We start from the raw sequence: 57,671 nt of genomic DNA, 5'->3' as shown, positions 1-57,671 counted from the left end.
CGGTCGGCACCGACCTGCGGATCACCGGATCGCCGACGGTCACCGTCCACGTGAAGTCGACGAGCGAGGACGCCGTGCTGTTCGGCAAGGTGTACGACGTCGGCCCGGACGGCAGGCAGCAGGTGCTGCCCTCCCAGCTGGTCGCGCCGGTCCGCGTCGAGGGCGCCGGGGCCGGAAGGGACGTGACGCTCACCCTCCCGGCCGTCGACCACGAGGTGCGCGAGGGCCACCGCCTGCGCCTCGTCCTCGCCTCCACCGACCTCGGCTACGCCTCACCGGCCGCCCCGGCGACGTACACCGTCTCCCTGAAGAGCGACCTCACGGTGCCCACCGCGCCCGGTGTGACCACCGCGGCGGCCCCGCTGCCCGCGTGGGTGTGGTGGCTGCCGGCCGCCGGTGCCGTGATCGCCCTCGCCCTGGTCCTCACCGGCCGCCGCCGCACGACGGCCGCGGCCGTCGACCCCGACCTGGCCGACGTACCGCTCCAGATCACCGGCCTGAGCAAGCGCTACGCCCGCTCCGCCGACCGGTACGCCGTGCAGGACCTGTCCTTCCGCGTCGAACGGGGCCAGGTCCTCGGCCTCCTCGGCCCGAACGGCGCGGGCAAGACGACGACCCTGCGCATGCTGATGGGCCTGATCAAGCCGGACGGCGGCGAGATCCGCGTCTTCGGCCACGCGGTCCGGCCCGGCGCCCCCGTGCTGTCCCGGGTCGGCGCCTTCGTCGAGGGCGCCGGCTTCCTGCCGCACCTGTCCGGCCGGGAGAACCTCGAGCTGTACTGGAGGGCCACCGGCCGCCCGCCCGAGGACGCCCACCTGGACGAGGCCCTCCGGATCGCCGGGCTCGGCGACGCCCTCGCCCGCGCGGTGCGCACCTACTCCCAGGGCATGCGCCAGCGCCTCGCCATCGCCCAGGCCATGCTCGGCCTGCCGGACCTGCTCATCCTCGACGAACCGACCAACGGGCTGGACCCGCCCCAGATCCGCGAGATGCGCGAGGTGATGATCCGGTACGCCGCCGCCGGGCGCACGGTGATCGTCTCCAGCCACCTGCTGTCCGAGGTCGAACAGTCCTGCACCCACCTCGTCGTCATGGACCGCGGGCGGCTCGTCCAGGCGGGCCCGGTGCACGAGATCGTCGGCTCCGGCGACACCCTGCTCGTCGGGACCGTGACCCCCGTGGACGAGCCGGTCGCCGAGAAGATCGCCGCGCTGCCGGGCGTCGCCTCGGCCGTCCGCACCGACGGGGGGCTGCTGGTCCGGCTCGACGCGGACGGCACCGCCCCGCGCCTGGTCGCCGAACTGGTCCGGCTCGAGGTCCCCGTGGCGTCGGTCGGCCCGCACCGCCGCCTCGAGGACGCCTTCCTCACCCTGATCGGAGGTTCCGCATGAGCACGCTCACCGAGCGGAACGAGCCCGCCGAGCCGGCCGGACCCGCCGCGCCCGCCGAGCCGGCCGTGTCCGTCGAGGCCGCCGCCGGCTACCGCGCGGGCCGCACCCTGCCCCTCCGGGTGGAGCTGGTCCGCCAGCTCAAGCGCCGCCGCACCGTCGTCATGGGCGCGATCCTCGCCGTCCTGCCGTTCGTGCTGGTGGTCGCCTTCGCGATCGGCGGGGAGCCGGACCGTCCGGGCGGCCGGGTGAACCTGATGGACACGGCCACCGCGTCCGGCGCCAACTTCGCCGCAGTGAACCTGTTCGTGTCGGCGGGCTTCCTCCTGGTCATCCCGGTCGCCCTGTTCTGCGGGGACACGGTCGCCTCGGAGGCCGGCTGGTCCTCCCTGCGCTATCTGCTCGCCGCGCCCGTGCCCCGCATGCGGCTGCTGTGGTCCAAGCTGATCGTCGGACTGGGCCTGAGCCTCGCCGCGATGGTGCTGCTGCCGCTGGTGGCGCTCGCCGTCGGCACGGCGGCCTACGGGTGGGGCCCGCTGCAGATCCCCACCGGCGGCGCGCTGGACCCCGGCACGGCGGCCCAGCGGCTCGTGGTGGTCGTGGCGTACCTCTTCGTGTCGCAACTGGTCACCGCCGGGCTCGCGTTCTGGCTGTCCACCCGGACCGACGCCCCGCTGGGCGCGGTCGGCGGCGCCGTCGGCCTGACCATCGTCGGCAATGTGCTCGACGCCGTCACCGCCCTCGGCGACTGGCGCCACTTCCTGCCCGCGCACTGGCAGTTCGCCTGGGCGGACGCCGTCCAGCCGACGCCGGAGTGGTCCGGCATGATCCAGGGCGCCGCCGTCTCCGTCACGTACGCCCTCGTGCTGTTCGCGCTGGCCTTCCGCGGGTTCGCCCGCAAGGACGTGGTCTCCTGACGCCGGACCGCACGCGGGCCGCGCACGGTCCGCGTGCGGTCCAACCGGGTGAACCTGCGCAACCGATTCCCGTGGGTCGGGTTGATGAAGGAGTAGGCCATGCGACAGCCGAGGGTCAGAACGCGTGGCCTCGGTTGCCGATCTCCATGCCGGGGCCGGCCAGTCCCATTCTTCAAGCAGGAAGACAACCACATTGCGACAGACCCTGAGCAGGGGAGTGTTCGCGGCGGCCGCCGCCACGGGCATTCTGACCCTGTACGGAACCCCCGCCCTCGCCGACTCGCACGCGGTGGGCGGTGCCGAGGATTCTCCCGGTGTGCTGTCCGGGAACAACGTGCAGGCACCGGTGCACGTGCCGGTGAACGTGTGCGGCAACACCATCGGTGTGGTCGGGGCGCTCAACGGCGCGTTCGACAACTCCTGCGGCAACACCTCGCACGCGCACAAGTCCGAGGACCGGTCGTCGGACTCCTCCCACGCGGACTCCTCCTACGGCGACTCCGCGTACGGTGACCCCTCCCACGGCGGCGCGCACGCGGTGGGCGGTGCCGAGGGATCCCCCGGCGTGGCGTCCGGGAACAACGTGCAGGCACCGGTCGACGTGCCGGTGAACGTGTGCGGCAACGACATCACCGTGATCGGGGCGCTCAACACGACGGCCGGCAACTCCTGCGGCAACACCTCGCACGCGCACAAGTCCGGGGACCGGTCGTCGGACTCCTCCTACGGAGACTCCTCCTACGGCGACTCCGCGTACGGCGGCGCGCACGCGGTGGGCGGTGCCGAGGGATCCCCCGGCGTGGCGTCCGGGAACAACATCCAGGTTCCGGTGCACGTGCCGCTGAACGTGTGCGGCAACGTCGCCTCCCTGGTCGGGCTGTTCGACTCCACGTACGGCAACTCCTGCGGCGACACCGCCGGCTACGGTTACGGCTACGGCGAGGACGACACGACCCCGCCCGCCGTCACCCCCACCCCCACCCCCACCCCGAAGCCGACCCCGGCGACGCCCGAGCCCGGCGAGAAGACGCCGCCCGCGCCGCCGACCGTCGACGAGGAGCAGCCCGGCACCGTGCCCCACCTGGCCGAGACCGGCAGCGAGGGCATGATCGCCGCCTCGGCCGCCAGCGCCGCGCTGATCGCGGGCGGGGCGATGCTGTACCGCCGCCGGCGCGTCGGCGCCGGCCGCTAGCCGCTCCCGGGTGCCGGCGCACGGGTCCACCCCTCCCGGCGCCGGCTCCCGCCGGAGCGCGACACGTCCCCCGGACCGACCCGGGCCACCCCGCGAGGTGGCCGAGCGGGTCCGGGGGACGAACCGTGTGCGCGGGCGGGCGCCGCACGCCGTCACCGTCCGCCCCCGGGCCCCCGCGTCAGTGGCCCACCGGTGACGGCGACGTGCTCCGGCCGGCGCCGCCCGGAACGGGAACCGTCCCGCGCGGCGGAGTCGCCCTGAGCCGGCGGCGCACCCCCTGCACGAGCGTCGCCGCCGTGAACGTCGCGCCGTGCACGAAGCGCATGGCCGGGCCGAAGCCGGACGCGGTCACCAGGCCCGCGAGGAACAGCCCGGGGTGGGACGACTCGAAGGTGTGCCCCAGCGCGGGGGAACCGTCGGGCAGCGTCGCCAGCGTGCCGCGCAGCTCGGCGGAGAGCAGCCCGAGCCGGTCGCAGCGCGCCCGGAACCCGGTGGCGGCGATGACGTGTTCGGTCTCCAGGCTGCGCCGGGCGCCCTGGAGGCTGACCGTCTCCAGCAGCACCCCGCCCGGCACCGCGCTCGCCCTGGTGACCTCGTGGCCGGGCAGCAGGTCCACCGCCCGTTCCACCCGGTCCCGCACCCACCAGGCGCCCGCCGGACCCAGCGCCGTGGCCGCGATGCGCGACCGGGTCGCCTCCGGCAGCCGCCGGAAGAGGCCGGGGCGCTCGGAGTAGAACCAGTTCCGCCAGCCGGGGCCCAGACCGCTGTGCGGGGAGCGGACCGACTGCCACCAGGGGCGCTCCCAGGGCGGCGGCACGTCGTTCCACCGCAGCCGCTCCGCCCGCGCCAGCACCCGTACCCGCGTGCCCTGTTCGGCGAGCAGCGCCGCGGTCTCCAGCGCCGCCTGACCGCCGCCGATCACCGTGACGTCCTTGCCCTGGAACCGGCCCAGGTCGCTGTGGTGGCTGCTGTGCGTGACCAGGGCGGGGTGCAGTCCGCGCAGGGTCTGCGGCACCTCGATGAACGGCATCACGCCGACCGCCAGCGCCACGGTCCGCGCGCGCAGCGCCTCCCCGTCCTCGGTGACCACCGTGAAGCCGTCGGGGCCGGGCGTCACCCGGGTCACCGTGCGCTCGTCCACCGCCGGCACGGCGTGCCGGGCGAACCACAGGCCGTACGCCGCGAACGCCTCCACCGGGATCGGCTCGGCGTGGCGCGCCGTCAGACCCTGCTCGGCGCAGTAGGCGTCCAGCCGCCAGCGCCCGGCCGGGTCGGAGAGGTTGGACGCCCACGGTTCGGACTTCAGGAACATGCCGCCGGGCATGTGGTCCCGCCAGGACGCCATGGGCCGGCCGAACACGCGCAGGTGCAGACCGGCGGCCGCGGCGTGGGACGCGATCGACAGGCCGTACGGACCCGCGCCCACCACCAGAAGGTCGTACATCATCAACTGCTCGCTTTCTCGTTGTCGGTCAGGGAGGAGGAGACCGCCCGGGAGGCCGCCCGGGGGATCGCGCGCGGTGCCGGCACCGGGGCCGTCGCGGCCAGCCGCTCGCGCAGCCGGCCGGACACGTGACGGCACCACAGGGCCCACATCGCCCATCCGGGGCCGCGGTCGTCCCGGGCGTACCAGGCCAGTTCGCGGCCGCCCGGCGCCGTGCGCAGCGCGGCGAACGGCGCGTAGTTCTCCACCACGAACGCCCGCCCGGCCACCGGGTCCCCGTCCGGCATCTCACGGCCCGTCAGGTCCAGGTGCAGGGCGCGTACGACGTCCAGTCCCGCGCTGTCCGCGAAGAGCCGGAACTGGGCGCCGGGACGCGGGTTGAAGTCGAGCAGGTGGTAGCGGCCCGTCGCGCCGCAGCGGCGGAAGTCGAGGTCGAGGACGCCGCGGTAGCCGAGCGCGTCGACGAGCCGCTCGGCCAGGGCCCGCACCTCGGGGTTGGGCGTCCAGCGGCCCACTGCGGTCAGGCCCGCCCCGCGCGGCCAGGACAGCTGCTTGCGGCCCGGGCCGCCCGCGCGGACGGTGCCCGAGCGGTCGGCGTAGCCGTGGAAGAACCAGTCCCGGTCCGGCCCCGGCGGTAGGTACGCCTGCAGCAGCAGCCGGCTGCCGGCCTCCCCGGTGCGCAGGTACAGCTCCCGGGCCTGCTGCGCGGAACGCACCACCTGGGTGCTGCGCAGCCCGCTGCCGGCGGGCAGCAGCCAGGGCCGGCTCCATTTCGCCACCAGCGGCAGCCCGAGCCGCCGCGCGTCGTCGGCGGCCCGCGCCGGGCTGTCCGGGACCAGCGTCACCGGGTGCGGGACGTCCGCGGACGCGCACAGGGCGGCCAGTTCCGCCTTGTCGGCGACGCGTTCGGCCAGCGCACCCGGCAGCTCGGGCAGCAGGTAGGACGGGGCGAGGTCGTCCCGTGCGCGGCTGACGGCGATGGCGCTCGCGTCGTCCAGCGGGACCAGCACGGCGGGACGCGCGATCCGTTCGGCCACGCGGTGCAGCGCGGCGAGGATCTCCCGCTCCGGCGCTCCCGGGGAGGGCGGGGGGTGCATGCGGTGCGCGTAACGCGACCGGTGGACGGGACTTCCCGTCGCATCGGCGACGACGTGCACCTCCACGCCCGCCCTGCCGAGCGAGCGCACCGCCCCCAGAGTTCCGTGGTGAAAGGGGTTCCGGTCGATCCGCAGCAGTACGGCGGGAACACGGGTGTCGAGCAGCGGCACGATTTCTCACTTTCTCTTGGCTTTTCCTTGGTTCGGCTCATGCGTGTGAATCACTCACCCGGGCGAGCCCGGCACTCGAAAGCCGCACGGCGCTGGCGCCGTCGATTTTCCTGTGCCTTTACTTCACATGACTGTTCGTCAACGACGAGAGCAGCGTCAGAAGGCGGACGAGAGCGAGAAAAGGAGCAGCCATGGCGCCACAGCACAAGCGGATCCGGGTCCGCGGGATGGCCGTGGGCGCGGCGGCGGTCGTGGTGTCGGCCGCCCTGGCGGCCGGTCCCGTGGCGGGGCCGGAGGCGGTGCGAACCGACGACTCCCGCCCTCCGGCGCCGGCCCCGACGGTGCCCGGGACCACGCCCCCGGTCCCCGTGGCACCGGTCGTCCCCCTGCCGTCGGTCACGGCCCGGGACGTCCCGGTGCCCCGTCCGGGGGCGCCGGCCTTCGGCGCCTTCCTCGCCTCGGACGCCCGCGGCGTGGCCCGCATGGAGCAGTTCAGCCGCTGGCTGGGCGGTGCCGAGCTGCTCGTCGGGCACACCTATCTGCCCGGCAACCACTGGAGCGACATCGAGGGTGACATCCGCTTCCTCGAGGACTGGGCGCACTGGCGCAACGCGAAGGACGACCGGATGCTCGTCCTCAACGTCCCCATGCAGGAGCGCAACGAGGCGGGCGTCCCCGACGACGAGGTGCGGCGGTTGCTGCGGCGGGGCGCCGCCGGGGAGTTCGACCACCACTTCCGCGCGCTCGCCGAGCGGCTGGTCGCGCTGAAGGTGCCGGACACGGTCCTCGTCCTCGGCTGGGAGATGAACGGCACCACCTACACCCACCGGTGCGGGCCCGACCCGGAGGCCTGGAAGAAGTACTGGAACCGGATCGTCGCCGCCATGCGCGCGGTGCCGGGCCAGAAGTTCCGGTTCGATTTCACGCCGAGCCGCGGCCGGGACGCCGTTCCCTGGACGGAGTGCTACCCGGGCGACGGCACGGTCGACGTCATCGGCATGGATTCCTACGACCAGCCGTCCGGAATGTCGTTCGACGAACAGGTGAGGGAGCCCTACGGACTGCAGGCGCACGTGGATTTCGCGAAAGCCCACGGAAAACCCGTCTCCTATCCCGAATGGGGGCTCTTCCGCAACGGCGACAATCCCGAGTACGTGCGGCGCATGCTCGCGTGGATGGACGAGCACCGGCCGCTGTACAACACGGTGACCGACTACTGTCCGCACGGCGTGTGGCAGTGCGACGAGAACCCCGAGTCGTCCCGCGTCTACCGGTCCGTCCTCTCCGGCCGTTCCGACGGCGAGCCGACCCCGGCCCCCACGCCCACTCCCACCCCCACACCGCCCGTGCCCAGCACCCCGCTGCCCCCGGAGAACTGCTCGCCGCTGGACCTGGGCAGCTGGGTGGAGCACTGGCTCGGCGGGAAGCTCTGCCTCCGCTTCGACTGGTGGTCGCGCACCCGCTAGCGCCGGCGCCGTCCCGGCCGGGTCCACCGCCCTCACCGCTGTCCCTGTGCGTCGGCGGCGGTGGCCGGGCCCGGCACCGAGGCGGCGGGCACGGGATCCTCGTCCCGGCCGGGCCGCCCCGGCCGGGCGAGCAGGGCCAGACCGCCCAGCAGCCCGCCGGCGCTCGCACCGACCAGGGTGGTCACCGCCGACGACGCGGACGCCGGCTCGGTCGGCTCCACCGCGCGCGAGAACCGCACCAGCCGGACCTGGGTGCTGTCCCGGGTGCCCTCCGCGTGCTGGGTCAGCGCGCGGGCGACCGCGTCGGCCATGTCGACGGCGAGCCCGGGCCGCGAGGAGGTCGCCGTGACGGCGACCATCGGCGCGTCCGGCGAGGTCGCCGCGCGGACGCCGTCCCGCAGCGTCCGCACCGGCACACCGGCCCACACCTGCGCGTCGCCGAGCACCGCGAGCTGCGTGGCCACCCGGCCGTACGCCTGCGCGAAGCCGCGGGCGGCCTCCGGGGGCGCCTCGTCCGTCGGTACGGCGACGACGTAACTGGTGGCCGTGTACGCCGGGGGCGTCAGCAGCCCGTACGCGCCGCCGCACAGACCGCCGACGAGCGTGCCCGCCACGAGCGCGGACCAGGCCGGCAGCCCCCTGACGCGGGCCAGGACGGAGGCCGGGGACGGGCGGCGCCGACGGGTCGGGGTGTCGGTCATGACGGGCTTGCTCCCAGAGGTGCGGGGGACGGCGACGAGCCGGCGACGGCTGCCGCGTACACGTCCATGAGGCGGGCGGTGCTGCGGGTGATGCTGTAGTGGTGCGCGGCCCGGGGCGCCGTGCGCGGACCGGGACCCGCCGCGCGGACCTCGGCGATCGCGCGGGCGTACGCCTCGGGACCGCCGTCCACCCGCCGGGCGCCGGCGGCGGCCGCCGGGGGCAGGTCCTCGATCGCCGGGCAGGAGGTGTAGAGCACGGGCAGGCCCGCCGCCAGCGCCTCCACGACCGCCAGTCCGAAGGCCTCCTCCGCGGACGGGGCGGCGAGCAGGTCCATCGCCGAGGTGAGTGCGGGCAGGTCGGGGCCCGGGGAGCCGTCGGGGACGTAGGGGCGCTCGCCGGTGAACAGGACCCGGCCGGCCACACCGGCCTCGTGGGCCGTGCGGCGCAGGACGTGCTCCTCGGGGCCGCCACCCACCAGCAGCAGCCAGTGGTCCTCCGGCAGCCGGGCCAGCGCGCGGACGAGGACGTCGAACCGCTTGCCCCGGGCGAGCCGGCCGACGCCGCCGACGACGAACGCCCCCTCGGGCAGGCCGAGGCGCCGGCGGGTGCGCTCCCGCCGTTGCGGATCGAAGCGGAAGCGGTCCAGGTCGATGCCGTTGGGGACGACCTCGATGCGGGGCGCGGGCACGCCCCAGCGCTTCAGGCGCTCGGCCACCGCCGCGGAGACGGCGACCGTCGCCGAGCCGAGCCGCTCGCTGGCGAGGTACAGCCCGCGCACCCCCGCCGTCAGGCTGCGGCCCTCCATCTGCGAGTCGCCCAGGGAGTGTTCGGTGGCGACGACCGCGCGGACGCCGGCGGCGCGCGCGGCGAGCCGGCCGTAGACGCAGGCCCGGTACAGGTGCGTGTGCACCAGGTCGTAGCCGCCGGCGCGGATCAGCCGGACCAGGCGCGGGAGCGCGGCCAGGTCGCGGTTGCCGCCCATGCCGAGGTGCACGACGCGGACGCCGTCGGCGGTGAGGCCGTCGGCGACCGGGCCGGGGTTGGTGAGCGTCACCACGTCGCACTCGACGGGCAGGTGACGCAGCAGCAGCCGCAACTGCTGCTCGGCCCCGCCGACGCCGAGGCCGGTGATGATGTGCAGCGCCCTCATCTCACACGCCCTCCGCCGGGCGCCGGCGCAGCCGGTGCAGCCGGTACTTCAGGTGCAGGCGCCACGCCGTGTCGTTCTGCCCGACGTGCACGCGCGGCAGGGCGTGCGGGCCGGTCAGCGGGCCGGGGTCGATGGCGCAGGCGTAGGCGTAGCCCGCCTCCCGCACGGCCTCGACGGCGCGGGCGTCGATCGTGCCGTACGGGTAGCAGAAGCCGTCGACCCGGGCGCCGGTCAGCTCCACGAGCCGCGCGCGGCTCTCGGCGACCTCGGTCTTCAGCGCGACGTCGTCCGCCGCCGTGAGGTCGACGTGCGTCAGCCCGTGCGAGCCGATCTCCACGCCCTCCGCGGCCGCGTGCCGGATGCCGTCCGCGGTCAGCAGCGGCTTGCGCGGGCCGAGCGGGTCCCAGGCGTTGTCGCCGCCGAGCCGTCCGGGCAGCACGAAGAGGGTGGCGCCGCAGTTCCAGCGGCGCAGCAGCGGCAGGGCGTCGGTGACGAAGTCGGCGTACCCGTCGTCGAAGGTGAGCCCGACCAGGCCCCGCGCCACGCCCCGGGCGCGGGCGGCGAGCAGCTCGGCCACGGACACGCCCCGCAGCCCGCGCCGGCGCAGCCAGGCCAGCTGTTCCGCGAGCCGCTCGGGGGTGACGGTGATGCGGTACGGATCGTCCGAGCAGTCGCCCACCGAGTGGTACATCGCCACCCACGGGACGGGACCCGGACGACGCGGGGCGGGGAGGGCGCCGGTGCCGGCGGGTTCGACGGATTCAACGGAAGCGGCCATGTGCGAGCCTTCGTGTGACGGTGCGTACGGAGCGCAGTGCGGATGCGGAGCCCTGGACGCCGAGGGCCAGGGAGAGGGCGGCGAAGACGGCGGTCACGGTCAGGCAGCCCGCCGCGAGGCCCGCCGCCGACGACTCCGGCCGGCCCGCGGCGAGCGCCCCGGCGGCGGTGGCGGCGGCCGCGGCGAGCACGGGCCCGCCCAGCCCGGCCAGCACCCGCCGGACGCGGACCGAGACACCGGGGGAGCCGGCGCGCCGGGCGGTGCGCAGCCCGGCCAGCAGCAGGGCGGCGGTGACGGTGATGCCGAAGGCGTTGGCGGCGGCGATCCCCGCCACCCCCCAGCGGTCCACGGTCGCCGTGCCGATCAGGGACGTCGCGACGACGCCCACGGCCATCACGCCGACGGGGTACCAGCTCGGCCGGCCCGTCGAGAAGTACGACCGGATCAGGGCGCCCACCAGGGTCTGCCCCAGCAGCCCGAGGGCGTACACGCGCATGACGTCCGCCGTCGCGGCGGTGTCGCCCGCGGTGAACGCGCCGCGCTGGAAGAGCAGTTCGACCATCTGCGGGGCGCAGGCGAGCACCGCGGCCGCGCCCAGCAGCACCACGCAGGAGGCCAGCACCAGATCCCGCTCCACGCGGGCGCGGGCCCGCTCGGTGTCGCCGTCCGCGAGCGCCCGCGCCACCACGGGGAAGGTGACGGTGCACAGCATCAGCGACAGCGTCATCGGGATCTGCGCGACCTTCTGCGCGTAGTTCAGGTGCGAGATGGCCCCGGCGGGCAGCGAGGAGGCCAGGAAGCGCTCGACGAGGACCTGCGACTGGCGGCACAGCGCGAACAGGAGCACGGCCGCGAGCAGGGCGAGACGCACCGGCCGCTCCCCGCCGTCGGACCCGCCGTCGGACCCCGTGTCGGCCGAGGCCCCCGCCCCGGCCCCGTCGGGTGCCGGACCGCGCGACGCCAGCCGCCGCAACAGCGACGGAAGCTGCACCGCCACCATCAGGCAGCCGCCCACCGCGACCCCGACCGCCGCGGAGCGCACCCCCCACGCACCGCCGAGCAGGAACATCGCGGCGACGATGCCGGTGTTGTAGGCGACGTAGATCGCCGCGGGCGCGAAGAAGCGGCGGTGGGCCCGCAGGGCGGCGCTGCAGTACCCGGCGAGCCCGAAGGCCAGCACGCTGATCGCGGTGAGCCGGGTGCAGTCGACGGCGAGGCCCGGGTCGGGCAGACCCGGCGCCAGGCCCCGGACCAGGTAGGGGGCCGTGGCGGCGACCAGCGCGGCCACCGCGGCGAAGGCCAGGCACAGCCGGGGCAGGGTGGCGGCGACCAGGGCGCGGACCGGGTCGCCCGCGGCGCCCCGGGCACGGCGGGCCAGCGCCACGCTGAACGCCGGGATCAGCGCGATCGCCAGTCCGTCCTCGATCAGCAGCGTCGCGGCGATCTCCGGCACGGTCCACGCGACCAGGAAGGCGTCCGTGTCGCTCCCGGCGCCGAACAGCCGGGCCAGCGACTGGTCGCGCACCAGGCCCAGCAGGGAGCCGGCGACGGACAGCGACGCCGTGACGAGCGCGGCCCGGGCGAGGAACCCCCGGGACGGGGAGGCGTGGTCGCCGCCGTCCCCGGCCGGGCCGGCGGTACGCGCCGCGGGGACGGTCGCCGCCTCGTCGGCCGCGGACCCGGGGGTCCGGGAGGGCACCACCGTCATCGCGCCACCGCCTCCCCGGCGCGCCCGGACACCCCACCGCGGTGCGCGGCCTCCGTCCGTCCGCCGTCGGCCAGCGCCCACCACGCCGTGAGGCCCAGGCCCATGGCGGTCAGCACGGTGGAGGGGCCGCCGATGTCGCCGTACACGAAGTCGGTCAGCGTCCAGACCAGCAGCCCGCAGGCGACGAGCCCGCAGTCGGACCCCCGTCCGTGACGGCGCGCCCGCAGCAGCCGCCGCAGCCCGCACACCAGCAGCGCCAGCCAGCTGCCGGCGAGCGCGAGCAGCCCGATCAGGCCCTGCTCGCTCAGCACCAGCAGGTACATGCTGTGCGGGGACAGCAGCGCCTGCTTGTGGAACTCCTCCCCCGCGCCCTCGACGTCGCTGCCCGACGACAGCGCGAGGCCGGCGTGCTCGTCGCGGTACGCGGGGAAGTTCTTCAACCCCACGCCGGTCAGCGGGTGCTCGCGCCACATGCCGGTGGCGGACGCCCACAGGGTGTACCGGTCCACGACGGACTGGTCGGGGGCGTCGGTGACCTGCGTGATGCTGTCGAGCCGCTCCTGCAGCTGCGCCGTGCCGACGCCGAAGCCGCCCACCAGGACCACGCCCGCGGCGGCCGCGGCCGCGGCCGTCCACAGCGCCCGCCGCAGCCCGGCCAGCGCCAGCTGCACGGCGCACGTCAGGGCGGTCGCGATCCAGGCGCCCCGGCTGAAGGAGAGCGCGAGCGGCAGCAGCAGCACCAGGGCGCACCCGGCGGCGACCGCCCGCTGCCGCACCGGAGCCCGGCCCAGCGCGATCCCGGCCGCGCACACCAGGCCCAGCGAGACCGCCGCCGCCATGCCCATCACGTCCCCGGCCCCGAAGGTGCCGACCGCGCGGATGGTCTCGCCCTGGTAGGAGGCGCCGGTGGCGGTGACGTACTGGTGCACGCCGACCGCCCCCTGCCACAGGGCGAGCCCCACGAACGACCAGGCCAGCACGCGCAGGTCGGACCGGTGGCGCAGCAGCACCAGCACGGCCGCCGGGACCAGCACGAAGACCTGCAGGTAGCGGCTCAGGCCGGAGAACCCGGCCGCCGTCGAGGACGCCCCCATGGCGGCGAGCGCCAGGCCCACGACCGGCAGGCCCAGCACCACCGCCGCGACGGGCGACAGCGGGCGCCGCCGTTCCCGCAGCAGGCGGATCACGCAGTACCCCACCACCAGGGCGGAGACCGCGTCGGCGGGCCCCGCGCCGTCCCCCGCCGACGGCAGCGCCGCCAGGGCGACCACCGCCACCAGCGGCAGGACCGGCGCCGCCGCCGCGACCCGGCGCGGGAGCGGTGCGGCCCGGCGCGGCAGCGGTGCGAGGGCGTGGCTCACGGGCGGTCAGCTCCCCGTCGGACGGACCAGCGTGGCCGCGGTGCGCAGCAGGATGCAGACGTCCCGCCACAGCGACCAGTCGTCGATGTAGGCGTTGTCGAACCGGCAGCGGTCCTCGATCGAGGTGTCGCCGCGCAGCCCGTGGACCTGGGCGAGCCCGGTGATGCCGGTGCGCATCCGGTGGCGGGCCGCGTAACCGGGGTAGGTCTGGCTGAACTGCGCGACGAAATAAGGACGTTCGGGGCGCGGTCCGACCAGGCTCATGTCGCCGCGGAGCACGTTCCACAGCTGCAGCAGCTCGTCGAGCGAGGTGCGCCGCAGCATGCGGCAGAACCGGCGCATCTCGTGCTCGCCCGCCACGCTCCACCGGGTCGCCGACTCGTGCTCGTCGACCGGACGGTGGGTGCGGAACTTCAGCAGCGTGAACGGCCGCCCGTTCCGGCCGATGCGCTCCTGCCGGAACACCACGCCCGGCCCGTCGGTGATCCGCAGCGTCACCGCGCACACCAGCAGCAGCGGGCTGACCAGCAGCAGCAGCGTCCCCGACACCAGGACGTCGAGCAGCCGCTTGCCGGCGCCGCCGCCGCGCGCCGGGGCGAGGTCCAGCCGGCGGCAGGAGAACCCGGCGAGCCGTTCCCCCGGCGCGTACGACGGGGAGTCGGCGTCGACCTCCCAGACCACGCAGCCCGACTCGGCCAGCGCCCGCAGCAGCGGCCCCTGTTCGGCGCGCACCGAGGGGTGCACGGCGAGCACCGCCCGCACCCCGTTCTGGACGACCGCCCGATCGACCTCCTCACCCGTGCGCAGCACCGGAACGCCCTCGGTGCCGTCCGGCTGCGCGTCCGCGACGATCCCCACCGGCCGTACCCCGCACCCCGGATGGCGCAGCACGGCGGCGGCCACGCGCTGCGCGGTCGCCACCGGCCCGACGACGAGCGCGGCGTGCGGCCGGCGCAGCAGCGCGGCGCGCCGCCGCCCGTGCACGGCCGCGCGCAGCGCACAGCACGCGGTCGCCTGCAGGGCGAGGCCGGTCAGCACGGTCCGGGCGGACAGCGCGTGCTCCGGCCGGTACGCCGCCCAGAACGCCGCGACCGCCAGCCAGGCCACCGCGACGCGGCCGCACACGGCGGGCAGTTCCTCCAGCACCCCCGGCACCGGCGAGCCGCCGGCGCGCGGGCGCGACAGCAGCGACACGGCGATCAGCAGGGCGATGAGCAGGGGGTGGCGCTGGGCGCCGGTGAGCGCCAGCGCGCCCAGCAGGGCGGCGGCACCGTCCGCGACGCGCAGCGGGACCGGTGAGGCCGACCGTGCGGGGGGCCGCGGGACGGGCGACCGGAAGCCGGTCCCGGCGCCGGTGGTGTCGGTGCCGGTGGTGTCGGTGCCGCGCGGCGGCATGACGGACACGGGTGAGGATCCGTGCTCCCGTGGCGTTGCGCCGGGGGAGGGCACGGTACGTTCGGCGGTCACGAGTGGATGGACTCCCTGTGCTCGGATGGCTCGACGCGCTGTGTCGTCCGGTGGGCCCCGGCGCGCCAGGCCGCCCGGGACGGTCGCGTCCGTGCGGGGGCGGGCCGGGCGCCGAGCAGGTCGCGGTAGACGGCCGCGACCGCCCTGGCGGTGTGCCGCACGTCGTGGAGGGACAGCACGTGCCGGCGGCCCCGGTCGCCGAGCGACGCGCGCAGCGGCGGGTCGAGCAGCAGCGCGCCGACGGCACCGGCCAGCGCCCCGGGGTCCTCCGGCGGGACCAGGCAGCGGGTGGTGAAGGAGGGCGGCAGGCTCTCGCGGGCCCCGTCGACGTCCGTGACGACCACGGGCCGCCCGCAGGCCATCGCCTCCAGCGGGGCCAGCGCCATGCCCTCCCAGCGGGACGGCAGGACGACGAGGTCGGCGGCCTGGTACCAGGGGGCGGTGTCGCGGACGGCTCCCGCGAACAGCACGGACGCGGGGGCGTGCGCGCGCAGCCGGTCCCGGTCCGGTCCGTCGCCGACCAGGACGAGGCGGGCGTCGGGCACCCGGCGCACGACGGCGTTCCAGGCGTGCAGCAGCACGTCCTGCCCCTTCTGCCGGCACAACCGGCCCACGCACACGGCGAGCGGCGCCCGCGGCGGGAGGCCGGCGAGCGGCGCGAGCCCGGCCCGTACGGTGTCGGCGGGGGCCGGGCGGAAGCACTCGGGATCGATGCCGTTGGGGACGACGGCCCACCGGCCGGTGATCCCGGCGTGCACGCCCGTCGCGCGCTCCGCCTCGCTCACGCACACCACCCGTCCGGCCCACCGCGCCCCCCACCGCTCCCACCGCAGCGCCAGGGCCGCGGCGCCCCCGCCGACCGCCTCGAACGACCAGGCGTGCGGCTGGAAGACGGTCGGGATCCGCCCGCGCACCGCGAGCCGTCCGGCGAGCCCGGCCTTCGCGCTGTGCGCGTGCACCAGATCGGGGCGCACCTCGTCGATCAGCCGGGTGAGGTGCCGTACCTCCCGTACCAGCGACGCGCCCGGCGACCGCGTCGCCCGCCAGTGCCGCACGTGCGCGCCGAGCGCCCGCAGCCGGTCGCCGAGCGGGCTCTCGGGGCAGGCCGCGGTGACGTCCAGGCCGTCCGCCAGCTGGGCCCGGACCAGGTCGGTCACGACCCGCGCGACCCCGCCGTCCACCGGCTGGGTGAGGTGCAGGATCCGCGGCCGGCGGCCGGCCGGTGACGGGTACGGGGGCACGGTCTCCTCGCTCCCGAAGCTCCCGAAGCCCGCGGTGGCGTTCGGGGCGGGCTGCGGCGCGTTCACCGCCGGGCGTCGACGGCGGCGAAGAGCACGCCGGCCCACGCCGCGTCCCGCTGGGACGCCAGCCGGAAGGTCGCCTCGTCACCGGAGTGCGGCAGGGCACCCGCGAGGTCGAACACGTCGGAGTCGTAGCCGAGGGTGTTGGCGTACGCCGGTACCCGCGCCGGAGCCGTCCCGGGGTCGCTGACGGTGGAGTTCAGGACGTCGTCGCCGGGGTTGGCGCGGTCGGCGAGCGCGGTGGACACGGACGCGGGCCCGCCGGTGGTCAGGACGAGCGAGTCGCCGGGGGTGCCGCGGTCGCCGTTGTACGCCACCAGGCCCACCCGGCCCCCCGCGCCCGCGGGGAAGGGCAGGTCGCGCAGCGGGACGCGGGTCTCCCCGCGGGCCATCAGCGGTGCGAAGCCGTCCCAGAGCGCGAGGTGCCGCAGCGGTTCCGCCGGGTTCTCGTACGCCACCACCAGCGTCCAGCCGCCCCACGACCCGGCGGCCGACCGGCCCATGGCCACGTTGACCTGCGCCACCGTGTACAGGCCCGGCCCGCTGTCCCGCACCAGTGCGGTCACGTCCGCCGAGGCCTGGAAGGCGTCCGCGCCGTCCGCGACGCGGTGCCCGACGACCGTGTCCGCGAGGAGCTCCTTGTACTCCCCGCCGGGTTCGGCGATCAGCACCCGCCCGTTGTCCTGCCACGGCTTCTGCTCACCGGCGAGCAGGTTGCCGCCCCAGTACAGACGGGCGTACGTCACCCGGGAGCCGGCGGGCAGACGGACCTCCGCGCGGGAGGAGTTGTAGGTGTTCGGGTCGCTGTCGACGTCGACGTAGAACATGTCGAAGTCGCCGTTCACCCCGTGGCCGCCCGTCTGCGCGCCCCGGCACGACGACGCCTGCGCACGGCAGGTGACGGAGGTGTTGGCGGCGCGCACGATGCCGCCGTGCTGGAGTGCGCGGTACCGCTGGTCGAACGCGAGGTCGGTGGCCTCGGGTGCGGGCGCGGCCGACGCGGCCGGCGCGGCGGCCGGGGAGCCGCAGGGCGCCCACACCGCGGCGAGGGTGAGGACGCCCACCGTCGCATGGCGAAGCAGCTGACCCAGGGATTGGCGCATGACCGTCGGAGCCTTTCGGAACAGGTGGTGGCGGTGGCAGGCAGCGGGACGAGTGCGCTGCGTCCGCCCGGAGAAGTGCGTGGGCGATTCGCAACTCTAGTCATCAAACGGACAAATTCACCGAAATTCAGTGATTGGGGGCATGTGTGTTGAAAGCGTGAAGTCGGCCCCCTGTCGTGCCGCCGCCGTGCCCCACCGGGCCGCCGCCGCACCGTGGAGCGGGACCGGGCCGCCGCCGGCCCGGGGCGAGGCCCCGACGGGCAGGACGGGCAGGAGGGGCAACAGGGTGAACGGCGGGCCGCGAACGGCGCACGGTCGGTTGCGGGGAGCCACGGGCGCTCCCACGGTGGGCAGGAGATCCGACGTTCACCGAAAGGAACCCCCATGCGTGCTCTGCCCGCACGGCGCATCGCACTCGGCGCGTGCTGCGCCGCCCTCCTGATCGGGATCACCGGCCCCGCCGCCACGGCGGCCGAACCGGCCCGCGAACGCACCCCCGCGGCATCGTCCGACGCGCTGCTCGTGCAGGTCAGGAACCTCGACGCGCACGAGGGTGAACTCGCCCCGGTCGTCGACCTGCTGGAGGCCGTGCTCGGGGCGGACGGCGGTCACCTGCCCCCCGCCGAGGCCCGGAGACTGGGCGAGGCCGCCGAGGACGCCCTGGAGGCGGCGGCCGCGAAGGCCCAGGCGACCGCGCCCACGGCCACGGCCACGGCCACACCCACGGTGACGGCTCCGGCGGGCACGGCCGCGCCGAGCGACCCGGACCCGGCGGCCACGGCCACGGTCACGACGCCGGACGTGTCGGACCCGGCGGAGGACGCGCTGCTCACCGACGACGAGAACGAACTCACGAGCGACCTGCTGGACGCCGTGCGCGAGGTCGTCGACAGCCTCCTGGAGCTGATGGTCTCCGACGACGAGGAGGTCGTCGCCCGGGTGCCCGCGTCGGTCGACGACCTGCTGGCCGAGGTGCAGGAGCTCGTCGACGCGCTGACCGGCACCGCCGACCCGCAGGTGTCGATCCTGCCCGCGCCGGCCGGCGCGACGCCGGTGACGCAGGTGCCGCTGCTCCCCGCCGTCACGCTCCCCGCGCTCCCGCCGCTGCTGCTGCCGGCCCCGTGAGCACCGCGCGCACGCGCACCGCACTCCCGCGGCGGCCTTCCCCGGGCCCGGACGCGACCGCCTTTCCCGTTCTCATATGAGGACTCGTCAATCTCCGGCGACCCGGTTTCCGTCCCGGTCACGGATCGTTGGGCACGGCGACAGATCCCCCTCCGGCGACCCGTGTTGCCGAAGAGTCGTCGAAGAAAGGAACACGATGAAGTCCCTGAAGGCCGCCGCCGTCCTCGCCGGGTCGTTGATCGCCGCCGGAGCCGCCACCCCCGCCTTCGCCCACAGTGCCGCCGAGCCCCTGCCCGTCACCGAGGACCGAGTGATCCCGCTCAGGAACGTGACGGTCCTCGACACGCCGCTGCAGGAGCCGACGGACGTGTTCAACACCGAGAGCAAGAACTCGTTGTTCAACACGGTGAAGGACACGGCCGTCGCACTGCGCGGCGACGAGTCGGGGCGCCAGACCCTGACGCGCCAGGGCTGAGACCACGCCCCGCGGACAGACGGCCCCCGGCTCGACGGAGCCCGGGGGCCGTCTCTTCGTGTGGGAGAGGCGTCCTTTTGTGTGGACGTCCCCCCGCTCCCGGCCGCGCGGCGGTGACCGCGCGAGGCGACCGACGGTTACCGCTACGGACAACCGTACGGACGAGGGAGTTGGATCATGGTCATCAGCATCGGCGGGGCACCGGTGGGTGCCGAGGACGGAGCACCGGGCCCGGCGCGGCCCGGCCCGGCGGGACCCGGCCCGGAGGGCAGAACCCGGCGGGAGGTGACGCGCGGTCTGCGCGCCTGCGCCCTCACCGCCGCCCTGGCCCCGCTGCTCACCGCCTTCCGGGCCCCGCACCCCCGGTCCGGCCGCGGAGGCGGCGTCCCGGACGGCACCGCCGCCGACCGGGCGTCCGCCGAGTGGGCGTCCTCCGACCGGGTCCCCTTCGACCGGACCTACCGCGGCTGCCGCATCCAGGGCGTGTGGATCCCCGCGCGGGGCGCGGGCGAGGCCGGCCGGTGGCACGTCACCGTCGACGGCCGCCCCCTCCACCTGATGCGCCGTGCCGACGGCAGCTGGCTGAGCACGGTCGACCACTACTGCTCGTACCCGACGCCGCTCGAGGCCGCCCGCGCGGCCGTCGACGCCCTCCCTCCCGGCCAGCGGCTGCGCGCCCCGGACCCGGCGGACGACGCGGCACACCCGCACGAGGGGGGCCGGCATGGCGTACGTGCGTAAGGACGCCGGGACCCTCACGGCGGGCGAGAAGCGCCGGTTCGTCAACGCGCTGCTGGAGGTCAAACGGCGGGGCGAGTACGACGAGTTCGTGCGGATGCACGTCGCGTACTACGCCTCCGACGGCGAGCGCGGACTGCGCACCGCGCACATGGCGCCCTCCTTCCTGCCCTGGCACCGCCGGTTCCTGCTCGACCTGGAGGAGGCCCTGCGCCGGGTGGACGACTCGGTGACCCTCCCGTACTGGGACTGGACCCGCGACCGCAAGGCCACCTCCGCCCCGTGGACGGCGGACCTCCTCGGCGGCAACGGGCGCCGCTCCGACCACCAGGTGATGACCGGCCCGTTCGCCTACCGGGAGGGCAACTGGACCCTCAAGGTGGGCGTCACCGAAGGGGAGTTCCTCACCCGGGACCTCGGCCGCAGGAGAGCCCCGATCGACCTGCCCGCCAAGAGCGACCTGGAGTGGGCGCTGAAGGAATCCGCCTACGACGTGGCGCCCTGGGACTCGACGGTCACGCGGGGCTTCCGCAACCGGCTGGAGGGCTGGGGCACCGGCCGGGGCAGCGCCTCGTGGCGCAACCACAACCGGGTGCACCGCTGGGTCGGCGGGGTCATGCTCTCCGCCGCCTCCGTCAACGACCCCGTCTTCTGGCTGCACCACGCCTTCGTCGACCTGCAGTGGCACCGCTGGCAGCGCCGGCACCGCGGGGCCCGCTACCTGCCCGCCACCGCGCCGGGCTCCGGCGACGCGCAGCACGGCCGGATCGTGGCGCGCCGGGAGCGGTTGCCGCCGTGGGACGTGACGCCGGCCGAACTGGAGGACGTCGGCCGGATCTACCGGTACGCGTGAGGGGTGTTGGGTGCGCGGCGGGGAGCCCGGACCCCGGCATTGGGCCATCCGGTTCATGCCCTCCCGTACGTGACGTGCGGATTCTCAAGAAATTTACGCAGTTGGGTGTTTCGACCCGACGAAAGCGGCGATCGTCGCCTAGAGTTGGCGACTGTCAGTGACCGACCCATCACGGGTCGTGTCGATTGCAAGAACGGAGAGGTAATGCGCAAGATCCAGAAGGCTGCTGTCGTGGTTGCCATGCTCGGCAGCATGGGCGCCCTCGGTGCCGGTACCGCGGTCGCCGGCGAGGGCCCGGACAACGAGTTCAAGGTCTCGGGTGGCGGCTGCACCGTCAACGGCGACTCGATCAGCGTCCTCAGCAACGTCGGCATCCTCAACGGCGTTCTGGGTGAGGGCATCCTCACCTTCGGCGACGAGGACGAGAACGGCAGCCAGGACCTGGACCAGGGTCACACGGTTGACTGCTCGACCCGCGGCTTCACCGGCTGAAGTCGGGTAGACGACTGAGGACAGGTCCCGGGGCGCGAGCCCCGGGACCTGTCCCTGGACCCTCTCGCGAACCCGAGCGCTGATCTCGCACCACTTCTTCCGGGGGCACGGACGCGCAGTGGCTGCACGGTTCGAGATGCAAGCGCCTGGGGGGAACTACCGCAAAAAGGACAAAAGCGGATGCAGAACTTGAAGAAGATCGCAGTGGTGGCGGGCCTCCTGGGAGGCTCCGTTCTGATGGGGCTCGGCAACGCCCAGGCCCACGAGAACATCCCCACCTGCGACGAGCAGGCCAGTGACAACCACTGCGGGCAGAAGCGTGAATACCGCTACACCACCGAGGACGGCAAGAAGGTCCACGTCGTGGTCGAGCGCGAGGGCTGTGCCGTCAGGGGCACCAACACCGTGGACTGCTCCATCCACCACCCCTGACGCGACCCGGGCGAGAACGCCCGCTCGCAGCAGCCCCGATCCCGCTGAGCTGCGCATGGCCCCCACCGCAGCACTGTGAGCAGCGGCTGCCCGAACGGCAGATGGCCGGACCCGTCCACGGGTCCGGCCATCTGCCGTTGCGCGGCAACGCCCCGGATGCGCGGTGGAAGTCGTGCCGGGGGAACCGGTGCCGCGGACACGCCGCCGGTGCCGCTGTCGCCGTCGGCGCCGCGGAGTCCGGAGCGCACAGGAAAGCCGCCGGCTCACCACCGGCGGCAACCACGCGCACGACGTCCGGGCGGCCCCTCGGCGCCCGCCGCTGCCGCCCGTCAGGCCGTAGGTCCCGGCCGGGGCGGCAGCGGCGTCACCCGGCCGCGCGTCCCGGGGATTCCACGGCGTTGCAGTACGGCAGGCCGTCGATCGGGCGATCGGTGAAGAACCGGCCGATCAGGTCCGAGGACTCCTCCCGGCGTTCCACGGTGACCAGGTGGTCCGCCTCCTTGACGGTCGTGAACCGCGCCGAGGGCATCGTCGCGGCGAGTTCCCGGTTCATCTGCGGGGTGCACAGGGTGTCGTACTCCCCGGTGAACACCAGGGAGGGCACGGCGGGGACGGGCAGGGGCTCGTAGCAGCCGTGCGTCAGCAGCCTCGTGTTGTGCTCGACCGCCTTCACCAGCTCGTCCGGCGTCTGGTTCAGGAACTGCCGGTGGAGCAGGCGGGTCACGGCCGCGTGCCGGCGGACCTGGCCGGCGCCCGGGTTCGACATGAACAGCCGTACCAGCCCGGCGGCGGCCTCCTCGATCTCGCCGCGTTCGATCGCGCGCGTCAGGTGGGGGACGGCGTCGGTGTAGAGCTCGGGGAAGCGCTTGGCGGCACCGCAGAACACGATGCGGGCGACGAACTCGGGGTGGAGCTGCGCGAAACGCAGCGCGACGACCTCCCCGAAGCAGCCGCCGAAGAGGTTCACGCGCGGCATCCCGAGCTCGACCAGCATGTGCCGGACCGCGGCGGCGAGGAAGTCGATGCCGTACCGGGCGGGCAGGAAGTCCGCGGTGCCGTAGCCGGGGAGGTCCACGGTGACCAGCGTGGCGAGCGGGGACAGGTACTTCTCGTGGCCCTGCCACGAGTACCTGTTCTGGGACGAGCCCCCGAGCAGCACCAGCGGCGCGGTCAGCGGCGCGGACCGGTGGACGATGCGGCACTGGTACGCGAAGCCCTCGAAGACGAGTCCACGCTCCTCCACCTGCCCCGACGCTGGAGGGACGGGTCCGGAGCCCCCGGTGGCGGGCGGGTCCTGGGCGGCGATGACGGCAGTGCGCATGAGCGGCTCCGGGAAACAGCGGAACGACGGAAAGACGGCGAACCGCTCCATGATTACCAGGAACCCCACCGTCCCGGCGCAATCACTCAATTGTGGGCGATCCTGGCGGATCTGCTTACCGGCCGACGGTCGGCGTCGCCGGAGGTGAGGCCGGTCGGGGGTGCGGCAGCCCCGGGACGCGTCCGGCGCGGGCAGAATGAAGGCCCTCGAGGACGGGACGTGGGGGCGGACATGACGGCGTATCTGGCTGAGGCTGATCCGCGATGGGCGGGGCACTCCGGTGGAGAGGGGCACGACGACGCCCCGGAATGGGGCCCCGAGGACTTGGGGCGCGCCGCGGTGTTCCTGGCCGAACTCGCGCCGCAGGCCCGGCAGGTGTTCGAGCACCTGCTGCGCAACCCCGGCCGGAGGGTCCACTGCACGGAGCTGGTGGACGAGGTCCTGGGCGGGCCGAACGGGGGCGATCCGGCGCGGCGCGTGGCAGGTGTGCTGTCCGGGATGAGCAAGGCACGCGGCAGGAGCGGGCGGCGGTACCCGTTCCACTGGTGGGAGGCCCCCGAGGGGAGCGCGGGCGCGACCTACGCGGTCCGCCCCTCGGTGGCGGCGGTGTTCCTGGCTGCCCGGCTCGGCCCGTGAGGCTCTTCGGCGTTGACGCTCCGGGGGTGGGGCGGCTGCGGCGATCGACGACGTCCGATCCGTGCTGCACCGGGCTCCGCGGAAGACGCGCCAGGACTTCGGGCCGGCCACGCCCCGCTCCACCGGTGCCCGTGCTGCGGAGGGCGCGCGGACGACCGTGTGCCGGATGAGCGGCAAGTCGCGGCCCGGCGGGGCGCCTGACCGGTGCGGTCTCCCCTGGCCCGGCGTCCGGGCGGGCGCGGTCGGCGAGCACGGGGACGCCCTGGCGCTCGCCGACGCGGGTGATCCGGTGGTGCGGGCCGCGCTCGGGCCATGGGCACGGCCGGGCGGCGCGTGTACGCCAACCGGCACACGCGCCTGAGCGAGCGGCCCAACGACGGCGCTCCGTCCGCCCAGGCGGCGGAGTGGGCCGGGAACAGCGCGGCCGTGCTCCCCGTCACATACGCCCGGTGCGTCGACGGGCAGCTGCCGGACCTGAAACGGCGGCTCGAAGCCGCGGGCGACTTGCCGGAGGCACCCGGCGCCGGCTGATTCACCGGCCGGGAACTTCGACACGTATTCGACACGGCCACCCGCGAAAACCCGGTGACAGCCGGACGGCCCCGGAGTCCGCCCTTGATCGCCAAGAGGGCGTCCGGGGCTTCGTCATGGCGGCCGGCACCGGCCCTGACCAGCAAAAAGCCCTCCCGGAGGGGAGGGCGGAGAGTGGCGCCCCCGGCAGGACTCGAACCTGCGGCCAAGCGCTTAGAAGGCGCCTGCTCTATCCACTGAGCTACGGGGGCCGGGTGTGGTGGCCTGTCGTCGTGGTGCCCGGGTCCGGGCCGCTCCCTGACGTTGCCGGAGACAAGGATAGGGCTCCCGCATCCTTGTCCCTGTCGCCTCGCCTCCGTGGCTCGGTGTGGAGGTTCGGTGAAGCGGTCCTGATAATCGCAGGCAGGTACGAATCGTGCATCGCTTTTGGCGTCTCGCGCACCGGGTGTTGTGCACTCGTTATGCCTGGGCCGCGCCCGTGTCCCGGTCGTTCCTTCCGTCCCTTGTGTCCTGTCGGCGCGCAGACATGCTCATATGTTTCAGAATTCCCCTAAAATTGGGCATTCTTCGCATGTGGTGACCTTGGACGTACGGCCTCAGCTGCTCGACGCACTCTCCGCCCTGCGCGACCGTGTCGCCGCCGCACGCTTCCCGCTGCCCCTGGCGGGGGCCCCACGCGCGCGTGCCAACCGCGACGAACTGCTCGCGCAGCTCGACGACTATCTGGTGCCCCGGCTGAGGGATCCCGAAGCGCCCTTGCTGGCCGTCGTCGGAGGATCCACCGGAGCCGGGAAGTCCACCCTGGTGAACTCCCTGGTGGGGCGGCGGGTCAGCGAGGCGGGCGTGCTGCGGCCGACGACACGGACGCCGGTGCTCGTCTGCCATCCGGAGGACCATCACTGGTTCAGCGGGATGAGGGTGCTGCCCGACCTCACACGCGTGTGGGTGCCCCGTCACCAGGACCCGTCGGAGGAGCTGCTCCTCCCCGGCGAGAACCCCGCGCGCGTGCTGCGCGTCGAGACCGCCGACACCCTGCCCCCCGGCCTGGCCCTCCTGGACGCGCCCGACGTCGATTCCCTGGTGTCCGACAACCGGGTCCTCGCCGCCGAACTCATCTGTGCCGCGGACATCTGGATCATGGTCACCACCGCCGCCCGCTACGCGGACGCCGTGCCCTGGTACATGCTGCGGACCGCCAAGGAGTACGACGTCACCCTGGTGACCGTCCTGGACCGCGTGCCCCACCAGGTCGTGAACGAGGTGTCACGGCAGTACGGCGCCCTGCTCACCAAGGCCGGCCTCGGCCACGTACCGCGCTTCACCGTGCCCGAGCTGCCCGAGTCGGCCTGGGGCGGCGGGCTGCTGCCCGCCACCGCCGTGGCGTCGCTGCGGACCTGGCTCGTGCACCAGACGCACGATCCCGCCGCCCGGCAGCACGTCATGGCCCGCACCGCGTACGGCGTCCTCAGCTCCCTCGACACCCGCATGCCCGAACTGGCCGGGGCCGCCGCCGCGCAGTACGCGGCCGCGCTGCGGCTCACCGCGGCCGTCGACGGGGCGTACGACAGCGAGCACGCGCGCGTGCGGGGCCGGCTGCAGGCCGGGGCCGTGCTCTCCGGGGACGCGCTCAAGCGCTGGCGCGCCTTCCCGCTCGACTGCACCCCCGGCGAGCTGCTCGACGCCCTGACGGAGAGCCTGAGCACGCTGCTGCTGTGCGCCGTCGCCGCCGCCGACGAGCGCGTCGACGAGGCCTGGCGGCGCGAGCCCGCGGCGGACGCCCCCGAGCTCGTCGGCCGGGACTCCTCACCGGAGGGCGCCGAGCACCGGATCGGGCTGGCCGTACGGCGCTGGCGGCGTGAGCTCGAGGAGTACGCCGAGGACGAGGTGCGCGAGCTGGACCGCGGCGTCGCGCCCGACCCCGAGACGGTCGCCGCGCTGGTCGCCACGGTGCTGCTGGGCGGCCGCCGGACCCGCACCGCCGGGGAGGGGCTCGCCGAACGGATCGGCGCCCACGGGGCGCTGCGGCTGCGTGACCGGGGCGGACGGCTGCTCCTGGAGTACATGGACCGGGTCATGCACGCCGAACGGGAACGTCGGCTCGCCCCGCTCGACGCGCTCGAGGTGCACGCGGAACCCCAGGCCGAACTCATCGCCGCGCTGTCCGTACTGCAGAAGGAGAGGTGACCGGTGACCGCCGTCACTGACCAGGACCACACCGAGCACCCCGATCGCCGGGGGGACACCCCCCGTGACGAGGACCGGCCGGAACGCGACGACCGTGAGCACGCCCACCCCGGGGAGGGCGGTCGTGGGGCGTCGGGGCCGCCCGGGCCGTCCGGGCCGTCCGGGCCGTCCGGGGAGGACGACCGCGACGGCGCCGGCGGTCCGTCCCGCGGGGACCGTGCGGACCCGGCGGCGGACCACCGCGCCCGCCGTACGGGAACCGGAGCGGAGGCCTGGGACGACGGGCTGATCGCCCGGCGGGTGGCCGAGAACGCCGGGGCGGAACAGTCCGCCGCGACGGAGCCCCGGAGCCCCGTGCCGCGGCCCGTGCCCCCCCTGGCGTACGACACGCCGCTGCGGCTGCGGCTCGAGGCGCTGCGCGAGCTGGTCGGGCTCTCCCGCACCCGGCTCGACAACCGGACCCTCGCGGAGGCGGGCCGGGTGCTGGAGGAGGCCGCCGTACGGCGCAGGCTCTCCGGGCAGCACACCGTCGTCGCCATCGCGGGCGCGACCGGCAGCGGCAAGTCGCAGCTGTTCAACGCGCTGGCCGGAGTGGCCATCTCGGAGACCGGGGTACGGCGGCCGACCACCGCCGCGCCCATCGCGTGCAGCTGGAGCGACGGCGCGGCGAGCCTCGTCGAACGGCTCGGCATCCCGCCCCGGCTCAGGCGGCGGCCGCTGCAGGCGACGGTGGACGCGGACGAGCGGCTGCGCGGCCTCGTCCTGGTCGATCTGCCCGACCACGACTCGGCGGCCGTACAGCACCGCGAGCAGGTGGACCGCGTGCTGGCGCTGGTCGACGCGGTCATCTGGGTCGTCGACCCCGAGAAGTACGCCGACGCCATGCTGCACGAGCGCTACCTGCGGCCCATGGCGGCTCACGCGGAGGTCATGTTCGTCGTCCTCAACCAGATCGACCGGCTGCCCGGCGAGGCCGCCGACCAGGTCCTGGACGATCTGCGGCGCCTGCTCGACGAGGACGGCGTCGCCCTCGGGGAGTACGGCGAACCCGGGACGACCGTGCTCGCGCTGTCCGCGCTCACCGGCGACGGGGTCGGTGAACTGCGGGAGGCGCTGAGCCGGTTCGTGGTCGAGCGCGGGGCCCCGGCCCGCCGGATCTCCGCGGACGTGGACGTCGCGGCGGCCCGGCTGTGGCCCGCGTACGCCACCCGGGGGCGCGCCGGGCTGAGCGAGGAGGCGCGCGAGGAGTTTTTGGACCGGCTCGCGGACGCCGTGGGCGCCACCGCGGCGGGCGAGGCCGCCGAGCGGGCGTGGCTGCGCAACGCCAACCGCGCGTGCGGCACGCCCTGGCTGCGGCTGTGGCGCTGGTGCCAGGACCGGGGCGACCCGGTCACCGGACGGCAGCTCCTGCGCGGACAGGACGACGAGGAGATCACGGCCCGCCAGCGCGTGGAACAGGCGGTGCGCACGGTGGCCGACCGGGCCTCGGCCGGACTGCCGGCGTCGTGGGCGCAGGCGGTGCGGGAGGCGGCGGTGCGCGGCTCCCAGGGGCTGCCGGAGGCGCTGGACGAGCTGGCCGTGCGCGCGGGACTGCCGCCGGGCAGGCCGCCGCGGCCCGGGTGGTGGCCGGTGGCCGTACTCGCCCAGGCGTCGATGACGGTCCTCCAGTTCGTGGGCGGGCTGTGGCTGCTGGGCCAGATCATCGGGGTCGTGTCGCCCAACCTGGGTGTGCCGGTGCTGCTGATGGTGATCGGCATCGTCGGCGGGCCGCTCATCGAGTGGAGCTGCCGCATGGCCGCCCGGGGACCGGCCCGGAGATACGGGCAGGAGGCGGAGAGACGGTTGCGGGAGGCGGCCTCCGGGTGCGGCCGGGCCAGGGTCCTGGATCCGGTGGCGGCGGAGCTGCTGCGGTACCGGGAGGTGCGGGAGCAGTACGGGCGGGTCGTGGGGGTGGGGGCGGGAGCCCGGATCGGGGGCGGCTGAGGGCCCCGGGACGGCCGGGACTCCGGGACGGCCGGGACTCCGGGACGGCTGTGGGCCGGCCCCGGGGCGGTCGTGGGGCGGCCGCAGAACGATCGGGAGGCGGCCGTGGACCGACCCGGGGCGGCTGCGGGTGACTCGTCCGGGTGACGGAGATGTCCACAGGACGGCGGTGGTCCACAGCGATCGGCGGGCCCGGTCCGGCGCGGGCAGTCTGGTTTCGCGGTGATCGCGGCACGGTGTGCGGTCGCCGCGGCGACGGCGGCGTGCTTCCCGCGAGTACGCGGCCGTCGCGGCGGACGCAGCCGTACGGGACGGGCCCGTACGCGGATCCGGCCGGCGCCGGCGGCGGTGCCCGGCCGAGGGAGGGAAGCGCGATGAACGAGACGATGGTCTGTGCGGTGGGCAACGTGGCGACGCAGCCGGTGTACCGGGAGACGGCGTCCGGTCCGTCGGCGAGGTTCCGGCTCGCGGTCACCTCGCGGTACTGGGACCGGGAGAAGGGCGCGTGGACGGACGGGCACACCAACTTCTTCACGGTGTGGGCCAACCGGCAGCTCGCCGCCAACGCCGCCGCCTCGCTGTCGGTGGGCGAACCGGTGGTCGTCCAGGGCCGGTTGAAGGTGCGCACGGAGCTGCGCGAGGGACAGCAGGGCTGGGTGTCGGCGGACATCGACGCGGTGGCGATCGGCCACGACCTCGCCCGCGGCACCTCCGCCTTCAAGCGCACGGGCCGGCCGGAGCAGGCGGTGGCACCGGACCGGTCCGAGCCCGACTGGGCGACCCGGCCCGGTGAGGCGCCGGAGGGAACCGCGAGCGTTCCCCAACGACGTCCGGAACCAGCCGTGCTGACCTGATGTCAGCGGTCCGCGCCGACGGCGCCCGTGCGCGCCCGGCGCCGGCGCGTCGGCCGAAGTGCGGCTTATCGGCGTGTGCGTACCGAACGGTCCCGGACGGATTTGTCGACAAGTCCGGCTCGCGGCGGCCCCGGCGATAACGATTCCGAGTCGGATCACCCCTCCGAACGGATCATCGGCGAGCGCGGTGACACCGCGTCCTTAGGATTCCGGGCATGGCCCCCGGGACGCTCGGGGCCGGTGATTCTGCTGGTGGGACCGTCCCCCCACGCCAACGGGTCCTGCTCGGAAGGGAATTCGGTGTTTGCTTCGTTCTCCGCCTTGTCCGTGCGTGGCCGAGGGGCGGCCCGTCTCGCCGCCGGGACGCTGGTGTCCGGGCTCGCCGTCACCGGCGTGCTGGCCGGCGCCGGGACCGCCGTCGCCGACGAGACGGCGCCGAGGCAGGGCGGGGCGGTCGCGACCATAGGCGGGCTGAAGACGTACGGCGCGGCCGTGATACGCGGCGCCGCCGGGGACCAGCAGGTGTCGGCGGGCCTGTTCGAGATGTCCGTCGAGGGCGGCGGCATGCTGCAGACCTACTGCGTCGACATCCACACGCCCACGCAGAAGGACGCCAGGTATCACGAGACCCCCTGGAGCGGGACCTCGCTGGGCACCAACGAGGACGCCGGCCGGATCCGCTGGATCCTGCAGAACTCCTACCCCCAGGTGAACGACCTCGCGGCGCTCGCCGACCGGGCGGGCGTGCGCGGCCAGCTCACCGAGCAGGACGCGGCGGCCGGTACGCAGGTGGCCATCTGGCGCTACTCCGACGACGTGGCCGTGGACGCCGTCGACCCGCAGGCCGAGCAGCTCGCGGACTACCTGCACAAGCACGCCCGGAACCAGCCGGAACCGAGGGCGTCGCTGACCCTGGACCCGCCGGCGGTCTCCGGCCGCCCGGGCGAGCGGATCGGCCCCGTGACGGTGCGCACGGACGCGCGCAGCGTCACGGTCTCCCCGCCGGCGGACGCCGCCACCAGCGGGGTGCGGATCGTCGACGAGAACGGCGAGCCCGTCACCACCGCCGCCGACGGCAGCCGGGTGTTCTTCGACGTGCCCGAGGACGCGGCGGCGGACACGGCCCAGCTGACCGCGCAGGCCTCGACCACGGTCCCGGTCGGCCGTGCGTTCGCCTCCGAGAGCCGGAGCCAGACGCAGATCCTGGCCGGGTCGAGCGAGTCGACGGTCTCGGCGACGGCGAGCGCCACCTGGGCGGAGAAGGGGCCGGTACCGGCCCTGTCCGCCCGGGAGAACTGCGCCGAGGGCGGTGTGGACGTCACCGCCGCCAACCGGGGCGACGCACCCTTCACCTTCGAGCTGGCGGGTCTGGAGCACACCGTCGCGCCGGGCGAGACCCGCACGGTGACACTCCCGCTGAGCGAGGACCGGCCGTACGACTTCACGATCGAGGGGCCCGGCGGCCTCGAGCAGCGGTTCACCGGCATGCTCGACTGCCGGACCCGGGCCGCCGAGATCGGCACCACCACCCACACCCTCGGTGACCCGGGCCCCACCCCCCTCGCCGGCACGTCCACCGACACCGACCTCGCCGAGACCGGAGCATCCAGCGCCACCCCGTGGATCGCCGGCACCGCCATCGCCCTGGTCGTCCTCGGCGGAGCGGGCCTGGTCGTCACCCGCCGCAGGCAGGCCCCCTCCGGGGACTGAGCACCACCGCGGCAGCTGCCCCGGAGGGAGCGCGGGCTGTGTTGAACGCGTTCAGATCTTCGGGGTGCGGGTCGCGGGAGTGCGGCGTCGACGGAGCGGGCGGCCGAGCGCAGAGGGGGGCGCGTACTGGGCCGGACGGGACGGTGCGTCCTCACGTACCTGCTCCTGCACGCCGCGGTGTGGCCGGCCGTGGCGCAGACGGTCCGGTGGGACGACGGCTTCCTGGAGACCTTGGAGCTCGGGGCGCTTCTGCTGCCGTTCGTCGGCGTACCGACCCTGCTCATCGCCGTGTTCGCCGCGCCGGTGCACCACCGTGTGCATCCGGTGCGGTTCCGCGTGCTGCTCGGCATCCCGCTGGTGCTGTGCGCGTGGCCGCTCCTCTTCGTCAGCGCGTCCGAACCGCTGGCGTACCAGGTCATGGCCCAGATCGCCTTCGCCGTCCTGATCCCCGCGCCGCTCTTCCCCGAGGACTGGGCCGGTGGGGCGGGCCGGTGAGCCCGGGCCCGTCCGCCACCGGTGTACCCCCGGGCAGAGCCCTCGGGCCGTACTGGTTTCCCCCCAGGGGTGGCGGTCAGGCAAGATGGGGTGTATCTGCCCACTGCCAGATTTCAAGCTGCCGGACGGTTTCTCTTGGCTGAGTTCATTTACACCATGCGCAAGGCGCGCAAAGCGCACGGCGACAAGGTGATCCTCGACGACGTGACGACGAGCTTCCTGCCGGGGGCGAAGATCGGCGTCGTCGGCCCGAACGGCGCCGGCAAGTCGACGATCCTGAAGATCATGGCCGGGATCGAGCAGCCGTCCAACGGTGACGCCTTCCTCACGCCCGGTTACACGGTCGGCATCCTGCTCCAGGAGCCGCCGCTGAACGAGGAGAAGACCGTCCTGGAGAACGTCCAGGAGGGTGTCGCCGAGATCAAGGGCAAGCTCGACCGGTTCAACGAGATCGCCGAGCAGATGGCGACCGACTACTCCGACGAGCTCATGGACGAGATGGGCAAGCTGCAGGAGCAGCTCGACCACGCAGGCGCCTGGGACCTCGACGCCCAGCTGGAGCAGGCCATGGACGCCCTGGGCTGCCCGCCCGGCGACTGGCCCGTCACCAACCTCTCCGGTGGTGAGCGCCGCCGCGTCGCGCTGTGCAAGCTGCTGCTGGAGCAGCCCGACCTGCTGCTGCTCGACGAGCCCACCAACCACCTCGACGCCGAGTCGGTGAACTGGCTGGAGCAGCACCTGGCCAAGTACCCGGGCACCGTCGTCGCGGTCACCCACGACCGGTACTTCCTCGACAACGTCGCCCAGTGGATCTGCGAGGTCGACCGCGGTCGCCTCTACCCCTACGAGGGCAACTACTCGAAGTACCTGGAGACCAAGGCCGCTCGCCTGAAGGTCGAGGGGCAGAAGGACGCCAAGCGGCAGAAGCGGCTGAAGGAGGAGCTCGAATGGGTTCGCTCCAACGCCAAGGGTCGGCAGGCCAAGTCCAAGGCGCGTCTGGCCCGCTACGAGGAGATGGCCGCCGAGGCCGACAAGATGCGGAAGCTGGACTTCGAGGAGATCCAGATCCCGCCGGGCCCCCGCCTGGGCAACGTCGTCGTCGAGGTCAACAACCTCACCAAGGGCTTCGGCGAGAAGCTGCTCATCGACGACCTCTCCTTCACCCTGCCGCGGAACGGGATCGTCGGCATCATCGGCCCCAACGGCGCCGGCAAGACCACGCTGTTCAAGATGATCCAGGGCATCGAGGAGCCCGACTCCGGCTCGATCAAGGTCGGCGAGACCGTCAAGATCTCGTACGTGGACCAGAGCCGCGAGAACATCGACCCCAAGAAGACCCTGTGGGCCGTCGTCTCCGACGAGCTGGACTACATCAACGTGGGCCAGGTCGAGATGCCCTCGCGCGCGTACGTCTCCGCCTTCGGGTTCAAGGGGCCGGACCAGCAGAAGCCGGCCGGCGTGCTCTCCGGCGGTGAGCGCAACCGGCTGAACCTCGCGCTCACCCTCAAGCAGGGCGGCAACCTGCTGCTCCTCGACGAGCCGACCAACGACCTCGACGTCGAGACCCTCTCCAGCCTGGAGAACGCGCTGCTGGAGTTCCCCGGCTGCGCCGTGGTCGTCTCCCACGACCGGTGGTTCCTGGACCGCATCGCCACGCACATCCTCGCCTACGAGGGCGAGTCCAAGTGGTTCTGGTTCGAGGGCAACTTCGAGTCGTACGAGAAGAACAAGATCGAGCGGCTCGGTGCGGACGCGGCGCGTCCGCACCGCGCCACCTACAAGAAGCTGACCCGGGGCTGATCTCTTGCGGCACATCTACCGCTGCCCGCTGCGCTGGGCGGACATGGACGCGTACGGTCACGTCAACAACGTGGTGTTCCTCCGGTACCTGGAGGAGGCCCGTATCGACTTCCTGTTCCGCCCGGACAAGGACTTCCAGCAGGGGTCGGTGGTGGCGCGCCACGAGATCGACTACAAGCGGCAGCTCGTCCACCGGCACCACCCGGTCGACATCGAGCTGTGGGTCACCGAGATCAGGGCCGCCTCCTTCACCCTCGCCTACGAGGTGAAGGACGGCGACCGGATCTACGTCACGGCGTCGACGGTGATCGTGCCGTTCGACTTCGAGGCGCAGCGCCCGCGCCGGATCACCGCGGAGGAGCGGGAGTTCCTCCAGGAGTACACGGACGACGCGGACGGCACGGCCGACGACGGTGAGGAGGAGGCCGTCGCCGCATGACGGTCACGGTGCTCCACCTCGCCGACGAGGGGGAGGCGGCGGATCTCGCGGCCTTCCTCTCCCGGCTGCTGCACTACGACCGCTCGGCCGCGGTGCGGCTGCAGGCGGCCGGTACCGCGCTGGCCGTCTTCGGGCGGCCGCCCTCCTTCGAGGTGCTCGCGGTCCGCGCCGTGCGGCTCGCCAAGCCCTACGAGAACGGGCTCGACGCCACGCTGGACGTGACCGTGTCGGCCGGTGAGCTGCTGGAGTCGGTGGACGAGGCCGCCGCCACGGCCGCCGTGCCGGACGCGGTGACCGGGCCGCCGTGGGCCGGGGTGCTGCCGCCGCGCGGCGGCTGGCGTGCCGTGCCCGGGCTGCCGGCGTCCCGGGCGCTGCGGGAGCTCGTCGCCGCCTCGGTCGCGGAGTTCCGCTCCCGTACGGAGGAGCTGGCGCCGGAGCGGCGCACCCGTGCCGAACTCGACCGGATCGGGCGGGAGATCTGGTCCCGCACGGTCGCGGGGACCGGTCTTCCGGTGCGGGCGGTGCACGCGGCCCAGTCACTGGGGTTCCTGCGCGGGGACGAGCCGGCGCTGTTCTCCTCGGGCGCCTGGCTGCGGCTGCGGACGCCGTACGGGTCGGTCGCCGTGCGCGGGTCCGGGCTCGGGGCGCTGGGCCTCAGCGTGCGCTGAGGCCGCCGCAGGACCTCTCCCGGCCCCGGCCGGCCATGCTTCCCCGGTCCTGTGCGGTCCCGTCTCCCGGCCCCGTGCGGTCCTGCCTCCCGGTCCCGTTCCCCGGACCCGCTCAGCTCCGCTTCCCCGGTCCCGTCCGGTCCCGTCCGTCGGCGTCCTCCGTCCGGTCCCGTCCGCTGTCGTCCGGCCACACCCCGATGTGGTCGGGTTCCAGTTCCAGCGCCACGCGGTCGCGCATGCCGAGGGCCCGGGTGTACTCGGCGGGCAGCTGGAGGCGGCCGGCGCGGTCGAGCATGGCGTACTCGCGGGCGACCACGGTCTCGTGACCGGTGGTGGCGTCGACCTCGCTGCGGCGCAGCACCTCGGTGGAGGTGCGGCCGTCGCGGATGGCGACCGTGCGGCGGACCTCGCTCGCGACCGCCTGGTCGTGGGTGACGATCACGACGGTCGTGCCGAGCCGTTCGTTCGCGGCACGGAACGCGGCGAAGATCTGTTCCGCGGTGTGGGAGTCGAGCTCGCCGGTGGGCTCGTCGGCGAGCAGCACCGACGGATCGTTCGCGAGGGCCACGGCGATGGCGGCGCGCTGCTGCTGGCCGCCGGACATCTGGTGGGGGAAGCGGTCGCGGCAGTCGGCGACCTCCAGCAGCTCCAGCAGCTCCAGGGCGCGCTCGGCACGGGCGCGGCGCGCGCCGCGGGACCGGCCCCGGAAGCCGGCGAGCTGCATCGGCAGGGCGACGTTCTGGGCCGACGTCAGGTAGGGCAGCAGGTTGCGGGAGGTCTGCTGCCAGACGAAGCCGACGACCTCGCGGCGGTAGGCGAGGCGGTCCCTGGCGTTCATCGCGAGCAGATCGCGGCCGGCCACCCGGGCCGCGCCGGCCGTGGGGGTGTCCAGGCCGGCCAGGATGTTCATCAGGGTGGACTTGCCGCTGCCGGAGGCGCCCACCAGGGCCATCAGCTCGCCCTCGCGCACCAGGAGGTCCAGCCCCTGCAGGGCCTGCACCTCCACGCCGTCCGCGGTGAAGACGCGGACCAGACGGTCGCAGGTGATGAGCGCGTCGTGGCCGAAGGCCGGACGGCCGCGGTCGGCCGCGACGCGGCCGGCCAGATCGGCCAGCGTGGGGTTCGAGGTCATCGAGGGCCTCCTGGGCGGGTGTCGGTCGGTCGGGGCCGGGGGCGGGACCAGGAGCGGGGCCAGGGGGGTGCGGGAGGCGGGGGAGCCGCCGGGCGCCGCCCGTCGTCGTGCGGCCGCCTCATCGGGCGTCGCCCGCCCTCAGTTCCCGCACCGATCCCCGGCGCCCCGTCCACCACGCCTGCGCCACCGCGATCCCGACGGTCACCGCCACCACCGCCAGCGCCGGCACCAGCAGCGACACCGGGTCGGTGCGCAGCACCGCCCGCCCCGCCGGGGACGAGGAGACGGAGAGGGCGACGGTCGTCAGGTCGACGCCGGGGGAGAGCAGCCGGATGGTGGCCCAGGCCGTGAGGGTGCCGCCGATCGCCGCGAGCAGGGCCTGCGGGAGGGACTCCAGGACGAGCAGACGGCGGCCCTGGGCGCGGGTGAGGCCCATGGTGCGCAGCCGGGCCAGCAGCGCGGCGCGTTCGGGGGCGGCGCGCAGCAGGGTCAGCAGCAGGGCGAGGACGGCGTATCCGGCGCCCGCCGCCACCGCCGCGGCGTAGACGCGCTCGGCGCCGGACTGGAGGGGCGAGTCGACGTGACCGGCGAACTCCTCGGCGCGCACCCGGACCTGCGCCCCGCCGCCCGCCGCCTCGCGCAGCGCGGCCCCGTCCGGGTGGGCGCCGGTCACCAGCAGCGAGGTCGGGCGGGCGGCGTGGGCGGGGAGCCCGGACCGGTCCACGACCAGGAAGTCCTGGTCGCCGAGCGCCGGGGTCCGCTCCCGCACCAGCGCGATCCGCACGGTGACGAAGCTGCCGTCGTCCAGGCGCACCGCGAACGGCCGGGTGCCGTAGTGGTCGGCGACCGCGGGGGAGGCCAGGGCGGGCAGGGGACCGGTGCCGGAGTCCCCGGACGCCCTCAGGGCGTCCGGGCCGAAGGGGCCGATGTCCGTGTGCCGGGACAGGGCCGCGTAGCCGGCCGGGTCGACGCCGGCCATCTGGACGGTCATCTGCCCGTCCTGGGGCTGGGCGAAGTAGGTGATGCCGACGGGGGTGACCTCGCGCACGCCGGGCACGCGCCGGACCCGGTCGGCCAGGTCGGACGGCAGTGCCCGGAGCGAGGCGACGCGGGCGTCGGCGCCGACGGCGAGCACGGCCGCGCGGTCCCGGGCGTCGGCCACGCCGCTGAGCACGGAACCGCCGAAGGCGGCGGTGGTCAGCGCGGTCAGCAGCGCCAGCAGGGGCAGCACCGCGGAGCCGGACGCACGGCCCGCGCGGGCCAGGGCCAGCGGGCCGACCACGCCCCGCAGCCGCCCGGCCGGACGGGCCAGCCCGCGCAGCGGCAGCGGGTACAGGCGTACCAGCACCAGGGCGGCGATCACCCCCACCAGCACCGGCGCCAGGGACACCAGCTGGTCCCCCGAGGTCCCCGGAGCTCCCGCCTCCTCCGGCCCGTCCGACACGCCGCGCGTGCGCAGCGCCACGACCGCGCCCACCGCCAGCACGAACAGCGTGAGCTCGGCGACCGTGCGGCGCCTCGAGGGACGTACCGAGGCCACGTCCTCGCGGGCGGTGCGCACGCGTACGGCACGGTGCGCGGCGACGGCCCGCAGCGGCAGGGCCACGCAGGCGAGGAGGGCGACGGCCGCGGCGGCGGCCACGGCGTGGGACGGCCGGGCCTCGCGGACCGCGAGCCGGGCGGCGGCCAGCCCCAGGGCGGCCGCGGGCACGGCGACCACCGCCGTCTCGGCCAGCAGCCGGCCGGCGAGACCGCGCAGGGAGCCGCCGCGGGCCCGCAGCAGCGCGAGCTCGGCGCGGCGCCGGTCGGCGGCGAGACCGCCCGCCACGAGCAGGACCGCGGCGGCGACCGTGCCGGTGCCGAAGACGGCGACGGAGACCAGCGGGCCGATGGCGGAACGCAGCCGCGCGTGGTCGGCGAGCACGTCGTCGAGCGAGGTGTCCGCCTCCGTGTCCGGGGAGGTGGCCGTGCGCGCCTGCCGGAGGAGCGGGCCCGACACCAGGGAGGCGACGACCGACGTCAGCCGGGGCAGGTCGTGGCCGCGCAGGGCGGAGACGGACGGGGCCAGCTGCCAGTACCGCTCCGGGCCCCCGGGCGTGCCCAGCATGGCCGGGGCGGCGCCGGGCGCCAGCAGCAGCGCGCCGATCCAGTACCGGCTGCGCTCCGGGTCACCGGGGACGGTCACCAGGCCCGGGGTGCGCAGCAGGGGATCGGTCGACCAGTACGCCCCCCGGGGCGCGCGCGGGTCGACGATGCCGGTGACGCGCACCGCGAGCGGGGCGCGCCCCGTGCCGGGGACGTGGAGGACGGACCCCACCCCGATGTTCAGTTTCCGGGCCGTCTCGGAGCTGACGGCGGCCTCGACCGTCCGCGTCGTCGCGGTGACGGTGCCCCGGGCCTCCGGCAGACGGCCCGCCCGCAGCCGGGCGTGGTCGGCGAGTCCGTGCTGCGCGACGAGCGAGAAGCGCGGGGGCAGGTCGTCCGGCCGGGACAGCCAGGGGTCAGGGACCGTCAGTTTCCCGGTGGTGCGGACACCGTGGGTGGACTGCCCCGGATCGAGGGGGAGGGACCGGCCCGCCGACGCGAGGACCGCGGCGTAGGAGTCGCGCATCGCGTCCGGGCGCAGGCTCGCCTCCGGTCCGTCCCAGCCCCGCCCGTCCGTACCCTGCCATCCCGACTCCACGACGAAGCCGTCCGGCGGGGCGAACAGCCGCACGGTGGTGCGGTCCGGCCCGGCCGTCTCCAGGGCCCGGCGCAGCCCCGCGTCGCCGTACCGGTCGGTCACGAGCGGCAGCGCGGCGGCCAGGAACGCGGTCACCGCGACCAGCAGCGCCAGGGCCGCCGCGGCACCGGGAGCGGTCCGCAGCCGGGTGCGCACCCAGGGAGCGGCCACCCGCCGCTCCGGGGACCGGACGGTCACCTCACTCACCTCCCCGTTCCCGCAGCGGCGTCACGGAGTCCGCCCGGCGCAGCGCCAGCGCCGCCGTGACCAGCAGGGGCACCGCCGACACCGCGGCCAGCAGCGCGGCCACCCGCCCGGCCGGCAGCTCCACCAGCACCGAGGGCACCGGGCGGGTGGCCTCGGCGGTCAGCAGGAGCAGCGGGATCACCGCGCGGGCCAGCACCGCGCCGAGCAGCACCCCCACCGCCAGCGCCAGGGCGACCAGCACGCCGTGCTCGACGACCACCACCCGGGCCAGCCGCCGCCGGGAGGCCCCCAGGGCGCGCAGCACCGCGAACTCGGCGGACCGCTCCCGCAGCGACCCCGCCGCGCCCACCGCGAACCCGACCGCCGCCAGCGCCGCCGCCGCGAGGGCCGCCGCGCCGAACGCCGCTCCGGGCCCGGCGCCGAAGGGGTCCTCGCGCAGCTCCTCGGCGATCTCGTCCCGCACCACCACCTGGGACGGATCGACGTCGGGCCGGCCGCGCAGCGCCTCGGCCACCCGCGCCGACGCGTCCGGCGCGGTCGCGAGCCACCACTCGGTGGGCGGCACGCTCCCGCCGTCGCGCGCCTGGAGCACCCGGTTGACGGTCCGCAGGTCGAGCAGCAGGGCCCCGCCGTCGTCCGCGCCGCCGGTCGGTACGGACGGCAGCTCCCGCACCGCCCGCACGATCCGCACCGGGACGGTGGAGCCGCCGATCCGCACGTCCAGGCGCTGCCCGGGGCGGGCGCCCGCCGAGGCGAGGTAGCGGTCGGTGGCCACGGCGGTGACCTCGGGCGCCGCGGGCTGCACCACCCGCAGGCGGACCGTGAGCGGTGTGGCCCGCCAGGACAGCTCCCGCGGCACGTACCCCGTGCCGTAGGCGACGGTCAGCGGGTCGGCCGAGGTGACGCGGGGCCGGCCCGGCCCGGTGTCACCGTCGGGCGGGGACTCCTCGTCGCCGTGCGCGGACGGCCTCCAGGCGTCGGGCAGCGGCAGCCGCCGGTACCGGCCGTCGGCGTCCGCGGCGGTCAGCGCGGTCACGGTGAAGCGGTGCTCCTCCGCGCGTCCGACCGGCTGGTACAGGTCCAGCCGGAGCCCGGTCAGGGTCAGCGCGCCCGGGGGCGCGTCGGTGAGCGCGTCGAGGTCGAGGGTGAGCGTGTGGGCCCGTCCGTCGGCGCGGAGCGGACCGAGGGGGAGTTCGTACGGGGTTCCGTGGGAGTCCTCCAGGATGGCGCCGACCTCGACCGCCGGGCGGGCCCGTGCGCCCTGCACCCGTGCCGTCAGCGCCAGGCGCGCGGTGCCCGCCGGTACGCGCGCGCCCGCCGTCGCGCCCTTCGGCGCCAGGTCCGCCGACAGCGCGCGCACCGGCCCGGCGGCCAGGTCGGAGCGCATCAGCAGGGTCTGCGGAGCGTGGGCGGTGTCCAGCGCGAGCACGGTCGCCGTCCGGCCGCCGGCCAGCGGCGCGGTCGTACGGACGGCGGGGGCGGCCCGGCGTACGCCGGGCACGGCGGCGTAGGCCTGGGTGCGGCCGAACTCCGTCTCCCCGGAGTCCGTGACGCGCACCGGGGCGCCGGCCCGGAAGTCCGCCTGGTCGTCCTGCGAGCGCTCCCACGAGGAGCCCCGGCCGATCGCCAGCACGCCCAGCGCGACCGCGAGCACCAGCAGCAGCACCGGGCCCGTGCCGCGCCTCGGCCGGCGGCTGAGCTGCCAGCCCGCCAGCGCCCCCGGCAGCCCGCGGCCGGCGGCCGCCCCGCGCTCGGCCAGCCGCGCCACCGGCGGCAGCAGCCGCAGCGTCAGCACCGTGCCGGCGAGCAGCGCCAGCGCCGGGGTCGCGACGAGCAGCGGATCGACGCCGAGGTCGCGGCCGACGACCCCGGAGGGCCGGCGGCTCAGCTGCACGTACGCGACGGCGGCCACCACCAGCAGTCCGACGTCCGCACCCGCGCGCACCGCGCCGGGCAGCGGCCGGGCCCGGCCGGCCGTGGACGAGGACGTCAGCGCCGGGACCGTGACGGCGAGGGCACAGCCCACCGCCACGGCCGCCGCCACCAGCCACACCGTGCCGCGGCCCGCGACCGAACCGACGGAGGTGTCCAGCTCCAGCCCGATCCGGGCCGGCGCGCCCCGCCCGGCCAGCAGCCCGGTGAGCGGGCCCGCCAGCAGCGGGGCGCAGGCCGCCGCCGGCACGGCCAGCAGCAGCGCCTCCAGGGCGGCGAACCGGGCCACCCGGGCGCGGGAGGCGCCGCGCGCCCGCAGCAGCCGGGTCTCGGCGGCGCGTTCGGCGCTCAGCAGCCGGGCCACCAGGAACAGGGCGCAGCCGGCGAGGAGGACGAGCTGGAGGACGACGATCAGCAGGGTCGAGCGGGAGACGAGCAGGGAGCGCTCGACCCGGTCCAGCACGGCGGGCAGCGCACTCGTCGCCGTCGCCGTGCCGCCCAGCGCCTCGTCCTCGGGCAGGGCGGCGGTACCGCGCCGCACCGCCTCGCGCAGCGCGTCGATCCGTCCGGTGTCCACCGCCGAGAAGTCGGCCGACGCCAGCCAGCCCGACGTACCGGCGCTGACCCGGTCCCCGGTGAGCACGGAGGGGTGGGCGAGCAGCGGGCCGTACGTGGTGAAGTGGACCTCGACGGCCCCGCGGCCCTTCAGCTCGTCCAGCCGCCAGTAGGGCGCGGCGGCGTCCACCGGCCGGTACAGGCCGGTGACCCGCACCTTCGCCGCCGGTCCGTCGAGCCGGTCGGTCAGGGTGAAGCGGGCGCCCGGTTCCAGGCCGAGGCGGCGGGCGGCGGTCTCGGGCAGCGCGGCCTCGACCACCGCTCCGGCGGCCGCCCGGGGCGTCCGCCCCTCGGTGATCCGCACCTGGGTGCGGTCCAGCGCCGCGAAGTGCGTCAGGTCGGGCTCGTCCGCCCGGGCGCGCTCGTCCGGCGGGCGCAGCGAGCGGGGCAGGGCGTACGGGCCGGAGCGGGTCAGGGTGCGCAGCGTCACCGGCAGCCCGTCGAAGGTTTTCCGGGCGCCCTCGCGGACGGCGGTGCCGGCCGCGGCGCGACGGTCCGCGGGGACGTCGGCCCTGACGACGAGCGCGGTGTCGGCGGCGTTGCGGGGGTTCCCCAGGGCGTGGCGCAGGGCCGCGTCGCCGATCGACGCGGAGTAGGCGGTGAGGGTCGCCAGTACCGCCGTGGTCAGCAGGACCGTGAGCAGGGCGGCCGCGAGGAGCGGCCGGTACGCCCGTGCGCGGGCGAGGACGAACCTCGCCGACCCCCCTGCGGCAGCCACCCAACCCCCCGTGGTCGTCCAGGCCTCCGGGTGATGCTGTCAGAGGAGACCGGCCACGGGTAAGCGCCCGGAGCGCGGCTTTGACCGGATCGTGACCGGATTCCGGCGACGGATCTCCGGATTCCGGCCGGAATTCTTCCGTCCGGTCGTGCGGCCGGGACCCGCGGGGATCAGCCCGGGGTGTTGATCATCGAGGCCGCCGCGTACGTCAGGTACTTCCACAGCGTCTGCTCGTGCTCCTCGGACAGGCCGAGCTCGTCGAGGGCGTCCCGCATGTGCTTCAGCCAGGCGTCGTGCGCCGCCCGGTCGACCTTGAACGGGACGTGCCGCATCCGCAGCCGCGGGTGGCCGCGCTGCTCGCCGTAGGTGGTCGGACCGCCCCAGTACTGGATCAGGAACAGCCGCAGCCGCTCCTCGGCCGGGCCCAGGTCCTCCTCGGGGTACATGGGCCGCAGCAGCGGGTCCTCGGCGACCCCCTGGTAGAAACGGTGGACGAGCCGACGGAAGGTCTCCTCCCCGCCGACCTGCTCGTAGAAGGTCTGCTCCTGAAGCGTGCCGCGCCGAATCTCTGTCACGCCGTCCATGGTCTCAGACGGCGCGACATAGGACTCGAGGCCTAGGACCGCCCTACCGTGGAGTCATGGACGGGCAGGACCGCGGGAACGGTGACGGCCTCGCCGTCCCGCTGAAGGCGGCTCTGGTGCGCGAGATCGAGGCGAGCGGGGCGTTCGACGCCGACCCGGTGTGGCGGGAGGCGTTCGCCGCGGTGCCGCGCCACCTGTTCGTGCCGTCCTACTACGTGGGAGTCGCCGACGGCTACGAACGCCGGTGGAGCGGGAGCCCCGACCCCCGGGCGCGGGAGCGGTGGCTGCGCGGCGCGTACGAGGACACGCCGCTGGCGATCCTGCTGCGCGGCGACGAGCCGCTCTCCTCCAGCAGCCAGCCCTCCCTCATGGCGCTGATGCTGGCCGAGCTGGGCGTCCGCGACGGCGAGGCGGTCCTGGAGATCGGCACCGGCAGCGGCTACAACGCCGCCCTGCTCGCCCACCGGCTCGGCACCGGCGACCTGGTCACCACGGTCGACCTCGATCCGGAGATCACCGGGTCGGCCCGCCGGCACCTGGACGCCGCCGGGTACCACCCGGTCGTCGTCACCGGCGACGGCGTGCGCGGGGTGCCCGCACGCGCCCCCTTCGACCGGATCATCGCGACCTGCGCCCTGCCCTCGGTCCCGCGCGCCTGGCTCGAGCAGTGCCGTCCGGGCGCCCGGATCCTCGCCCCGTTCGCCACCGGGGTCGTCGTGCTCACCGTGCGCGACACCGGGCACGCCGAGGGGCGCTTCCTGCGCACGCCCGCCTACTTCGTCCCGCTGCGCGGTGCGAGCCGGTCGTGGCAGGAGCGGCCCGACCCGGACGGGCTGCCGCGCCCGGCCCGGGGAAACGACCTGCTCCGGTTCCTGCTGGAGCTGACCGCCGGCGCCCTCGACCCGCGGGAGGCGTACGCCCTGTGGGAGCGCGAGGGCCGGCCGCAGCGCGAACGCTACGGCCTCACGGTCGGCGACGAGGGCGCCCGCGCGTGGCTGGACGACCCCCGGGGGCCCTGCGTCTGGCCGCTGCCCTCCTGAGGGAGGGACTCAGCCCCGGCGGATCGTGATCGTCGTCCAGGCGCCCACGTGGACCCGGTCGCCGTCCTGCAGCGGGACCGGGACGAACGGCTGGATCGGCTCGTCCGAGCCGTTGACCGTCGTGCCGTTCGTGGAGTTCTGGTCGACGACCGCCCAGCTGCCGTCCGGCTGCTGCACCAGCACCGCGTGCTGGTGCGAGACGCCCGGGTCCTCCGGCGGCGTCGACAGGTCGATGTCGGGGGTGTCGCCGGTGGAGTGGCGGCGGCGGCCGATGGTGATCTGGTTGCCGGTGAGCGTGCGCTGCTGCTCGGGCGAGTACGCGGGCAGGTTCAGGCCCGCGGCCTCGGGGCCGGAGCGCTGCATCATCGCCATGAAGTACTCGCGGTCCGGACCGATGGTCGCGGTCCAGGTCGCCGGGCCCTGGGGCCGGGAGGGCTGCTGCGGGAAGCCGCCGGGCCCGGGCGGCGCCTGGGTCGCGCCGGGCTGCGGGTAGCCGTAACCGCCGTGCTGGCCGGCGCCGTTCGGGCCGCCGGGACCGCCCATGCCGCCGGGACCTCCGGGGCCGCCGGACGGCGGGGAGATCACCCAGTCGTCGTCACCGCCGCCGAAGGACGGTCCGCCCTGCTGCGGACGGCCGGTCTCCTGCGGGAACCCGGGCGGCGCGGACGGTCCGGGCTGGAACGCCTGCGGACCGCCGGGACCACCCGGGCCACCGTGACCACCCGGTCCGGGCGGCGGCGGTACCGGCCGCGAGGGGCCGCCGCCGAAACCGGGCGGGCCCGGCGGGATCGGCTCGGCGGGCCGGTTCACCTGCGAGGGACGCGAGCCCTGGTAGTCGAAGGCGTCACCGCCGCCGTACGACGGGCCGGGCGGCTGCTGGAACGGTCCGCCGGGGCCGGGGGCCGGCGGACGCGGGGCGGCCGGGGTGTACGAGGTCGCCGTGTTCGTCAGGAAGTTCCACCGGCACTCCTCGCAGAACGGCGCGGCGCCCTCACGGGGCGTACGGCACTGCGGGCACAGCTCCGGGGGGCCGCCGGGGCCGCCCGGACCGCCGCCGAAGCCACCGGGGCCTCCCGGGCCGCCACCGGGCGGCGGGAATCCGTAGCCACCGCCGGCCGGGGGCGGCGGGGGAGGAGGTGGGGGCACGGCACCCGCCATGCGGTGACCGCACACCTCGCACCAGTCGTCGGAACCCGACTGGTGTCCGTTCGGGCAGGTCGGCATGTCGGCGCTTCCCCCTCTCCTTTGTCCGGCCGGTTCCGGCCGGATTTCTCCAACCCCGAGGGGTCAGGCTCGATTACTTCCGGATCACTTCTTTACACGAACGGTCTTGGTGGACCGAGTCTCGAGCGTCATCTCGTCGGCCTCCTCGACCTTCGCCTTCAGTCGCACAGTACCCGTCGCGGCGTCGACCACGTCCACCACCTTCGCAAGCAGTTTCGCAGTGTCCGCGTTGCCGGAGGCACTCGCGAGCTGAACGGCGCGGCCCAGTTTGGCCGTTGCTCCGTCGATGTCTCCCGCTTTGCGCAGATCGAGCCCTTCCTGGATGACTTCCGCCAGTTCGGCCTGCCCGGTGTAGTGGGCGACCTGGGGGTTGATCGACGTCGAGGCGGCCATGTCGTCCGTCCACACGGCCCGCACCAGACCCTGCGCGCCGAGGTTCTGCACGGTCCCGTCGGACTGCGGAATCACCAGGGAGACACGGGCCGCCAGCATCTCCTGGCCGAGGCCCGCGGGCGGGACCTCGACGCAGACGTGGTAGTCGCGGGACTCGTCGCCCCAGGAACCCAGGGGGTAGTCGCCCGCGCGCGGGCCGGCCTCGGTGCGCCGGCCGGTGAGTTCCTCGACCGTCGGCGCGACCTGTTTGACGAACCTCACAGTCGTGCCGACCGGGGTCCACAGCCGCAGGGAGACGTCCGCGACCTCCTTGCCCATCGCCGCCTCCATCATCTGCGTGAAGTCGGCGGCGAGACCGGCCGGGTCGGCGACGATGTCGGCGGTGCCGAGGAGGGCGGAGGCGATCCCTGTGACTTCTTTCACTTCCCAGTCGGTGCCCACGCCCCGGGCGTCACAGGTGAACCGCCCCGCACACGCGTCCAGGGCCGCCTTCAGGTCCTCGGGCGACTCGTGCTCGTTGCGGCCGTCGGTGAGCAGGATGCCGTGCCGTATCGCCACGTCCGCCGACGCCAGCAGCCGGTCGGCCAGCCGCAGCCAGGTGCCGATGGCGGTGCCCCCGCCCGCGTTCAGCTTGCGCAGCGCCTGCTTGGCCTGGTCGCGGGTGCCGGCGTCGGCGACCGCGAGGCCGCCGCCGCCCGGATACACCTCCCTGGCCACGTGCGTGCCGCCGACCACCGCGAAGCGCACGCCGTCGCGCAGGGCGTCGATCGCGGCGGCCGTCGCGTCGCGGGCGTTGCGCATCTTGGTCGGCGGGTAGTCCATCGAGCCCGAGCAGTCGACCATGAGCACCACCGCCGCCGACGGCCCCTCACCGGGTGAGTAGAGGTGGGGCGCCGCCACCGCGCTGCCGATGGTGCCGCCGCCGGTCGCGGTCACCGTGACGATGGCGTTGACCTCGCCGGCGCCCTCCGGCAGGTACTCGTTCTGGTAGACGTCCACCGAGAACTGCGGCACGTTCGACTTCGAGAAATTGGCCATGCCTGCTTCGATCCCCCTCAGGTGCCCCGACGGCGCGGGGCGACGACGGATGACGGACCGGTCCCCTCCGGTCCGTTGAGGCTCCCCGCAAGAGGCTTCCCGTACGCGGCCTCAGGCCGATCCTGCCCCCTGGGGGACGGCCGGGAACGGCACGAGGGCCACTGTTACGTTGTCGTGGCCGCCGCCGTCGAGGGCGTGACCGACCAGCACCCGGGCCCCGTGCAGGGGGCGCACGGCGGCGTCGGCGGGGACGACCGCGGCCATCTCCTCGGCCGACTCGGCGTAGTTCCACAGGCCGTCCGTGCAGACGACGATCACACCGGGGCGGTCCGGTTTGAAGGACGCGGTGTGCGGCTCCAGTTCGTAGGCGTCCGCGCCGAGCCAGCCGGTGATCGCGTGCGCGCGCTGGTCGGCGTACGCCTCGGCCTCGCCCATCAGGCCCGCGGCCACCATCTGCGCGGCCCAGGAGTCGTCCTCGGTGAGCCGGGCCGCCGGGGCGGAGCGGTCCGTCGGCACCCAGTAGGCGCGGCTGTCGCCGACCCAGCCGACGACCAGCAGGGCGTCGGTGACCACGGTGCCGACGATGGTGCAGGCCGGGGCGTTCTGGTGCGGGGCGTGCTCCCGGGCCGCCGCGGGCTCGTCGGCCAGCGCGTCGACCGCCTCGGCGGCGGCGACGATCGCGTCGTGCATCGCCTGCTGCGGGTGCGTGCCGCGCGGCAGGGCGGCGAGCAGCGACTCGTTCGCCGCGCGGGAGGCGGCCAGTGACGCCTCGTCGGGGCGGGTCGCCGAGGAGACGCCGTCGCAGACGATCGCCACGGAGACGGGGGAGCCGTCGGGCAGCGCGGTGGTGCCGACGGCGAAGGCGTCCTCGTTGCGGTGGTGGCGCAGGCCACGGTCGCTGACCGCGGCCACGGGGCCGTGTTCCTGTTCCATGTGGTCCCGTTCGCGCGGCTGGGCGTGGCCGCAGTTCTCGCAGTAGCCGTCGCCGTCCACCCGGCCCGCGCGGCAGGCCACGCACACCGTGCCCCCGGCGGCCCGCGCCGGTTCGGCGGCCACCCGCGGGTCCGGAGCCTGGAGCGGGTACTCGTCGGGCTGCGCGGGCTGGTGGACACCGCCGGGGCGCTGGGCGGCGGAGGGAGCCGCGACGGGTGCGTCCGGCTGCGCCCGGCGGTCGAAGCGCACACCGGACGACTCGGCGGGCGGCGCCGACGGCGGGGGCGGGGGAGGCGGCGGTACCACGGCACCCTGGGCCGGGGGCGGCGGTACGGGGACGCCCTGGGCCGGAGGCGGCACGGGCGTGCCCCGGGGCGGGTCGGCGGAGCCGTCCGGCGCGGGGGCGGGCGCGGGCCAGGCCGGTGCGGCGGGCGGGGCCGACGGCGGCCGGGGCCCGCCGCGGTCCGCCGGGGCCTGGGACGGCACCGAGCCGTTCACGGCGACCGTCGGCTCGTCCCTCGGCCGTGCGGGAACCACGGACAGGTCGTATCCGCACGCACCGCAGAAACGATCACCCGTCTCGAGGGGCTCCTCGCAGCTCGGGCACTTCGACAGAGCGGCCTGCTGAGGCATCTGCGACATCAACTACACCCACGTCCGGGGGCGGTAACGGTTGGCACGTTCCACCAGGTCGATCCTCTCCTCGCCGCTCGGCGCCAGCCGGGCCAGCGTGCGGTACGAACGCTCCAGCCCGAAGCGCAGCCCCCGCTCGTCCAGGCCGCTGCCGAGCAGCGTCCGTCCCCCGGCGGCGGGAGGGGCGGAACCCTGGCCCCCGGAGAGTACCCAGTCCAGCCCGCAACCGAGGACCTCGGCCGACAACTGCTCGCGCCGCGCCGGATCCAGACCGTACGCCCCCAGGGCCTCGACCTGCCCGGCGGCGGCGGTCAGGTCGTCCAGGAACGCTGCGTCGCCGGGGGCGGCGGTGCGTCCGCGCAGCCGTGCGCGGACGGCCGCCACGCGCGCGGCGGTGTAGTGGATGGACGACTCCGGCACCGACTCCAGCGTCGTCACGGCGCCGCGCCGGTCCCCGGCCGCGAGCTGGACGCGGGCCAGCCCGAACGCGGCGCTCACGTGGCTCGGGTCGGTCGACCACACCAGGCGGTAGTACTCGGCGGCGTTGTCCAGCTGGCCCAGCACCTCCGCGCACAGGGCGAGCGCCAGCTTGGGCGCGATCTCGCCGGGGAAGGCGTCGTAGACCGCGTCGAAGGCGAGCGCGGCGCCCTCGTGGTCGGCGGTGACGAGGGCCGCCACGCCCCGGTACCAGACCACCCGCCAGTCGTCGGGGTCCTGTTCCTCCAGCGTGCGCAGCGCCTCCAGCGCGGTGGCCCGCTCACCGGTCTCCAGCCGGGCGCGGACCTGGCGCAGCCGGGTCTCGGTCGACGGGGCGGGCGCGGCGGCGAGCGCGTGGACCAGCTCACCGGGCGCGGACGCCAGCAGGCCCGCGAGGAAACCGGCGTTGGGGTCGGAGGGGTCGACGTGCGGCACCGGCAGGGCGAGCGCGGCGGCGGGGCAGTCGACGGGCTTGACGAGGCCCGGCGCGGCGGCGGGGGGACCCCCGGCCGGCGGGAGGGCGGGCCGTCTCCCGCGCGGACGGACCGCCCGGGTCCCCAGGCGGGAGACGTCCCCGTCCAGGGCGGGGAACAACTCCGTGTCCGTCACGCGCAGTTCCGGGCCGAACAGCGTGGACAGGGCCGGGCGGGGACGGCCCGACTGGAGGGAGACGACCTCGCGCAGGACGCCCGTCAGCTGCTCGGTCATCTCCTGCGCGGAGGCGAACCGGCGGGCCGGGTCCGGGTCGGTGGCGCGGACCAGGAGCCGGTAGAAGGACTCGTACCGCCGGAACACCTCGATGGTGTCCGGGTCGGGCAGGGAGTCCGCGTAGACGTTCGTGTAGCCCTGGAAGTCGAACGTGAGGACGGCGAGCGTCCGGGCGACCGTGTACAGGTCGGACGCCACCGACGGACCGACCTCGGCGACCTCGGGCGCCTGGTAGCCGACCGTGCCGTAGATGGCCGACTCCTCGTCGTCCATCCGGCGCACCGCGCCCATGTCGATCAGCTTCAGCTGGTCCCCGGTCTGGATCGCGTTGTCGACCTTGAAGTCGCAGTACAGCAGGTTGCGGCTGTGCAGATGACCGAGCGCTTCCAGCGCCTCGATGCCGTACGCGCACGCCTGCTCCACCGGCAGCGGGTCGCGCCTGCCCTCCGGGGTGCGGCGGGCGTTGGCGATCTCCTTCAGGGACTTGCCGCCGACGTACTCCATGACGATGTAGCCGTCGAGGGAGCCGGTGCGCTGGTCGAGGTGCTCCACGAAGTTGTAGATCCGCACGATGTTGGCGTGCTCGATCTCCGCGAGGAAGCGCCGCTCGGAGATCGCCGCCGCCATCGCGTCCTGGTCGCCCGTGTCCAGCAGGCCCTTGAGGACCACCCAGCGGTCGGAGACCGCCCGGTCCACGGCGAGGTAGATCCAGCCCAGACCACCGTGCGCCAGGCAGCCGACCACCTCGTACTGGCCGTGCACGACGTCCCCGGCCCGCAGCTTCGGCACGAACGAGTACGGGTGGCCGCACTTGGTGCAGAAGCCCTCCGTGCGCCCCGGCCGGCCGCTGCGGGCCCGGCCCACCGGCGCCCCGCAGTCCGAGCGCGAGCAGAACCGCTTCCGCTCGGGCACCTCGGGGTTCTCCAGCACCATCGCGCGCGGATCGGGACGCGGGATCGGCGGGACCTCGACGAGTCCGGCGCCGAGCCGGCCCCGGCTCGAGGAGCCGGCGGCGGAGCCGGAGCTGCGCACCGACACCGAGCGGCCCGTGCTCCGGCCCGACAGCGAGCGGGACAGCCGCCCCGAGACCGAGCGCCGGGACTTCGACGACTGCGACGACGTACGCGCACTGCGGCCGCTGGAGCGGGAGCCGCCGCTGCCGGACGAGCCGCGCGAGCCCCGGCCCCCGACCGTGACGCCGGTCGGGGGCGAGGCGACCGACCCTTCCCCGAGCTCTCGGCTGCGCTCGAGCAGGGGAGACCCCGATGCCGACACGACCGGGGCGAGGCCGCAGGTGTCGCAGTACAGCTCGCCGCCGCCGACGTCCTCGTACGCGCCGCCGCAGCCGGGGCGCTGACAGGTGCGCCGTGCCTGGTCCCGCCCCTGGTTCTCCGGCTCGCTCATGACGCCGCCTCCCCCTCGTCGCTCATGCGCCGGGCCCCTTCCGGTCGTCGGGCGCGCCCTGGCCCGGTACGCCCTGACCGGGCACCCGCGGTGCGGTGCCGAGCAGCTCCGCGGCCGCCTGCTGGTAGCGCAGCACCGCCTGCTCGGCGGCGCGCAGGTCGCAGGGCGCGCTCCACAGCATGCGGCGCGCCTTCTCGTACCGCTCCACCAGCACGGGGTCCTCCGCGAGGCCGTGCCGGGCCACCTTCGCCTTGTACGCGTCCAGCCGCCCGCGCAGCTCGGCGCGGACCGCCAGGGGTGCGGTGACCGCGGTCAACGACTCGCGGGCGCGCAGCAGTTCGTCCTCCGCCTTCTGCTCCAGGGACTCCAGGAGGGGCGACAGGCGGTGCCACTGGGCGTGCCGCCGGTACTCGGCGGCCGTCGACAGCTGCTCCTGCAGCGCGGTCGGCGGCCCGCTGACGACCGGCACCTCCGTCGCGGCGATCTTCGCGAGCACCTCGCCGCGGGCGGTACGGGCCTCGGCGAGGGTGCGGTCGGCGCGGGAGAGCACGTCGCGCAGCCGGACGATGCGCTTCTCGGCGTCCTGGCGGACCGTCAGCACCGCGTCGATCTCACGGCGCACGTCCTCCAGGGCGCGCGCCTCGCGGTCGTACACCGTGGTGTCCGGCTTGCCGCCGCCCGGTGCCGAACTGCCCTGGGCCGGCTGCCAGAACGCCAGCGGGTCGGAGATCACCTGCTCGCGCAGCCGGGTCAGGGTGCGGGTGATCCGCTCCAGGTCGTCGCCCGCCGGGTGCTCGCCGGGGCGCACGCCGACGGAGTGCGCGAGCCTGCGGGTGCGCTGGAGTTCGGCGGCCAGGAGGTCGATCCGCGCGGGCAGCGCCGACCACACCACGTCCGCGGCGACGACCACGTCGAGCGAGGTCGCGTACAGCTCGTTCATCCGGTCGACGAGGGCGGCCAGGGAGTAGCGCTCGCTGAGGCGTCCCGTCGAGCCGATCGACGTCGGGGCGGCCGCCGAACCCGCCACCGTGACGCACTCGCCGCGCAGCAGCTCCGTCAGCTCCACCAGGTCCTCACGGCTGGACCAGCGGCGGCGGGCCCGGACGTCCCGGGCGGTGCGCAACGCGTCCGTGTAGGCGTCGAAGTACGTCCACAGCAGCGTGATCGCCGCCTCCGTGGCCGTCCAGCGCTCCTGGGTGAGCCCGGTGAGCCGCGCGCCCTCCAGGAGTCGTCGGCCCGCGTGGTCCTGCAGGGCGAGGAGCGAGGTCTCGATGGCCTCGTGCTCCGCGCCGAGCCGCGCCAGCGCACGGTCCACCTCGTCCCGGTCCATCACCGGCCCGGTGGGGTCCGTGTCGCCCATCGATCACCTCTCGCTGCGGGGGTTGGTGGTGGTCACGGTGTCATGCCGGCCTGGACGGCGGTCAGTTCTCGCGTGCGTACACGGGCGCCGGTGGCTCCGACTTCGACGGGTCCCCGGCCATCGTGTCCGACAGCCACTCGTCGTACGAGTCCTGCCAGCCGTCCTCGGTGTCCGCGCGGAAGTCCACCAGGATCTGGTTGACCCGGCGGACCAGGTCGTCCGCGTCCTTCTTCATCGCCACGCCGTAGTACTCGGCCGTGAAGGCCTCGCCCTTGAGCTGGACCGTCGGGTCCTGCGCTGCCTGGCTCGCCGCGAGCGCGCCGTCGGTGACCACCGCGTCGACCTCGCCGAGCTGCAGGCGCACCAGACAGTCCAGCTGGTTGGGGACGGTGGTGCGGATGTCGGTGGACTCCGGGAGCCGGCCGGCCTTCTTGTCCTCCGCCAGCTTCGCGTACGCGGTGGAGCCCGCCGCCGTGCAGATCCTCCGGTCCGCGAGCGTCTCGTCGTAGCCCTCGACCGGTGACGACTTCGGGGCCAGGACCTGCTGGCCCGTCTTGAAGTACGGCGCGGAGAACGCCACCTCCTCCAGGCGCGCGCAGTTGATCGTCATGGTGCGGACCACCATGTCGACCCGGCCGTCCTGGATCGCCGGGATGCGCTGGTCGGTGGGGATCGCCTTGAACTGGACCGCGTCCGGGTCGCCGAGTATGTCCTCGGCGATGCGGTGCACCAGGTCGATGTCGAACCCCTCGAGCCGCCCGCCCTCCCCGCTGTTGGGGTCCCGGTAGCCCCAGCCGTAGCTGTTCTGGTCGACACCGACGATCAGCTTGCGCTTCTCGCCCCGGCGGTTCTTGATCGCCTCGATGGTGTCGCCGTCCGCGCGGGAGGGGGACAGGGTCTGCTTCTCCGGGTCCTCGCACTCCGCGTCCGCCCGGGCCGGGGCGGCGTGCCCCACGGACCGGCCGGAGGTCTCGGCGCCGTCGTCGACCGGGACCCCGCCGGGAGCCCCGGCGCAGGTCAGCACCAGCGCGAAGACCAGGGCGAGGGCGCAGGCGACGGCCATCGCGCCCACTCCGCCCCAGCCCCTCAGGCCGGCCCGCAAGCGTCGTGCGTTCATCGTCAGGCCCCCTCTCACCGGTACTCCGACAGCCTGCGGCCGATGCCCAGCACCGCGCCGGCCGCGCCCACCACCGCGAGGGCGGCCGCGCCGGCCGGCAGGCCCGTCAGCGCGTCCCGGCCGTCGCCGGCCGCCCGCCTGAACTCGCCCTGCTCGTGCTCGATCGCCGTGGCCAGGTTCTCGTCCACGTTGTCGAAGCACTCGCCGGTCGCGCCCTCGGCGCCGATCACCATGTCCAGCGCCTGCTGGTAGTCGCCGTTCTCGTCCCGTTCGCGGGCGGCCTCGTGGCGCTTGAGCCACTCGGTCATGTTGTCCACCGCCGAGGCGACCGGCCGCTCGCCGCTGTCGTCGTCCGCGAGTCGCTCCGCCCGGGCCAGGCCCCGGGCGAGGGCGTCCATGTCGCGCCCGAAGTCGTGGTCGTAGGCGTCGACGGTCTCGCCGCCGACCTTCTTCGTCTCGGCGCCGCGGGCCACCAGCGTGAGGTTCTCGTTGCCGCGGGCCTTCAGCGAGGCGATGCGGGCGTCGTGCAGCACGTTGAGCGAGCGGACGCCGTGGTCGTGGGAGTCCTCCAGGCCGGATCGGGCGACGCCGTGGCCGACCGTCAGCCAGAGGAGGGCCACCGTGGTCGCCGCGGTGGCCGTGACCAGGCCGTGGTTGAGCACGCGGTGGGTGCGCAGGTAGGTGCGGCGCTGGGCCCAGGCGAGCGCGGCCAGCGCCAGGAGGCCGAGGGCGATGGCGGCCCAGGGGTACGGGGTCGCGTCCGCGTAGTCGGCGCTCAGGCGCTGGTTCTCCTTCTCGTAGAGGTCCTCCGCCGCCGGGAGCATCTCCTCCTGCATCTTCTCGTTCGCGTACCGCAGGTAGGCGCCGCCCACGGGGAAGCCCTGGCGGTTGTAGGTGCGGGCGCGTTCCACCAGGCCCTTGTACTCGGGGAGCAGGCGGTTGAGCCGGGCGATCGTGGCCGCGGACGGGGAGCCGGGGTCGGAGTTGGCCGCGGCGCCCACGAGCTTGGCGGCGGCGGTGCGGACGCCCCGCTCGTAGCGGTCCCGGGAGGCGGCGGTCTCCTGACCGCCGGCCAGGAAGCCGCTGGAGGCGGCGGTGTTGGCGTCGGCGAGCGAGCGGTAGATGTCGGCGGCGTCCGAGGTGAGCGGCTGGCTGCTGGTGAGGACGTCGTCCGCCGCGGCCGTGCGGTCGGTCGTCTGCCAGGCGGTGACGGCGCCGAAGGCGAGGACGAGGGCGGCGAGGACCGCGCCGATGATGCGGAGGCGTCCGGGCTCGGTGGTGGCGGCCTCGCGCAGGCGGTCCACGCCCTCGGCGAAGGCGGTGCGGCGGGCCTGAGGCGGTGGTGGTGCGGGGTGGTGGGCGCCGGGCGCGTGCGCCGGTGCGTGTGCCGACGCGGGGACGGGGGCGGGTTGCGGCGGCACCGCCGGCAGGGTGGGCGGTGGCGGCAGGGCGGGGCCGGGTGGTGCCGAGCTGCCGTCCGGCGTGTGTGTCACTTGACCTCCCCCATGGTCATCCTCCGCGGCAAGTATCGCTGCCGGGAGCGACGTTCGCACCGGCTTGGCACGATCTTGATCCGATCGCAGCGTGGTCGCCGGACATTCCGGCACGCCGCCCGCCCCGCACCACCCCCTGCCCACGAACACGCCGGGGGAGTCCGTTCGGTTCCCGGACACGGGTGCCTGCGGCGCTCGTGCGGGTCCGGGCCCGGGTCCGGCTGCGGGCGGCCGGGGGGAGCCCGGCGTCCGGGTGCCGTCAGGTCCCGAAGTGCGCTCGCAGGCGGTGGTGGGACTCCGGTGGGGCCGCCAGGCGGTCGAGGCCCAGGAGGGCCGCGCCCAGGACCGGGGCGGCGGTGACGACCCGGGGGACCGCCTTGGGGGCCCGGTCGGCGAGGAGGGTGCGGACGCGGTCGGCGAGTTGCGGGTGCCCGGCCGCCAGGACGCTGCCGCCCAGGAGGACGGGGGTCTCCTCGTCGAGGAGGCCGAGGCGGGTCAGGGCGACCGTGGCCATCGTGACGACCTCGTCGGCCTGGCGGTCGACGATCGCACGGGCCACGGGGTCGCCGTCGGCCGCCGTGGCGAAGAGCACCGGGGTCAGTTCGTGGCGGCGGGGCGGGGGGACGTGGCGCAGGTGCAGGGCCTCGACGAGGGCCGGCATGTCGGGGAGGCCGAAGTGGGCCGGGAGGGCGCGGGCCAGGGCGGTGGGGGCGCCGCGGCCGTCCTGGGCGCGGGCCGCGTACCAGAGGGCCTCCTCGGCCAGGGCCCAACCGCCGCCCCAGTCACCGGAGATGCGGCCGAGGGCCGGGAAGCGGGCGGTGCGGCCGTCGGGGTGCATCCCGACGCAGTTGATGCCCGCGCCGCAGACCACGGCCACGCCGCGGGGTTCGGTGACCCCGGCGCGCAGGACGGCGAAGGTGTCGTTGCGGACCTCCACGGTGGTGCCCCAGCCGCGGGCCTCCAGGGCCGCGGTGAGCTGCTGTTCCTCGACGGGGAGGTCCGCGTTGGCCAGGCACGCCGAGACGTGGGCGACGGCGGGCGTGCGGGCGTCGGCGAGGGCCCGGGCGACGGTGGCGGACAGGGCGGCCATCGCCGTGTCCAGGCCCTCGGCGGGCGGGCGGAAGCCCGCGCCCCGGGCCGTGGCGAGGACGTGGCCGTCGGGGCCGACCACGGCCACGTCCGTCTTGCTGTTGCCGGCGTCGACGGCGAGGACGCCCGCGGTCAGGCCCACGCGAGGTGCTCCCGGTTGTGTGCGATCAGGGCGTCGGTGAGCTGCTCGGCGTACGCGTACTGGGCGATCAGGGGGTGGGCGAGGAGGGCGCGGAACACGCGGGTGCGGGAACCGTGCAGGGCGGCTTCCAGGGCGAGGTCCTCGTAGGCGGTGACGTTCGCCATCAGGCCCGCGAGGAGGGGGTCGACGGGGGCCACGGGCAGGGGGGCCGCGCCCTTCGGGCCGACGGCGGCCTGGACCTCGATCACCGCGTCGTCGGGGAGGAACGGGAGGGTGCCGTTGTTGAGGGTGTTGACCACCTGGTGGGGGCTTCCGGCGCCGCGCAGGAGGGCGGCGGCGAGGTCCACCGCCGCCTCGGAGTAGTAGGCGCCGCCGCGCCGGGCCAGGAGGGCGGGCTTCTCGTCGAGGGCGGGGTCGGCGTAGAGGGCGAGCAGGCGGCGCTCCATGTCGGCGACCTCGGCGGCCCGGGAGGGTTTCGTGCGCAGGTCCCGTACGACCTCGTCGTGGGCGTAGTAGTAGCGCAGGTAGTAGGAGGGGACGACCCCCAGGCGGTCCAGGAGGGCGCGGGGCAGGCGCAGGTCGGCGGCGACCTCGTCGCCGTGGTCGGCGAGGAGGCGGGGCAGGACGTCCTCGCCCCCGGGGCCGCCGAGGCGCACCGCCGTCTCCCAGGTGAGGTGGTTCAGGCCCACGTGGTCCAGGTGGAGGCCGGCGGGGTCGGTGCCGAGGCGGGCGGCGAACTTGCGCTGGAGGCCGATGGCCACGTTGCACAGGCCCACCGCCCTGTGGCCGGCCCGGAGCAGGGCCCGGGTGACGATGCCCACGGGGTTGGTGAAGTCGATGATCCAGGCGTCGGGGCTGGCGCGGCGGACGCGGTCGGCGATGTCCAGGACGACCGGCACCGTGCGCAGCGCCTTGGCCAGGCCGCCGGCGCCGGTGGTCTCCTGGCCCACGCAGCCGCACTCCAGGGGCCAGGTCTCGTCCTGCTGCCGGGCCGCCTGGCCGCCCACGCGCAACTGGAGGAGGACCGCGTCGGCGCCGTCCACCGCCGCGTCCAGGTCGGTGGTGGCGGTGATCGTGCCGGGGTGGCCCCGGCGGGCGAAGATGCGGCGGGACAGGGGGGCGATGAGGTCCAGGCGGTCCGTCGCCGGGTCGGTGAGGACCAGTTCGGTGAGGGGGAAGACGTCCCTCAGGCGGGCGAAGCCGTCGACCAGTTCGGGCGTGTAGGTCGAACCTCCGCCCACGACGGTGAGTTTCACGGACTTCCCTTCGCTCGGTCGGCGGTGCTCGGTCGGCGGGAGGTGTCGAAGACCTCGTCGCGGGTGGTCGCCAGCGCGCTCTCCAGCGCGCCGCGCAGCACGGGGTGGTCGCGGACCTCGCCCAGGACCAGGCGCGGGCGGGGCGCGGCCAGCTCCTCCAGTTCGGCCCGGACCAGGTCGCGCAGCACCTCGCCGCCGGAGAGGAGGGCCGCGCCGCTCAGGACCACGAGTTCGGGGTCGAGGACGGAGACGAGGGAGGCGAGACCGGTGGCCAGGCGGGTGGCGTAGGCCCGGAGGAGCCGGTGGTGGGCCCCGTCGTCCGGGTCGGCGGCGGCGCGCTCGAGGAGGGCTGCGGCCACCTCGGCGTACGGGCCCCGCGGGACGTCCTCGAGGCCCAGGCCGCGGGCCAGCGCCGGGACGGCCTGGGAACCGGCCAGCTCCTGGTAGCCGCCGCTGCCCGCCCTGGTGACCCGGCGGACCAGGGGCGCGCCCGGCACCGGCAGGAAGCCGACCTCGCCGGCGCCGCCGGTGAAGCCCCGGTGCAGCCGTCCGCCGAGCACCAGGGCGGCGCCCAGGCCCTCCTGGTTCCAGAGCAGGACGAAGTCGGTGTGGTTCCGGGCCGCTCCCAGCCGCTGTTCGGCGAGGGCGACCAGGTTGACGTCGTTCTCGTACGCGAACGGCGCCGGCAGCGCGGCGGCGAGTTCGTCGAGCAGCGCGGGGGAGTGCCAGCCGGGCAGGTGGGAGGCGTAGCGCAGGCGGCCGGTGTTCGGGTCGAAGGCGCCCGGGGTGCCGATGACCAGGCGGTGGAGGTCGGCGCGGGACAGTCCCGCCGCCCTCACCGCGCCGTCCAGGGCGTCGGTGACCTGCCGGACGACGGACGCGCCGGGGCGGCGGCCGGGGGTGGGCAGTTCGTGGCGGCCGACCGTGCGGCCGGTGACGTCGGCGACGGCGGCGCGGATCCGCCCGGGGGCGACGTCGAGCCCGGCGACGTGCGCGGCGGCCGGGTTGACCCCGTACAGCCGGGCGCCCGGGCCGGGGCGGCCCTCGGTGGTGCCGGTGGCCACGACCAGTCCGGCCGCTTCCAGGCGGGCCAGGAGCTGGGAGGCGGTCGGCTTGGACAGACCGGTGAGCGCGCCGATCCGGGTGCGGGACAGCGGTCCGTGCTCCAGCAGGAGGTCCAGGGCGGCGCGGTCGTTCATGGCGCGCAGCACGCGCGGGGTGCCCGGGGTGCCGGTGGTTCCCGCCATGGGTGCGCCCCCTGCCCTTCCGCGCGACGACTGTCAGGAAGGTTTCCTGTCCGGTGGGGAACGTAGGCCCGGGGCGAGGAGGCGTCAAGGGGCGGCACGGGAGAGGGGCGGGGCCCGGGGGGGGCCCCCCCGGGGCCCCCCCCCCCCGGGGGGGGGGGGGGGGGGGGGGGGGGGGGGGGCGGGGCCGGGGCGGCCCCCAGCGGGGCGGCCCTGCGGCCGCGGGCGG

46 protein-coding genes and 1 tRNA gene (1 of these 47 running past the window's edge) are annotated in these 57,671 nt (G+C 75.3%); 21 read left to right on the top strand and 26 right to left on the bottom strand.

What is annotated here, in order from left to right; genetic code table 11:
- The 3 genes from FHS37_RS24775 to FHS37_RS24765 all read left to right on the top strand — a co-directional run.
- On the top strand, positions 1 to 1,391 hold the 3' portion of the coding sequence (locus FHS37_RS24775) for an alpha/beta fold hydrolase (protein WP_184824992.1). It extends 1,264 nt beyond the left edge of the window; the window shows 1,391 of its 2,655 coding nt (coding positions 1,265–2,655); the start codon falls outside the window, past its left edge; it ends in the stop codon at positions 1,389 to 1,391.
- Positions 1,388 to 2,305 carry an ABC transporter permease gene (locus FHS37_RS24770; RefSeq protein WP_184824990.1) on the top strand — a complete coding sequence of 306 codons (918 nt, stop codon included), beginning with the start codon at positions 1,388 to 1,390 and terminating at the stop codon, positions 2,303 to 2,305. Before FHS37_RS24775 ends, FHS37_RS24770 begins: the two co-directional genes overlap by 4 nt.
- A gap of 193 nt (positions 2,306 to 2,498) precedes the next feature.
- Positions 2,499 to 3,497 carry a chaplin gene (locus FHS37_RS24765; protein WP_221500269.1) on the top strand — a complete coding sequence of 333 codons (999 nt, stop codon included), beginning with the start codon at positions 2,499 to 2,501 and terminating at the stop codon, positions 3,495 to 3,497.
- A gap of 178 nt (positions 3,498 to 3,675) precedes the next feature.
- Here FHS37_RS24765 and FHS37_RS24760 read toward each other — a convergent pair whose 3' ends face one another.
- Entirely contained in the window at positions 3,676 to 4,941 is a 1,266-nt protein-coding gene (locus tag FHS37_RS24760) for an NAD(P)-binding domain-containing protein (RefSeq protein WP_184825467.1), read from the bottom strand.
- A 2-nt stretch (positions 4,942 to 4,943) separates the two neighbouring features.
- A complete protein-coding gene (locus FHS37_RS24755) occupies positions 4,944 to 6,209 on the bottom strand; it encodes a carboxylate--amine ligase (RefSeq protein WP_184824988.1) in 1,266 nt (421 codons plus the stop codon).
- Positions 6,210 to 6,400: 191 nt separating this feature from the next.
- Between FHS37_RS24755 and FHS37_RS24750 the strand changes: the two genes are divergently transcribed.
- Positions 6,401 to 7,675, top strand: coding sequence for a glycoside hydrolase family 26 protein (locus FHS37_RS24750; protein WP_184824986.1), 1,275 nt, complete (start codon positions 6,401 to 6,403; stop codon positions 7,673 to 7,675).
- A gap of 32 nt (positions 7,676 to 7,707) precedes the next feature.
- Here the strand turns inward: FHS37_RS24750 and FHS37_RS24745 are convergent, their stop codons facing one another.
- The 8 genes from FHS37_RS24745 to FHS37_RS24710 all read right to left on the bottom strand — a co-directional run bounded on the left by FHS37_RS24745 (position 7,708) and on the right by FHS37_RS24710 (position 17,245).
- Positions 7,708 to 8,376 (bottom strand): YveK family protein, encoded by a 669-nt coding sequence (locus FHS37_RS24745; protein ID WP_184824984.1) that lies wholly within the window; start codon positions 8,374 to 8,376, stop codon positions 7,708 to 7,710.
- Positions 8,373 to 9,527, bottom strand: a complete 1,155-nt coding sequence (locus FHS37_RS24740; protein ID WP_184824982.1) for a glycosyltransferase — start codon at positions 9,525 to 9,527, stop codon at positions 8,373 to 8,375. Before FHS37_RS24740 ends, FHS37_RS24745 begins: the two co-directional genes overlap by 4 nt.
- 1 nt (position 9,528) lies before the next feature.
- A complete protein-coding gene (locus FHS37_RS24735; RefSeq protein ID WP_184824980.1) occupies positions 9,529 to 10,305 on the bottom strand; it encodes a polysaccharide deacetylase family protein in 777 nt (258 codons plus the stop codon).
- Positions 10,289 to 12,013: a murein biosynthesis integral membrane protein MurJ gene (gene murJ, locus FHS37_RS24730; protein ID WP_184824978.1), complete on the bottom strand. Its 1,725-nt coding sequence runs from the start codon at positions 12,011 to 12,013 to the stop codon at positions 10,289 to 10,291. The genes FHS37_RS24735 and murJ overlap by 17 nt, the downstream gene beginning before the upstream one ends.
- Complete coding sequence (locus FHS37_RS24725) at positions 12,010 to 13,374, bottom strand: O-antigen ligase family protein (protein WP_184824976.1); 1,365 nt, start codon at positions 13,372 to 13,374, stop codon at positions 12,010 to 12,012. The genes murJ and FHS37_RS24725 overlap by 4 nt, the downstream gene beginning before the upstream one ends.
- Before the next feature lie 6 nt (positions 13,375 to 13,380).
- Positions 13,381 to 14,841: an exopolysaccharide biosynthesis polyprenyl glycosylphosphotransferase gene (locus tag FHS37_RS24720; protein WP_184824974.1), complete on the bottom strand. Its 1,461-nt coding sequence runs from the start codon at positions 14,839 to 14,841 to the stop codon at positions 13,381 to 13,383.
- Positions 14,838 to 16,082 (bottom strand): glycosyltransferase, encoded by a 1,245-nt coding sequence (locus FHS37_RS24715; RefSeq protein WP_229889827.1) that lies wholly within the window; start codon positions 16,080 to 16,082, stop codon positions 14,838 to 14,840. The genes FHS37_RS24720 and FHS37_RS24715 overlap by 4 nt, the downstream gene beginning before the upstream one ends.
- Positions 16,083 to 16,144: 62 nt before the next feature.
- Complete coding sequence (locus FHS37_RS24710; RefSeq protein ID WP_184824965.1) at positions 16,145 to 17,245, bottom strand: DUF3344 domain-containing protein; 1,101 nt, start codon at positions 17,243 to 17,245, stop codon at positions 16,145 to 16,147.
- 384 nt (positions 17,246 to 17,629) lie between these two features.
- On the opposite strand from FHS37_RS24710, the gene FHS37_RS24705 reads away from it, so the two are divergent.
- From FHS37_RS24705 to FHS37_RS24680, 6 genes are all read left to right on the top strand, one after another.
- Positions 17,630 to 18,370: a hypothetical protein gene (locus FHS37_RS24705; RefSeq protein WP_184824963.1), complete on the top strand. Its 741-nt coding sequence runs from the start codon at positions 17,630 to 17,632 to the stop codon at positions 18,368 to 18,370.
- A 196-nt stretch (positions 18,371 to 18,566) separates the two neighbouring features.
- Positions 18,567 to 18,845 (top strand): hypothetical protein, encoded by a 279-nt coding sequence (locus FHS37_RS24700; protein WP_184824961.1) that lies wholly within the window; start codon positions 18,567 to 18,569, stop codon positions 18,843 to 18,845.
- Positions 18,846 to 19,022: 177 nt separating this feature from the next.
- Positions 19,023 to 19,586 (top strand): tyrosinase family oxidase copper chaperone, encoded by a 564-nt coding sequence (locus FHS37_RS24695; protein WP_184824959.1) that lies wholly within the window; start codon positions 19,023 to 19,025, stop codon positions 19,584 to 19,586.
- Entirely contained in the window at positions 19,570 to 20,436 is an 867-nt protein-coding gene (locus FHS37_RS24690; RefSeq protein ID WP_184824957.1) for a tyrosinase family protein, read from the top strand. Before FHS37_RS24695 ends, FHS37_RS24690 begins: the two co-directional genes overlap by 17 nt.
- A 204-nt stretch (positions 20,437 to 20,640) precedes the next feature.
- Positions 20,641 to 20,928: a hypothetical protein gene (locus tag FHS37_RS24685; RefSeq protein WP_184824943.1), complete on the top strand. Its 288-nt coding sequence runs from the start codon at positions 20,641 to 20,643 to the stop codon at positions 20,926 to 20,928.
- A 180-nt stretch (positions 20,929 to 21,108) separates the two neighbouring features.
- Positions 21,109 to 21,360: a hypothetical protein gene (locus FHS37_RS24680; RefSeq protein ID WP_184824941.1), complete on the top strand. Its 252-nt coding sequence runs from the start codon at positions 21,109 to 21,111 to the stop codon at positions 21,358 to 21,360.
- Between the two features lie 364 nt (positions 21,361 to 21,724).
- Here FHS37_RS24680 and FHS37_RS24675 read toward each other — a convergent pair whose 3' ends face one another.
- Positions 21,725 to 22,681, bottom strand: a complete 957-nt coding sequence (locus FHS37_RS24675; RefSeq protein ID WP_229889814.1) for an alpha/beta fold hydrolase — start codon at positions 22,679 to 22,681, stop codon at positions 21,725 to 21,727.
- Positions 22,682 to 22,900: 219 nt separating this feature from the next.
- Between FHS37_RS24675 and FHS37_RS24670 the strand changes: the two genes are divergently transcribed.
- The gene (locus tag FHS37_RS24670; RefSeq protein ID WP_311136970.1) at positions 22,901 to 23,317 is read left to right on the top strand and encodes a DUF6416 domain-containing protein; all 417 of its coding nucleotides are present in this window, start codon (positions 22,901 to 22,903) and stop codon (positions 23,315 to 23,317) included.
- Between the two features lie 312 nt (positions 23,318 to 23,629).
- The gene (locus FHS37_RS24665; protein WP_229889812.1) at positions 23,630 to 23,848 is read left to right on the top strand and encodes a hypothetical protein; all 219 of its coding nucleotides are present in this window, start codon (positions 23,630 to 23,632) and stop codon (positions 23,846 to 23,848) included.
- A 175-nt stretch (positions 23,849 to 24,023) separates the two neighbouring features.
- Here FHS37_RS24665 and FHS37_RS24660 read toward each other — a convergent pair.
- Positions 24,024 to 24,099 (bottom strand) — tRNA-Arg (locus FHS37_RS24660).
- Positions 24,100 to 24,421: 322 nt separating this feature from the next.
- Between FHS37_RS24660 and FHS37_RS24655 the strand changes: the two genes are divergently transcribed.
- The 8 genes from FHS37_RS24655 to FHS37_RS24620 all read left to right on the top strand — a co-directional run bounded on the left by FHS37_RS24655 (position 24,422) and on the right by FHS37_RS24620 (position 33,981).
- Positions 24,422 to 26,032, top strand: a complete 1,611-nt coding sequence (locus tag FHS37_RS24655) for a dynamin family protein (RefSeq protein WP_184824939.1) — start codon at positions 24,422 to 24,424, stop codon at positions 26,030 to 26,032.
- A gap of 3 nt (positions 26,033 to 26,035) precedes the next feature.
- Complete coding sequence (locus tag FHS37_RS24650; protein ID WP_184824937.1) at positions 26,036 to 28,015, top strand: YfjP family GTPase; 1,980 nt, start codon at positions 26,036 to 26,038, stop codon at positions 28,013 to 28,015.
- A gap of 374 nt (positions 28,016 to 28,389) precedes the next feature.
- A complete protein-coding gene (locus FHS37_RS24645) occupies positions 28,390 to 28,869 on the top strand; it encodes a single-stranded DNA-binding protein (RefSeq protein WP_184824928.1) in 480 nt (159 codons plus the stop codon).
- Positions 28,870 to 29,169: 300 nt separating this feature from the next.
- On the top strand, positions 29,170 to 30,579 hold the full coding sequence (locus FHS37_RS24640) for a Cys-Gln thioester bond-forming surface protein (protein WP_184824926.1): 1,410 nt from the start codon (positions 29,170 to 29,172) through the stop codon (positions 30,577 to 30,579).
- A 189-nt stretch (positions 30,580 to 30,768) separates the two neighbouring features.
- The gene (locus tag FHS37_RS24635; protein ID WP_184824924.1) at positions 30,769 to 31,074 is read left to right on the top strand and encodes a hypothetical protein; all 306 of its coding nucleotides are present in this window, start codon (positions 30,769 to 30,771) and stop codon (positions 31,072 to 31,074) included.
- Positions 31,075 to 31,209: 135 nt separating this feature from the next.
- Positions 31,210 to 32,874 (top strand): energy-dependent translational throttle protein EttA, encoded by a 1,665-nt coding sequence (gene ettA / locus FHS37_RS24630; RefSeq protein WP_184824922.1) that lies wholly within the window; start codon positions 31,210 to 31,212, stop codon positions 32,872 to 32,874.
- Between the two features lie 4 nt (positions 32,875 to 32,878).
- The gene (locus FHS37_RS24625) at positions 32,879 to 33,313 is read left to right on the top strand and encodes an acyl-CoA thioesterase (protein ID WP_184824920.1); all 435 of its coding nucleotides are present in this window, start codon (positions 32,879 to 32,881) and stop codon (positions 33,311 to 33,313) included.
- Positions 33,310 to 33,981, top strand: a complete 672-nt coding sequence (locus tag FHS37_RS24620) for a DUF8185 domain-containing protein (protein WP_184824918.1) — start codon at positions 33,310 to 33,312, stop codon at positions 33,979 to 33,981. The genes FHS37_RS24625 and FHS37_RS24620 overlap by 4 nt, the downstream gene beginning before the upstream one ends.
- A gap of 112 nt (positions 33,982 to 34,093) precedes the next feature.
- Here FHS37_RS24620 and FHS37_RS24615 read toward each other — a convergent pair whose 3' ends face one another.
- From FHS37_RS24615 to FHS37_RS24600, 4 genes are all read right to left on the bottom strand, one after another.
- Positions 34,094 to 35,113: an ABC transporter ATP-binding protein gene (locus FHS37_RS24615; protein WP_184824916.1), complete on the bottom strand. Its 1,020-nt coding sequence runs from the start codon at positions 35,111 to 35,113 to the stop codon at positions 34,094 to 34,096.
- Between the two features lie 118 nt (positions 35,114 to 35,231).
- Positions 35,232 to 38,033 carry an ABC transporter permease gene (locus FHS37_RS24610; protein WP_229889811.1) on the bottom strand — a complete coding sequence of 934 codons (2,802 nt, stop codon included), beginning with the start codon at positions 38,031 to 38,033 and terminating at the stop codon, positions 35,232 to 35,234.
- 1 nt (position 38,034) lies between these two features.
- Positions 38,035 to 41,307: an FtsX-like permease family protein gene (locus FHS37_RS24605; RefSeq protein WP_184824914.1), complete on the bottom strand. Its 3,273-nt coding sequence runs from the start codon at positions 41,305 to 41,307 to the stop codon at positions 38,035 to 38,037.
- 170 nt (positions 41,308 to 41,477) lie between these two features.
- A complete protein-coding gene (locus tag FHS37_RS24600) occupies positions 41,478 to 41,891 on the bottom strand; it encodes a globin (RefSeq protein WP_184824912.1) in 414 nt (137 codons plus the stop codon).
- Positions 41,892 to 41,947: 56 nt separating this feature from the next.
- Here FHS37_RS24600 and FHS37_RS24595 point away from each other — a divergent pair, with 56 nt between their 5' ends.
- Entirely contained in the window at positions 41,948 to 42,931 is a 984-nt protein-coding gene (locus FHS37_RS24595; protein WP_184824910.1) for a methyltransferase domain-containing protein, read from the top strand.
- Positions 42,932 to 42,940: 9 nt separating this feature from the next.
- On the opposite strand, the gene FHS37_RS24590 is transcribed toward FHS37_RS24595, so the two are convergent.
- From FHS37_RS24590 to FHS37_RS24545, 10 genes are all read right to left on the bottom strand, one after another.
- Positions 42,941 to 44,155: an FHA domain-containing protein gene (locus FHS37_RS24590; protein ID WP_184824908.1), complete on the bottom strand. Its 1,215-nt coding sequence runs from the start codon at positions 44,153 to 44,155 to the stop codon at positions 42,941 to 42,943.
- An 84-nt stretch (positions 44,156 to 44,239) separates the two neighbouring features.
- Positions 44,240 to 45,586 (bottom strand): vWA domain-containing protein, encoded by a 1,347-nt coding sequence (locus tag FHS37_RS24585; RefSeq protein ID WP_184824906.1) that lies wholly within the window; start codon positions 45,584 to 45,586, stop codon positions 44,240 to 44,242.
- A 111-nt stretch (positions 45,587 to 45,697) separates the two neighbouring features.
- Entirely contained in the window at positions 45,698 to 47,161 is a 1,464-nt protein-coding gene (locus FHS37_RS24580; protein ID WP_184824904.1) for a PP2C family protein-serine/threonine phosphatase, read from the bottom strand.
- A gap of 3 nt (positions 47,162 to 47,164) precedes the next feature.
- Positions 47,165 to 49,741, bottom strand: a complete 2,577-nt coding sequence (locus FHS37_RS24575; protein ID WP_184824902.1) for a serine/threonine-protein kinase — start codon at positions 49,739 to 49,741, stop codon at positions 47,165 to 47,167.
- Positions 49,742 to 49,763: 22 nt separating this feature from the next.
- The gene (locus FHS37_RS24570) at positions 49,764 to 51,101 is read right to left on the bottom strand and encodes a hypothetical protein (protein WP_184824900.1); all 1,338 of its coding nucleotides are present in this window, start codon (positions 51,099 to 51,101) and stop codon (positions 49,764 to 49,766) included.
- Positions 51,102 to 51,162: 61 nt separating this feature from the next.
- Positions 51,163 to 52,218 (bottom strand): glutamate ABC transporter substrate-binding protein, encoded by a 1,056-nt coding sequence (locus FHS37_RS24565; RefSeq protein WP_184824898.1) that lies wholly within the window; start codon positions 52,216 to 52,218, stop codon positions 51,163 to 51,165.
- 14 nt (positions 52,219 to 52,232) lie between these two features.
- Positions 52,233 to 53,711, bottom strand: coding sequence for a GlnX family signal transduction membrane protein (locus tag FHS37_RS24560; protein ID WP_184824896.1), 1,479 nt, complete (start codon positions 53,709 to 53,711; stop codon positions 52,233 to 52,235).
- A gap of 259 nt (positions 53,712 to 53,970) precedes the next feature.
- A complete protein-coding gene (locus FHS37_RS24555) occupies positions 53,971 to 54,942 on the bottom strand; it encodes an N-acetylglucosamine kinase (protein WP_184824894.1) in 972 nt (323 codons plus the stop codon).
- The gene (locus FHS37_RS24550) at positions 54,933 to 56,198 is read right to left on the bottom strand and encodes a 6-phospho-beta-glucosidase (protein ID WP_184824892.1); all 1,266 of its coding nucleotides are present in this window, start codon (positions 56,196 to 56,198) and stop codon (positions 54,933 to 54,935) included. Before FHS37_RS24550 ends, FHS37_RS24555 begins: the two co-directional genes overlap by 10 nt.
- The gene (locus FHS37_RS24545; protein WP_184824890.1) at positions 56,195 to 57,445 is read right to left on the bottom strand and encodes an ROK family transcriptional regulator; all 1,251 of its coding nucleotides are present in this window, start codon (positions 57,443 to 57,445) and stop codon (positions 56,195 to 56,197) included. The genes FHS37_RS24550 and FHS37_RS24545 overlap by 4 nt, the downstream gene beginning before the upstream one ends.
- Positions 57,446 to 57,671 lie beyond the last annotated feature (226 nt).

The organism is Streptomyces griseomycini (assembly GCF_014203535.1).
Classification (GTDB): domain Bacteria; phylum Actinomycetota; class Actinomycetes; order Streptomycetales; family Streptomycetaceae; genus Streptomyces; species Streptomyces griseomycini.
This window is presented reverse-complemented; position numbering and strand designations above follow the sequence as displayed.

Coding starts and splice junctions, on each gene's coding strand:
- FHS37_RS24770 (WP_184824990.1), top strand. CDS start 1,388: ATGAGCACGCTCACCGAGCGGAACGAGCCCGCCGAGCCGGCCGGACCC.
- FHS37_RS24760 (WP_184825467.1), bottom strand. CDS start 4,941: ATGTACGACCTTCTGGTGGTGGGCGCGGGTCCGTACGGCCTGTCGATC.
- FHS37_RS24750 (WP_184824986.1), top strand. CDS start 6,401: ATGGCGCCACAGCACAAGCGGATCCGGGTCCGCGGGATGGCCGTGGGC.
- FHS37_RS24745 (WP_184824984.1), bottom strand. CDS start 8,376: ATGACCGACACCCCGACCCGTCGGCGCCGCCCGTCCCCGGCCTCCGTC.
- FHS37_RS24740 (WP_184824982.1), bottom strand. CDS start 9,527: ATGAGGGCGCTGCACATCATCACCGGCCTCGGCGTCGGCGGGGCCGAG.
- FHS37_RS24735 (WP_184824980.1), bottom strand. CDS start 10,305: ATGGCCGCTTCCGTTGAATCCGTCGAACCCGCCGGCACCGGCGCCCTC.
- murJ (WP_184824978.1), bottom strand. CDS start 12,013: ATGACGGTGGTGCCCTCCCGGACCCCCGGGTCCGCGGCCGACGAGGCG.
- FHS37_RS24710 (WP_184824965.1), bottom strand. CDS start 17,245: ATGCGCCAATCCCTGGGTCAGCTGCTTCGCCATGCGACGGTGGGCGTC.
- FHS37_RS24705 (WP_184824963.1), top strand. CDS start 17,630: ATGCGTGCTCTGCCCGCACGGCGCATCGCACTCGGCGCGTGCTGCGCC.
- FHS37_RS24700 (WP_184824961.1), top strand. CDS start 18,567: ATGAAGTCCCTGAAGGCCGCCGCCGTCCTCGCCGGGTCGTTGATCGCC.
- FHS37_RS24695 (WP_184824959.1), top strand. CDS start 19,023: ATGGTCATCAGCATCGGCGGGGCACCGGTGGGTGCCGAGGACGGAGCA.
- FHS37_RS24690 (WP_184824957.1), top strand. CDS start 19,570: ATGGCGTACGTGCGTAAGGACGCCGGGACCCTCACGGCGGGCGAGAAG.
- FHS37_RS24685 (WP_184824943.1), top strand. CDS start 20,641: ATGCGCAAGATCCAGAAGGCTGCTGTCGTGGTTGCCATGCTCGGCAGC.
- FHS37_RS24680 (WP_184824941.1), top strand. CDS start 21,109: ATGCAGAACTTGAAGAAGATCGCAGTGGTGGCGGGCCTCCTGGGAGGC.
- FHS37_RS24675 (WP_229889814.1), bottom strand. CDS start 22,681: ATGCGCACTGCCGTCATCGCCGCCCAGGACCCGCCCGCCACCGGGGGC.
- FHS37_RS24665 (WP_229889812.1), top strand. CDS start 23,630: ATGGGCACGGCCGGGCGGCGCGTGTACGCCAACCGGCACACGCGCCTG.
- FHS37_RS24645 (WP_184824928.1), top strand. CDS start 28,390: ATGAACGAGACGATGGTCTGTGCGGTGGGCAACGTGGCGACGCAGCCG.
- FHS37_RS24620 (WP_184824918.1), top strand. CDS start 33,310: ATGACGGTCACGGTGCTCCACCTCGCCGACGAGGGGGAGGCGGCGGAT.
- FHS37_RS24615 (WP_184824916.1), bottom strand. CDS start 35,113: ATGACCTCGAACCCCACGCTGGCCGATCTGGCCGGCCGCGTCGCGGCC.
- FHS37_RS24600 (WP_184824912.1), bottom strand. CDS start 41,891: ATGGACGGCGTGACAGAGATTCGGCGCGGCACGCTTCAGGAGCAGACC.
- FHS37_RS24595 (WP_184824910.1), top strand. CDS start 41,948: ATGGACGGGCAGGACCGCGGGAACGGTGACGGCCTCGCCGTCCCGCTG.
- FHS37_RS24590 (WP_184824908.1), bottom strand. CDS start 44,155: ATGCCGACCTGCCCGAACGGACACCAGTCGGGTTCCGACGACTGGTGC.
- FHS37_RS24585 (WP_184824906.1), bottom strand. CDS start 45,586: ATGGCCAATTTCTCGAAGTCGAACGTGCCGCAGTTCTCGGTGGACGTC.
- FHS37_RS24580 (WP_184824904.1), bottom strand. CDS start 47,161: ATGTCGCAGATGCCTCAGCAGGCCGCTCTGTCGAAGTGCCCGAGCTGC.
- FHS37_RS24575 (WP_184824902.1), bottom strand. CDS start 49,741: ATGAGCGAGCCGGAGAACCAGGGGCGGGACCAGGCACGGCGCACCTGT.
- FHS37_RS24570 (WP_184824900.1), bottom strand. CDS start 51,101: ATGGGCGACACGGACCCCACCGGGCCGGTGATGGACCGGGACGAGGTG.
- FHS37_RS24565 (WP_184824898.1), bottom strand. CDS start 52,218: ATGAACGCACGACGCTTGCGGGCCGGCCTGAGGGGCTGGGGCGGAGTG.
- FHS37_RS24545 (WP_184824890.1), bottom strand. CDS start 57,445: ATGGCGGGAACCACCGGCACCCCGGGCACCCCGCGCGTGCTGCGCGCC.